The organism is Aquimarina brevivitae (genome assembly GCF_004216895.1).
In the GTDB taxonomy this organism is placed as follows: domain Bacteria; phylum Bacteroidota; class Bacteroidia; order Flavobacteriales; family Flavobacteriaceae; genus Aquimarina; species Aquimarina brevivitae.
On the sequence record NZ_SGXE01000001.1, the window covers coordinates 634,388 to 692,058 of the forward strand.

Genomic DNA, 57,671 nt, shown 5'->3' on the forward strand with positions numbered 1-57,671 from the left:
CCAGTAATTGTTCTAAATTTCGTTTAATGTTTTTATTTTCCTTTCCAAGTTCATCTAACTTTTCACCTAGTTCTTCCTTTTGAAGTTTATCAGTTAATTCTTCTAATTCCTCCAGCAACTCCTGATTTTTTCTTAGGCGTTCCTCATTACGTTCTAAACGCTCCTTTAGCGCATCCTTAAAAGGTTCATCTTTGTCTTCTTCATCCAAAGATTTCTTTAATTGTTTGGTAAACTGTTCCATCATTTTCTCCTGCGATTTTTGACGCTGTAGAAAACTTTTAAGCTTTTGACGATCTTCAAAATTTAAGGTGCGTTTTTCCTTTTGTAACTTATTCAACTCATCTATATTTTCATCTGTATTCTTTATCTTTTCAAGCGATTTATTGAGTTGACTAATCATTGAATTTTGTTGATTCAATCGAATTACCTCTTCCTCATCCTTAGTTAATTTTCGATATTGAAAAACTTGTGATTTAGAGCTCTTATAGTTATGCAACACGTCATTGTCAAATACTTCGAAAAAATATTCATAGGCAACACCAGGTTTTAAAGAAATAGTATCTGGAAAAACATAAAAAAACTCATCATAGCCAGATTTACTAATTGGTAGTTGTATTCGGTTTTTCTCTATATTGGTATCAACTGGATAATACACCAGTTGAAGTTTTGTTAACCCATAGTCATCACTTACCTTACCATTATGATATATCACCTCATTGGCCGTAGAATCCTTTTGAGATCGTAAGAATAGCTCCGGATACTGATCCTTTATCGTAGTAATAGCAAATCCTAATTTATCATACTGAGCAATTTGATCATTCGAGGTTGTTAGTTCATAATTTAAATTGGTAAATAAGCGCATTTCATATTTAAAATTATCTCCTCGTCTATCAAACAGATACATAGAATCGTTTGCTTTTAATTGCATTTCCGTAGTGTTCTGAGTACTTGCTTTCCAAAGTACTTTTGTTCCTTCAGGAACCACTGCATTACCACTACTTTTTATGACCTCATTCGCTTTGGAAGTGTATGATGGATATTCTAATTCCATCACAAAATCTAATAAGCTAGGAACTGCAACAACCTGTAATACATAGTCACCCGAAAAAACTTCATTAGCATTTAACGCAAATGAAATATTTTGATCTGGTTCTACAAAGGTATATTCATGAGTACCATCCCCTTTATTTTGTAATAAATAGGTTTCATCGTTGTAGGTTATAAAAACATCTTGAGGGGCAACTGTACCCACTGTACTTACCACTAATGTAAAATCCTTATCTTGATGTACAGTTAAAGAATCATTAGCAATTATAAACTTAAAAGGAGCTGGACGTTCATAAGCCACATTATAATTGATGATTCTTTCATAACCGTTTGATATCCAGTTAATTCTGTTAACTAACAATAATAAAATTATAACGCCTAAGGGTAAAAACAGAAATTTTAAATATTTCTTATTAGAACTAAACTGAATTGCCTTACTAAACGGTATTGGTCTTAACTCTGTAGCTTTTTGTTCAATACTAGCCAGTAACAATGCTGACCTGTTAGCACTATTATGTAATTGTAATACATTAATCAATTTATCACTTACATTAGGAAAATGATTTCCTATGATCAGTGATGCTTGTTCTTTGGATAAACCTTTCCGAATTCGAAAAAGCTTTAGTAACGGCCAGCCTAAAAATCTTATAAATAACAACACTTCGACCGTAATGAAAAGTATAAATATTACGATTCTTCCTGTGGAACTTAGCCAAAGGAAGTTTTCTAATAATGCAATAACAATTAAGTATAAAACTCCTACTGAAACAAAAAGAATTGCTCCTTTGATCAGTTCATTTAGATAATATTTTTTTATAAAACCTTCAAGGCGTTGAACTACCTCATTAAAGTTTTCCATAGAGTAACCAATTTAACTTTTAAAACTACAATTTTATTTTTAATAGTATTGTTATATTTATACTAAATACAACTCTTTTAAAATAAGCGAATTATGAAAAGTGTCAAATACTTACTGGCTTATACTGTTCCCTTAACCGCTGCCATTGCTATTTATTTGCAAAACCTATATACCTATCTTACACCCATATATGTTTTTGTCCTACTGCCCATACTTGAACAACTATTACCACAATCAAAACTAAATCCAACCAAAGAAGAAGCTTTAGCAAAAAAGAAGGATAAACTTTACGATTGGTTATTATATCTAAATCTACCCCTTACCCATGGTATTTTGATATATGCACTTTACTTAACACATACGACTACGTTAGATAACTATGAACTTATAGGAATTATTTTTAGCACAGGAATCGTATTAGGAACTAACGGTATCAATGTAGGACACGAATTAGGTCATCGCCCAACACCGGAAAGATTTATTGGTAAGCTATTATTACTACCCTCCTTATACATGCATTTTTTTATTGAACACAATCACGGTCATCACATTCATGTTGCTACGGAAAAGGACCCTGCAACCGCCAAATTAAATCAACCTATATACATCTTCTGGTTGAAATCAATTCCCTATCAATATATTAATGCTTGGAAAATTCAACTACAACTTCTGCAATCTAAACATAAATCCTTCTGGTCTATTTACAACGATATGCTCTGTTTTTTAGTTATTACAATATTCTATTTATCTGCTATATATTTACTTTTTGATACCAAAGGGTTGTTGGTAGCTTTGTTTTCTGGTATGATTGGTTTTCTACTCTTAGAAACCATAAATTATATAGAACATTACGGTTTATTAAGAAATAAAAAAGCATCCGGTAGATTTGAACGTGTAGCGGAGATTCATTCCTGGAATTCCAATCACACCTTAGGAAGAATTGTACTCTATGAGCTTACGCGTCACAGTGATCATCATTTTAAAGCACATAAAAAATATCAAATCCTAGCGCACCACGAACAAAGTCCACAACTACCATATGGATATCCAGGTTCTATGCTACTCAGCTTAATACCTCCTTTATGGTTTAAGATTATGAATAAACGTGTACCTAAACATATGGTACCAGCAACATATGCATAACATTTATCGTTGGTATAAATTTTAAAAGCTATTACAAGGTATTATCTTTGCTACCAAATTTATCACATAACTATGAATTCTGTAAGAGTAAGATTTGCACCAAGTCCAACCGGACCACTACATATTGGCGGTGTACGCACCGCTTTATATAACTATTTATTTGCGAAGAAACATCAAGGCACATTTATTCTAAGGATTGAGGATACTGATCAAACAAGATATGTACCAGGTGCGGAAGATTACATTCAAAAAGCTCTTGCCTGGTGTAAAATAAACATTGATGAAGGACCTAAACAAGGTGGAGATTATGGTCCTTATCGTCAAAGTGAACGCAAATCCCTCTATAAGGATTATGCATTAACATTGGTGTCCAAAGGTAAAGCATACTATAGTTTTGATACCGCTGAGGAGCTAGAACAATTACGTAATGATTACGAAGCCAAAAAAGAAACCTTTATTTATAATTGGCATAATCGTCAACAACTAAACAATTCCTTGGCACTAAGCGAGGAACAACTACAACATAAACTAGATTCTGGGATACCGTATGTGATTCGTTTTAAAACTCCCGTTGATCAAGAATTACAATTACAAGACGAAATACGCGGCAACATCACTGTTAATACCTCTACCCTAGATGATAAAGTACTATTCAAAAGTGATGGTATGCCGACGTATCATCTTGCCAATATCGTAGATGATCACCTCATGAAAATCACTCACGTTATTCGAGGTGAAGAATGGTTACCCTCTCTTGCTTTACACGTTTTGTTATACCAAGCATTTGAATGGAAAACACCAGCCTTTGCTCACCTACCCCTAATTTTAAAACCTGTTGGTAAAGGTAAATTAAGCAAAAGAGATGGCGATAAGTTAGGATTTCCGGTATTTCCACTTGAATGGATAGATCCTAAGACTGAACACCTTTCAAAAGGCTATAAGGAAGACGGCTATCTAGCTGATGCTGTTATTAACATGTTAGCCTTTTTAGGTTGGAATCCAGGGACAGAACAAGAACTATTTACGATGGACGAACTCATTGAAAGTTTTGATTTATCTCGCGTTAATAAGTCAGGTGCTAAATTCGATCCTGAAAAAACATTATGGTTTCAACAACAACATTTACAGCTTCAAGATAACGACTTCTTTACCGCTCAATTGCAATCAATTCTAGATGAAAAAGAAATCTCAACTACATTAGATTTGTCCAAAATTGCTAACTCCATCAAAGAACGTGCTATATTCAGTAAAGATCTATGGGAATTAAGCAAGTTTTACTTTGTAACACCAACTTCATACGACGAAAAAGCTATGAAGAAAGCTTGGAAAGAGGATACTTCTGAATTAATGCAAGAACTTATACAGCAACTTAATAGCATTGATACCTATTCTTCGGAATATTTAGCCAATGAAATTAAAAGCTGGATTAAAAATAAAGATATTGGATTTGGTAAGATCATGATGCCATTCCGTTTAGCCTTTGTGGGTTCATTACAAGGACCAGACTTATTTGATATTGCTTCTATCCTAGGTAAAGAAGAAACAATAAATCGAATTCAAAACCTTCTTAATCATCAGGAATAAAAAACTAAACATCAGGAGTTCTAGTTTTAAGGAAAATGCTGGTTACGTTAAAATTTGTAACAAAAAGCAAATTATAGCAACTAATAAGACATAAGGAAAATAAAGTTTACTAAAAACTATTAAACCCTTATTTACATCACTATATTTAATATCGGTATACCTTATAACGTATCCTAATCGAGGCTTCGTTATCAAAATACCGTTAATACTAAAATTTTACTACTATGGGATACGTATTTTTTATACCACTATTTATTATAGGGTTTTTTTTATTTCTATCAATCTTTTTTATTGTAAAGCAGCAAACCTCTGCTATTATAGAAAGATTTGGACGTTTTGCCAGTACCCGAAGTTCTGGACTACAGCTTAAAATTCCAATTATCGATCGCATTGCTGGAAGAATAAACTTAAAAATACAGCAATTAGATGTGATCGTTGAAACAAAAACAAAAGATGACGTATTTGTACGACTAAAAATTTCTGTACAATATCAGGTTATTAGAGAAAAAGTGTATGATGCCTTCTATAAGCTCGAAAACCCGCATGATCAAATTACGTCCTACGTGTTTGATGTGGTACGCGCAGAAGTTCCAAAAATGAAACTTGATGATGTATTTGAAAGAAAAGATGATATTGCTATTGCTGTTAAGGCCGAGTTAAACGAAGCGATGATTAATTATGGTTATGACATTATTAAGACGCTTGTTACCGATATCGATCCTGATCCACAGGTAAAAGCAGCTATGAACAGAATTAATGCATCTGAGCGAGAAAAAATCGCGGCTGAATATGAAGCTGAAGCTGAACGTATTAAAATTGTAGCTAAAGCACGTGCTGAAGCAGAAAGTAAGCGTTTACAAGGTCAGGGTATTGCAGACCAAAGAAGAGAAATTGCTAGAGGTCTTGAAGAAAGTGTTGAAGTATTAAATAATGTTGGTATCAATTCTCAAGAAGCCTCTGCCCTAATTGTGGTTACACAACATTATGATACACTACAATCGATTGGCGAAGAATCTAATAGTAATCTGATATTATTACCAAATACACCACAAGCAGGAAGTGATATGTTAAATAATATGATTGCTTCTTTTTCTGCATCCAACCAAATTGGTGAAATGATGAAAGAACAGAATCAAAAAAATAAGAATAACCAAAAGGAAGAATAATTTCTTGCGATTCTCTTAAAAATACAAACCCAATCTCTATAAGGTTGGGTTTTTCATTTTATATGTCTAATTTTGCTAATAAAAAGTTAAATTATAAAATAAATTACATTTAACAGCGTTTAGCAGATAATCAATCATATTATATAAGTAAAAAAAATAAACCTCTTAAACCTACGCTAAATAAATCATTTTTAATAAGAAAAAATAATAACACAATTCCAATCTATAATAATTACTTATAATAATGAAAAATTATTTACTTATTACTTTATTATTAGTTTCTTCAATATCATTTTCACAAAGTATGAGGAAACTAAAAAAGTCAGCCAAAAACGATGCTGAAGTATTTACACAGGCAACCATACAGCGGGATTATAATTTAATCTTAAAACATTCTCATCCAAAAATTGTAAATGCTTTTGGAAAAGATGAAATGATCTCTTCTATGGAAGATACCTATCGCACCATGTCCGCACAAAAAATAAGTATTCTCGAATCCGAAATCGAAGAAGTGTCAGACATTCAAGAAGAGAACAATGAATACCGCTCTTTGATTAAAACTACCACACTTATGGATTATAATGGTAGAAAAGTTACACTAAAGAGTTCATTATTTGGATTTTATGACCAAGAAAATGAAATATGGTATTTTATAGAGTCTAATAAATTATTAAATGATACGGATACACAATCACTATTTCCTAATTTTAAGACCGCAATCTCCATACCGGCAGATGAACAAATTGCTGAAGATAGTTAAAAAAAAGCCTCTTGTTAAGAGGCTTTTTTCTTATGTTATGTTGAATTTATTTTTTATTCTCTTACCTTCTTCAGCTAATATTTCATTAACGTCTTCCGCTGCTTTTTGTATAAATTCCTTAGCATTTTCATCTAATAACATAGCGTTTTTATCTAATAAAACCTCTAAACCTAATAATACTGCAGCTCTTGTACCTGCCTTTTTAACAGCTGTTCCATACAATTCTTCCAATTCTTCTATCTCCACATTATCTGCAGCTTGCTGAATACTCTCTTTAAGTAGTAATCGTTTTTTATCCGGAACATTTGTATACTTTTTTCCAAGCTTCTTTATTTCATCAATACCAGATCTTTTAGGAATACTTTGCTTTTTAACGGGAGTCGAATTTTTTTCTTTATTGCTGTCTGTGCTTTGCTTAGCCCAAGTATCTTTTAAACCAACCGTTTTATTAAAAATCAACTTATCTGGTGTACTATCTGGATCTACATTAAAATATCCTATTCTCTGAAATTGGAACTGTTCCAATGCTGTTACATTCTTTAAGCTTGGCTCTACATATCCAGTAGTAATGGTTAAAGAATTAGGATTTAAAAACTCCATAAAATCCTTTTCCTTATGGCCATCAGGCGACTCGTGCATAAACAATCGATCATATATACGAACTTCCGTTTGAATAGCATGGGGTATAGATACCCAATGCAAGGTTCCCTTTACGTTACGTTTAGACTCTTCTGTTCCACTACCCGATCTACTCCTTGGATCGTATGTACAATGGATCTCTGTTATCGTTCCTGAAGCATCTTTTACAACCTTCTCCCCTTTTATGATATATGCATTTTTCAGTCGTACTTCTTTGCCTAATGTAAGCCTAAAGTACTTTCGACTCGCCTGTTCCTTAAAGTCATCTCTTTCTATAAACAATTCTTTAGAAAATGGAACTTTACGACTACCGGCATTAGGATCTTCAGGATTATTCTCTGCATCTAACCATTCTTCTTCACCTTCAGGATAATTTGTAATGACAAGCTTTACCGGATCTATAACCGCCATTACTCTTGGCGCTTTTTTGTTCAAATCTTCACGAATACAAAACTCTAGTAAAGAAACATCTATTACATTTTCGCGCTTCGCCACCCCTACTGTTTCCACAAATTTTCGTATTGCATCTGGTGTATACCCTCTTCTGCGTAAAGCTGATATTGTCGGCATACGCGGATCATCCCATCCTGCTACGATCTTTTCCTCCACAAGCTTTAAGAGTTTACGTTTGCTCATAATCGTGTAACTGAGATTTAAGCGAGCAAATTCTCTTTGTTTAGGACGCACACCATCCGTGTATACTTGATCTAAGAACCAATCGTATAATTTTCTATGCGGTTTGAACTCTAAAGAGCATAATGAATGGGATATACTCTCGATATAATCACTCTCACCATGCGTCCAATCATACATAGGGTAAATGCACCAGGTGTCTCCTGTTCTATGATGATCCTTTTTAAGGATTCTATACATCAACGGATCTCGCATTAGCATATTAGGATCAGACATATCAATTTTAGCCCTTACAACGTGATCTCCTGCATTAAATTCACCATTCTTCATACGTTCAAATAAATCCAAATTCTCGGCCGCTGACCTATCTCTAAATGGACTATTGACACCGGGTTCCGTTGTTGTACCCTTTTGCTCTGCAATTTTATCAGCACTTTGGGAATCCACATAAGCCTTACCAGCTTTCATTAAGTCTACCGTCCAATCGTATAATTGTTGAAAATAATCCGATGAATAACATTCTTTAGCCCATTGATAACCCAACCAAGCAATGTCTTCTTTAATGGCATCCACGTACTCCTGCTCTTCTTTAGCTGGATTGGTATCGTCAAATCTTAGATTAACGGGTGCATTATATCGTAATCCTAATCCAAAACTAATGCCTATTGCTTTTGTATGTCCTATGTGTAAATATCCATTGGGTTCTGGTGGAAAACGGAATCGTAAGTCATTTTTATCCATTCCATTATCCAGATCCTCCTCAATGATATGCTCTATAAAATTTAAGGACTTTTTATCTTCTGTCATTCGTTATCCTACTTTATAAATAGCTGACATCCCTTTATGTTTATTCGATAAAAATGTAGTCAACTGTTGATATACTATTAAAGCACAAAGCTACTAAATTTATTGTCGTTATAACTTAAAAATTACAAGCTTAAATCCATTAAAACTAGGCGTCGTGTGACCTATTTATCCCTAATATTGTACCTTTGCTAAAAAAGAAATTGGGATATATTAAACTAAAAAATATCAAGGTATACGCCTATCACGGTTGTTTAGTAGAGGAAAAAAAAATCGGATCCGACTATCGCGTAGATTTAAGCGTAAAAGCTGATTTAACACAATCTGCAAAAACCGATGCATTATCGGATACTGTTGATTACGTTCATTTAAATAAAATCGTTAAAGAAGAAATGGCTATTCGATCTAAATTACTAGAACATGCAGCAGAACGCATATTAGATCGAATACTAGAGGAACTACCTATGGTTCAAAAAGCTAAGATTGATGTTTCTAAGATAAATCCTCCCATTGGTGGTAATGTACAAATGGTAACTATTAGACGGATTAAGAAAAGATCATAAGTTTTACTTGAAAATGATTTTTTAGAAAGGTATATTTTTTTACTTTTGCCTTCCGCAACCATATAAGGTGTCGTGGCCGAGTGGCTAGGCAGTGGTCTGCAACACCATCTACAGCGGTTCGAATCCGCTCGACACCTCAAAAAAACGCCCGTAGTATTAACTATGGGCGTTTTTTATTTACTTATTCTTTCGTTGTTGGTGTTATTTTTTCAATCTCATTTTGAAGTCGTTGTTCTATTTTATCCGGTATTATTCCCTTTATTATTAAAAATAATCCCGAAACGACAAGGATAATACTAATTAATCGTTTTATTTTAAAAACTCTTCTTTGTGTCAATTTTCTACGTAGTCTCTTTGCTAAAAGTATTTTAAATACATCAATAATTAAATAAGTACTCAATACCATTATAAAAAACAATACTATTCTATTGGTATCCATATCCAACTGTGGACCAACAACGATTATAATACCCAACCAAAAACCCAAAACACCTATATTGATAAAATTCAATAGGAAGCCTTTGAAAAACAATTTTACATAATTGTTCTTATTGATGATTTCTACTGAAGTATCACGTAGTTTATTGTAATTTTTACGTTCCTGTATAAAGGAAATAACACCATATACAGTTAGTAAGGTACCACCAAATATAAAAAGTGCGGGATCATCCTTGATCTTTTCTAAAATTTTATTGGTACTAAAATATGCAATGAGTATAAAAACAATATCTGCAAAAATGACTCCAAAATCCAAGGCTATTGCAGCTCTAAAACCTTTAATTGCAGCAGTTTCAAGCAGAACAAAAAAAACAGGTCCTATTAAAAAAGCTAACAAAAAACCCCACGATATGGCTAACCAAGCATCTTGTATCATCTATTAATTTTGGTGATACTTACAAAGTTAAAAAACTAGTACTTAACTTCAACTATTTTACAATTTTATACCTATTTAAAAGCTTATCAAACGAGTAACCTTAAACACACAGTAAAATCAAAACCTTATTCTACATCTGCTCTAGCACCCAGTAGGGTAAAATCTAAGTGTCTTTTAATTAAATCGGCATTTTTCACTTTTACATATACTTCATCACCTAATTGATAGATTTGTTTAGTTCGTTGCCCTATAATAGCATATTCATCAGGATCAAAAACATAATGGTCATCGGAAATGTCTCGCAGACGTACCATTCCTTCGCATTTATTGGCAATAATTTCGATATAGATTCCCCATTCGGTTACTCCAGAAATTACTCCGAGAAATTCTTCATCCTGGTGATCCTTCATAAATTTAATCTGCATGTATTTTATAGAATCACGTTCGGCACTTGCGGCTAAATTTTCCATATCACTACTATGCTTACATTTTTCTTCATAGGTTTCCTCGGCAACCGATTTACCTTTATCCAAATAATGCTGTAGTAATCGATGTGCCATGATATCCGGATATCTTCGTATCGGAGATGTAAAATGTGAGTAATAATCAAACGCAAGACCATAATGCCCGATATTATGGGTACTATATTCTGCCTTACTCATACTACGAATGGCTAGCGTATCTACAAGATTTTGTTCCTTTTTACCTTGTACATCCTGTAATAAACTGTTTAAAGACTGTGTTGTAGTTTTACGATCCTTCAAGTTTAATTTATATCCAAAACGTTTGATTATATTTTGTAATGAAGCTAATTTTTCATCATCTGGTTCATCATGAATCCGATATACAAAAGTTCTACTATCCTTATTGCTTTTAGAAGGTTTACCTATAAATTCAGCGACTTTTCTATTCGCTAATAACATAAATTCTTCAATTAATTTATTTGCATCTTTTGAAGTCTTGAAGTAAACACCTACGGGCTCGTTGGTTTCATTGAGATTAAATTTCACCTCAACTTTATCAAAGGATATTGCTCCATTACGCATTCGTTTAGCACGCATAATTTTAGCCAACTCATCTAGCTTCATAATTGCTTCTGCAATGGCAGGATCAACTACATACTCTTTATTGGTTAAAGAAATTTCTGCAGGAATTTTTGTATCCTTAGTTTCTATAATATGCTGTGCTTCTTCATAGGCAAATCTACTATCCGAATAGGTAACTGTTCTACCAAACCAATGTTTTTGAACTTCAGCTTTATGATCTAATTCAAAAATGGCTGAAAAGGTATATTTTTCTTCATGAGGTCTCAATGAGCAGGCATTATTGGATAAAACTTCCGGTAACATAGGTACTACACGATCCACTAAATACACCGATGTAGCCCTTTCATAAGCTTCATCATCCAGGATCGTACCTGGTTGTACATAGTGCGATACATCTGCAATATGAATTCCTACTTCAAAATTTCCATTTTCTAATACACGAAATGATAATGCATCATCAAAATCCTTTGCATCTTTTGGATCTATAGTAAATGTGAGTGTATCCCTGAGATCCCTTCTTTTTTTGATTTCGTCCGCTTTGATACTCGTGTCTAATTCATTAGCATAAGTTTCTACCTCTTCGGGGAATTCATAGGGCAAACCATATTGAGCTAGTATAGCGTGTATTTCGGTATTATGTTCTCCAGGTTTTCCTAATACCTGAGTTACTCTACCAAAAGGACTATCCGCATTTTCTGGCCAATCTTCTAATTTTACGACAACCTTATCGCCATTCTCCGCTTTATTAATTTTGTTCTTTGGCACAAATACGTCGGTATACATTTTAGTATTTTGCGTATTTACAAAGGCATAATTTTTTTGAATTTCGATTACCCCAACAAATTCATCTTTATTGCGTTTTAGAATTTTAGCTATTTCTCCTTCACTTTTACCTCTTCGCTTACGTTTATAGATATAAACTTCTACCTCATCACCGTCTAGGGCTTTATTTAAGTTATTTGCAGGAATATAGATATCTTGCTCTAACTCCTCTACCATAACATATCCTGCTCCTTTTGAAGTTATATCTAAGATACCTTTGTATAGATTACCTTGTAAGACAACTTTAAACTTACCCCTTTCTACTTCTTCTATTTGTTTTTTTGCAGCTAACTGACTTAATTTTTTTATAATTTGATTTCTACTACTAGGATCATCTACTCCAAACTTGGCAGCTATTTGTTTGTAATTAAAAGATTTAGTAGGATCTGCTTTTAATATTTTTAAAATTCCTTCTGTAAGATTAGGAATCTTTGGACTTTTTTTTCTCTTCGTTCTTCTATTATTTCTACTCATTAATTTCTTTGTAATTCATATGGTTAAATGTAAGGTATATCTTTTAAGATCTACCTTTATAAGTCTAACTTTAATGTATAATTAGATTATAAGTAGCAAAAACTAACCACAATTACTATTTTACTCTTAACAATTTCGGATATTTAGGTCACAAAACCAATACTATTGCTAATTAGTAAGTTCTATAGCTTAATTAATTATTACTTATATTTAATCATTGTATTTATATTGTTATAGCCTTTTATAACGAGGAACTTAACTATGAAAAATTATATCGTTATTGCCGTTTTTACTTATCCGCATGAGTACGCTGTTCTTAAATTATTACTCGATCAAAACGGCATTCAATATTTTTTTGAAAACGAGACCATGATACAAGTATTTCCATTTTACTCCAATGCCATAGGAGGAATTCATCTCAAAGTACATCCTTTAGACAAAAATAAAGCTATAAAAATCATTGAAGATCTCAACTTTAATTCACATCTAAGAATAGTTTAATACTTATAAATGTTACTTTTCAACACTTTTAATAATATACTTTTTTTTCTTTTTTTTAAATTTTAAATAATGATGATGATGATGTGGTGTGAATAGCGGTATAACTTTTCGCTAAAAAATTTGGTCATTTATTTAGTTGTAATTGTTCATCCGATATCAACAGTTTATCAGCATCATAAAAAGCTGAAAATCTTATGATTTTTATAATTTATTAACAGTTGTTTATTTCTATTAACAACAGCAATTTGCTTATTGTTTTACGGTAAAACCATAGTTAATAACACTACTTTTTTGTTTAAAAAAATGACAAGAAAAAATAGACTTATAATTTTGAGATTATAAAAACATTAGCCTATTGAAATATTTAATTACATCTCAAAATAAACTTTCCGTATTTTAAAAACATCTTATTAACAAGGACTATTAACAAAGGATTACTTTTTATTAACAGTAATAAAACTTATCTTTTCCTTTCTTAATCTTGTTTTAATTATCAATTATATTTGGTAAAAATTTTTTGTTATGAAAATAGCTATTGGTAATGACCACGCTGGTACAGATTATAAAAATGAAATAGTCACTTACCTAAGGGATAATAACTACGAAGTTATTAATTACGGAACAGACAGTTCGGATAGTGTAGACTATCCAGATTTTGTACACCCGGTAGCAGATGATGTGGATAAAAACAACGTTACTTATGGTATACTAATTTGCGGAAGTGGAAATGGGGTTGCTATGACTGCTAATAAATATAAAAATGTTAGAGCTGGCCTTTGCTGGACAAAAGAATTAACCACTTTGACGCGTCAGCATAATGATGCTAATGTATTATGTATACCAGCACGATTTACTTCAAAGCACCAGGCATTAGATATGGTTAAAGAGTTTCTTGCTACGGAATTTGAGGGTGGTAGACATGTAAAACGAGTAAATAAAATTTCGATGTGTAAATAGATGTCCGAAGTCCATCAGCATAGTCACCGTGCAGTACGTTCTAAGAATTTACTGTTTTCTATAGTACTTAATATTGTAATTACAATATCACAGGTGATTGGTGGAGTTTTGTCTGGCAGTTTAGCATTACTATCAGACGCATTGCATAATTTTAGTGATGTCATATCTTTAGTTGTTAGTTTTTTTGCAAATAAAATTGCTAAGAAAAAAGCTTCTTTAAATAAAACTTTTGGTTTTAAAAGAGCGGAAATTATGGCCGCTTTTATAAATTCAGCTACCTTAATCATTGTAGCTATTTTGTTGATCATTGAAGCTGCTGAACGTTTTCAACATCCACAAAAAATAGAAAGTTTTTTAGTAATTATTTTGTCTTCTGTTGCTATTATAGGCAATGGGTTAAGTGTATTATTACTTAAAAAGGATAGTGCTCATAACATGAATATGAGATCTGCATATTTGCATCTTATTACTGATATGTTAGCATCTATAGCAGTATTGTTGGGTGGATTATTGATTAAGTATTACCAAATTTATTGGATCGATAGTGTATTGACTTTAGCTATTGCTTTATATTTAATTTATGTGGGTTATGATCTATTAAAAGATTCGTTTAAGATGCTCATGTTATTTACACCAGATAATGTAGCGGTTGAAGAGTTAGTTGAAAAGATTAATGCATTAAAAGATGTAAAAAGTATTCATCATATCCATATCTGGCAACTAAATGAGTTAGAAACACACCTGGAAGCTCATATTGATTTTACAAGGGATTTAAAAGTATCTGAATTTGAATCTATTTTGACCATAATAAAACAAATTCTCCATGATGATTACGAAATCAATCATGTTACTTTGCAGCCAGAGTTTGATAAAAGTGATGATAAAAATATAATAGTTCAGGATTAAGGATGGATATGGAATTTAGCGTAAAGCCGTTTACTGCATTAACATTACTAGAATTATATCAAGTACTACGATTACGAGCTGAAGTTTTTGTCGTAGAACAAGATTGTGTTTACCAGGATGTAGATAACAAGGATCAAAAGGCTTTACATGTTTTGGGATATAAAAATAATCAAATTGTTGCCTATACTCGTATTTTTGATACCAATGATTATTTTGAAGGGTATAGTAGTATAGGAAGGGTAGTAGTACAACAAAGTGAACGAAAATATGGATATGGTCATCAACTCTTGCAAGAAAGTATAGCTGCTATTGAAAAACATTTCAACACACAAAGGATTAAAATATCTGCACAGACGTATTTAGAAAAATTTTATAATACTCATTCTTTTAAACGTGTGGGAGAGGAATATCTAGAAGACGGTATACCACACGTAGTTATGATTAAATCTTAAAAAAAATCCGGCATTCGCCGGATTTTTTAATTTAATATCTCTTTATATTTATTTTGATTTCCTAAAATTTCTTGCGCTTTAATAATTTCGGGATTATTTTTTACATAATAGTTATATAAACCTTCGCGATAAAAATAGCGTTTAATAATTTCGTCAGTTAATAGGGAAACGATCTCTTCTTTATGTTCATCTAAAGAAGCCTCTTTACTCAATTTAATCGTTTTTAATAGATTTTCATAACCAGAGATTACTGCTTGATCTACTTTTTCTGTTTTAGCTAATTTTAATGATTTCTGTAAGCTTTTTTCGTATTCGGTTTCATAATTGAAATTCGTCCGATTTAGAAAACTTTTAAAATCCTCAAAATCCTGTAGCGAAAACGTAAAACTGTCGATGTCCTTAATGTCGTGATTGTAGTAATATTGAGTACCATAATCAAAAATAGCATCAGATTGTAAAAGGGCAGTGGTTATATCGCTATATTTAGAGCTTTCCAATTCAATATCAGGTTGAATACCACCCCCATCATATACGGTTCTACCATTCTTAGTAGTAAATGCTTTGAAGTCTTTCTCTGCAATTCGGGTAGCGTTATTGTTTTTATCTCTATTCCAATAATCCAGCGCTTGGATACATCTACCACTTGGGGTATAATATCTTGATATGGTAATTTTTAATTGGGTACCATAGGTTAGTTTTTTAGGGCGTTGCACCAATCCTTTTCCAAAGCTACGTGCTCCGATGACGACTCCTCGATCTAGATCTTGGATACTACCTGCTACAATTTCACTTGCAGATGCACTTCTTCCATTTACAAGCACCACAACTGGTATATCAGTATCAATAGGTTTTTGTTGAGTAAAATATTCTTTATTATATTTTTTTACTACGGATTTCGTGGTGGTTATTAACTCTCCTTTGGGCACAAAAATATTTGTAACATTTATGGCTTCACTTAATAGTCCACCAGGGTTTCCTCTTAGGTCCAGGATTACCTTATCAGCGCCTTTCGCTTTTAACTCCTGTAATGCCGTTATAGTTTCCTTTGAAGCCTTTCCATTGAACCTAGATAACACAATATAGGCCGTTTTATCTTCTAACAAAGTGTAAAAAGGTACCGCGTCTACATCAATTTCATCTCGTGTAAGTACGGTTGTTTTTATGGCTCCTTGTCTAACATAGGTAATATTTATTTTAGAACCGCTAGCTCCCTTTAAAAGTTCCCCTGCGTCTTCATTAAACTCAGATACTTTTATGTCTCCAATTTGAATGATTTCGTCTCCTGCTTTTAAGCCTGCTTTGTCTGCAGGATAGTCTTTATAGGGTTCTATGATTACAATTTTGTCTTTAGTAGTTTTTACCGAAGCTCCAATTCCTGTGTATTCACCGGAATTTCTAATTTTTGAAGCTTCCACATCCTGCTCATTCCAAAATTTGGTATAAGGATCAAGATCATCTAACATAGCAGTGATAGCCGTATCCATAAGCTCTGCTGGGTTGGTTTCATCCACATAATTCATATTTAGTTCTTTAAACATAGTGGTGAAAATTTCAATCTGCTTTGCAATTTCAAAAAAATCAGATTTAAAACTAACGGTTCCCAAAAAAACTATGGCAACAGTAACTATTAAAAGTATTCTATTACGTAATATTTTCATCTTCTTTTCATTTATATCGTTGGGTCGAAACGTTATTTGATGGTTTCTATAAAACTCGTTAAAAGCTTTTTTATTTTCTTTTCTACGGTAATATAGTCAGGTAGTTCTTTGCCCGTATATAGAAAAATTAAAGCGTATTGATGGGGATTTGCAGTGTCAAAAACAATATACTTATTTTTTCGATATCCTTCTCTTAAAAGTCTTTTTATTCTATTGCGATCTACGGCCTTTTTAAACTTTCTTTTGCTAACAGAAAAGGCTGCTTTACAGATTACGCCCTCTTGAAATGAAGTTTTTCTGTAAAAAAGTCGAATAGGGTAGGCTGCAATGGAGTTGCCGTCTTCAAAAATAAGCGAAATTTCTGTGGCGCTTTTGAGTTTTTCCTGTTTGCTAAGCGTATTATTCATAAAGGGTGAAGTATAGTATAAAACAAGAGGTTTTGCCATAAAAACCTCTTGTTTTACTATAAAAGTACTCGATTATCTTTTTATAAAGGTAATTGATTTCGTTCGAGCGTTAGATTGTAATTGTAGTACATACAGCCCTGAATTCAAGTTTTGAAGATTTACTTTCTTTTCTTCAGACAATATACCATTTTTGATTTCTCTTCCATTAAGATCAAAGATTTTATAAACTAAGTCTCCTTCTATGAATGTGTTTTCTAAGACAATATTTAACTCGTTAGTTGCAGGGACCGGATAAGCAATAATTTCTGTATCTGTAGTATTAAATTCTTCTACTGATAATGTCGTATTAACAGTACCAATATACATACCGTTTCCGTGAGTACCTACCAATAATTTATTATCATCTGGTCTATAGGCTAAGGAACTGATTAATGCATAACCAATCTGATCTGGTGCTTCTATCGACCAATCTTCGTTAATTGGATCTGCACTACTATAAAGACCTCTTGCCGTTCCAACAAAATAAATAGTTTCACCTTCAACTTCTGCGATTGCAGCTGATCTAATTGAAAATGCATCTAGATTACGTTCAGCTATTTCCCAGGTAGGTGTTGCTGCTGTTGCATTAGTTGTGATAAAAATATTAGTAATACCGTAATTAGAATAAGTAAGCATTACGATATCGGGATTTGTAGGGTGAATCGCCAAACCAGTAACGACAGTTGGAAAAGCTCGAGTAACCGCTGCTGGAGTGATATCCACTGCATTAGTAAGACTGGTGGCATTTTGCGGATCATCTAGTCTAAGGACAGAACCAGTATCTCCTCCAATTAATAAATAACTACTTGATGGGTTGTAGGTGCCCCAAGTAGTTCCAAATCTTACAATCCATTCATTTAACACACCGCCACCTGACGCTAAAGTTCCTAATTCCTCCCAAGTACTTGGAGTAACAGTTGTTGATTGTGTTGTTTTATATAAATCTGTTCTACCCGCATAATACAATGCATTATTGCTGCTAGGGTCTAAATAAAAATAGGTTACAAATTGACTATTAGAACCATCAGGTGTTATTGTTAAGCCGTCTGGACAGTCTCTGTAAATATTTCCGTTTTGGGATCCTTCAAAGAAAGGAACACAGGCATCGTCTCTAGAAACACCTACTGCTACACCATCTCCTCCAAAAACAGTTACCATAGTTGTTAAATCAGGGCTTGAACTAAAACCACCAGCAGTTGTTCCGTTGTCCTGAGCACCACCAATGACAATATTAGAAGATGGATCAGGATCTATAGCAACGTGATAATATTGATAGGTTTGATAGTTATTATTTAGGTTAACCCAAGCTACCGTCTCTACATTTACGTCGATCGTTTTATGTACACCTCCATCGGTTCCTGTAAAAAGAATATCAGGATTTTGGGGATCAAACACCAATGCGTGGATATCTGGATGATGTCTATCTCCATTAACTCCAAGATCATATAATCCATATCCAGTATTATCTCGATATCCGCCGATTCTTGTAAATGTTGTCTCGGTAACAATATCTTCTATTTTGTAGGCATTTGTACCACCAATAACTACGAAATTTTCGTTGTCTGGTTTTACTGCCATCACTAAATCATATCCTCCTTGAACCGCTATAGGGTCATTTCCAGGCGAATCACCCCCTGGTTCATCCGGTAATTTAATAGATCGATTTGTCCATGTGTCTACATCATCTTCAAATTGCCATAAGTCTACTTCGTAAAAACCGCCACTTGTAACATACATAGCATATAGTCGGTTTTCATTTGATGGGGCCACAGCTAGGACCAGTCTTCCTGTTGAGTTCCAATTGGATGGAGTTCCATTACCAGCGATTCTACTCCAAGAACCAATTCCTGTTGCTGACTCCCATACGCCTTCAAAAGTATCTCCGCTATTACCTGCAAGACCCGCAAAAACTTTTCCGGTACTTGTTATGATTACATCAGAAAATGTGTCTCTTGAGGCATCTAGTTCTGTAGTCCATACAGTACCATCGTATCGTCTTATAGCTCCCCTTGTTGCCGCATAAAGATCTCCTGTTGCTGGATGAACTTCTAATTTATGTATAAAATCAAAAGGAGAGTCATCTGAAGTTTGTTCAGAAGCAGTTGATGGTAATTGTGCCCAAGTTATTCCACCATCTGTAGATTGCCAGATTCCTTGTCCTAAATACGGTGAACCACCTAATCTTGCACTATTTCCTGAGAATTCACCAGTGCTGTAGTACCAAATATTTTGAAAACCATCTCTAGGATCCTGTGCTATACTGGTCACATTATGAATTTCGTTATTTGCAGAAACTTTTGTCCAGCTTAGTCCTCCGTCGGTAGTTCTAAAAACTCCACCACTTACACCACCAGATATGATTGTATTACTAGTAGGGTCCGAAACATCGATAACCAAAGATCTGGTTCTACCCCCTAAGTTAGAAGGACCTCGAGATATATAGGTAGTGGTACTAGATTTAGCACTGTTTTTTTGTCTTATGGATTTAGAGATTTCAATTTCTTTAAGCTTTTCAGTTTCTGGTATCCTACCAGTATTTGGATTTTTTTGAAATTTTATTTCATGTTTTAAGCGTTCTTCTGCAAATCTTCTTCGATCTTCCAGCGATTTTTCTTCTTTCTTTTTCTTCTCCTTTTTCTCAGGTATCTGCTTATAGGCTATCTCTTTTTCAACAGTAAAATAATTTACTGACAAAAAAGCCATACCCATTATGATAAGAGATATAACCAACAGTTTAGTAATTTTCATAGCAACATTTAATTTAAAAAATATTAAAGACATCAAAAATAACTATTCATTATCAAATAGTTACAAAAACAATATTAAATTAGCAGATCGATTTTGTTAATTCAATTTAAATGTGTTATTAGCTGGTTTTGTATCTGCCATTAATCCTGAAGGATCTATAGTAATCGATTTAATCTCAGATTTATTTTTACCCACAGATAGTTCATAAGTAGGATTTGTCCAAGGCCAATCACTAAGTGTATTTCTTTCCAGGGAAGTTTCATTTGGCTTTTCTCCTCGCATCATTCTTAGCGGGATATAATAAAGTGCTTTGGTACCATCGTTGTGCTCAATTATTAAATCAATTGGCATTGGCATAACCCCTTTTCTTTCTAAAGTAATTGTAGTGCCATTGTCCGATGACTCAACCGATTTAATTCCATAATCTATGGAAGCTGTGGTTTTTGTCCAATCCGTTAAATACCAATCTAATTGTATACCAGATACTTTTTCGGCAATTCTTTTAAAATCATTTGGAGTGGGATGTTTAAATTTCCATTCTTGGAAATAACGATGTATTGTTTTATTTAGGTTTTCTTTTCCTATAATATACCCTAGTTGCGATAAAAATACTGCACCTTTGGCGTAAGCAGAGGCTCCGTATGCCATATTACGATTATATCTATCTGCTTGCGTGGTTTGTGGCTCTTCTATCCCAGAATTTGCTAGTTGTATATAGCCATTATACATACCACCCATTGGATTAGGATCATTTTGTTCCATGATTTCGTTCATTGCAAGCGTAGAAATGTAAGATGTAAACCCTTCGTCCATCCACTCATGTTTCGCTTCATTTGTAGCTAATATGTGTTGAAACCATGCGTGAGCCATTTCATGGGCTGTAACACCAACAAGGCTACCAAAGTTTCGCTCTCCTGTTATCAGGGTACACATCGCATACTCCATTCCACCATCACCACCTTGAATTATTGAATATTGGTCGTAAGGATATTTTCCGATGTTTTTACTGAAGTATTCCATCAGAGCCACGGATTTTGGCTGTAAATTCTTCCAGTTTTCTTTGATTTCAGGGTTGTCTTTATAAAAGAAATGTAACATCGGACCATCAGGTACTTGTACCATATCGTGTATGTATTCAGGATCAGCAGCCCATGTAAAATCGTGAACATTAGGCGCTACAAAATGCCAAGAAAGTTTATTCTTTTTATGTTTTATTTTTTTGTCGCTACTTTCATAGCCGTGACCAATTTTTTCTGGGTTTTGTAAATATCCTGATCCTCCAATAGTGTAGTTTTTGTCGATAGTAATGGTGACATCAAAATCACCCCAAACACCGTGAAACTCCCTTGCGATGTATGGATCAGCATGCCAACCTTCAAAATCGTATTCTGCCATTTTAGGATACCATTGAGTCATTGAGAGTGCTACGCCTTCGCTGTTATTTCTCCCAGACCTTCTTATTTGTTGCGGCACTTGCCCTTCAAAATCCATAACAAAAGTTACCTTTTCGCCGGGCAAAATAGGCTTCGCTAATTGTACTTCTAAAACGGTTCCTTCAACGTTTAACTCTAAAGGTGTTCCATTTTGTGATAAGGAACCAACTTTAAGGTATCCAATTTCATCAGGTTGAAGTTTACTAATGCGATCCATTACTCTTGGATCAGGATCAGGTAGATTTCTTGATCTTACATCCATTTCGCTTCCAGGCTGAAAGGCATTAAAATAGAGGTGATAAAAAACTTGTTTAAGCGTGTCTGGAGAATTGTTAGTATATACAAGCTCTTGCTTACCTGTATATTGGAATTTTTCGACATCCATATCTACCTGCATGGTATAGTCTACATGCTGTTGCCAGTAGCAAGTATTATTTTGTGCAAAAATAGGTAAGGTGTTTATAAGGAGTATTGCTCCTAAAATTATATGTTTAAGCATAGTATGAAATATTATTTAGAAAGTTTTGCTGCCATAATTAAGGCATTATACATATTTACCATTTTTCCGGATTTAGACAGATTGGCGAAGCTTTCTGTGCCCTGTGTTTCACCACCAATAATAACCACTGTTTTTGTCGCTAATCCACTATCCATTAAAATCTTTTTTACTTCAGCAGCCGACAGCTTAGGAAAGTAGGAACGTATCATAGCTGCTACACCACTTACAGCAGGTGCTGCCATAGATGTACCCTGCAGGTATTCGTATGTGCTATTTGGTGTGGTCGACCAAATTTTTACACCAGGAGCAAATACATCCACATTACTTTTGCCGTAATTAGAAAACGAAGCAACCAAATTGGCTCCGTATTCGTAATTAAGTGCACCTATTGTGATTACATTATCTGATATTTCAGTGACATTATCCGTTTGATCGTTAGGGTAGGTGGCTTTTTCGTCCAGGTTATAGGATTCATTACCAGCGGCATTGACAATAAGCACATCATTTTTCCCCGCATATTTGATAGCCTCTCTAACCCACTCAGGGTGTGTCGAAAAGTATTTACCAAAACTGGTATTAATAACTTTGGCTCCATTATCTACGGCATATCGGATAGCAAGTGCAACGTCTTTATCATACTCATCTCCATCTGGAACTGCGCGTATAGGCATTATCTTTACGTTTTGAGCAACACCGTTCATTCCTATTCCATTGTTTCTTTCGGCAGCTACTGTACCTGCAACGTGGGTGCCGTGCTTGATATTTTCTTTTTCAGGATCAGGCCCCATAACATTATTATTACCATAATCAGTGTCATTGATATCGTCTACATCATCACCTACTACGGACCTTCCATCAAAATCGATGTTTAAATGATAATTGAGCTGATCAGTAAAATAATCAATTCCCTCGTTGAGGTTTTTTATTAAATCAGGAATGCCCTGACCAGGATCTAAAAAACCAAACATTTGAGACAAAAATGCAATGTGTTGCTGCATTTCAGGGTTTTCTGCTTTAATTCCAAGAAGCTCTTTTTGAGTATAATCTGCTTTACCTAAGGTTTCTTTTATTTTAGCATGAGAAATTTTGGCTTGTTGTAAAATCTGCTCATACTGCATCTTAGTGCCCATAGCTTCTTGATATTTTTCTTCATACTCCGCTTTTGCTTCTATATAGAGTTGATAAATATCTCTTTCGTCCTCGGCTATATTAGCTAGTGTTTTTCCAGAAAATTTTGGTTTATATTTTTTTACAATTCTTATAAACTCTAAATTTTCATGTTTAGCATCTCCCAAGAAGTTCCATCCGTGGATATCGTCAACATATCCATTGTTGTCGTCGTCTATATTATTGTTAGGAATTTCGTCTTTATTGGTCCATATTACGTCATCGAGATCTTCGTGTTCAATGTCTACCCCACTGTCAATAACACCAACGATTACGGTAGTGCCTTTTTGATCTTTTATGATCTCTTGGTAGGCTTTTTCTACGCTCATTCCCGGAATAGTGTCCGTTACAAGATCATAGGCTCCCCAATTTTTTAGTTGAGTTTCTGTTAGATCCGTATTTTTTAAGGGAATAGAATCAATGTTTTCTATGGGTGTAGAAACAATTACTGGTGCACCTCCGCACCCCCATAGTAAGGTAGCTATAGCACCTGCTATAACTAATTTGTTAAGTTTAGTACTCATGCTGTATTAATTAAAAATTTCCTGGCAACTAAAAGTCTCATTTAGTCGCACTCCTTTTTCTGTATGTTTTACGGTTATAATTTCATTATGGGCATCGTGTTCTAAAAACAAGTAATAACCTTTATCTGCTGCTGTTTTAAGAAATTTTTCTTTTTCATCTAATGTAAGTAATGGTCTGGTATCATAACCCATAACGTAGGGCAAAGGAATATGCCCAACAGTTGGTAGAAGGTCTGCCATAAATACAATAGTTTTATCTTTATAGGAGATATGGGGAATCATTTGTTTTTCGGTATGACCATCTACAAAAAGTACACCAAAGTTTAAATCATCATTAAAGATAAAGTCACCCTTTTGCCGTGGAACAAACTTTAAATGGCCACTTTCTTGCATAGGTAGTATGTTTTCTTTCAGAAATGAAGCCTTTTCTCTGGCATTAGGGTTTACTGCCCAATCCCAATGATTTTCATTACTCCAGATGGTTGCATTTTTAAAAGCAAGTTCATACCCTGTTTTGTCTTTGTTCCAATTAATTGTTCCTCCGCAATGATCAAAATGTAAATGGGTAATGAAGACATCAGTGATATCATCACTGCTAAATCCTACTTCTTTTAAGGATTTATCTAAAGAGTCATCTCCCCAAAGGGAGTAATAACTAAAAAATTTATCAGATTGTTTATTACCCATACCTGTATCTATAAGGATTAGGCGATCACCATCTTCGATCAATAGACATCTAGCGGCAATATCGATTAGATTTTTACTGTCGGCAGGGTTGGTCTTATTCCATAAAACTTTAGGTACAACACCAAACATAGCTCCGCCATCTAGCTTAAAATTTCCGGCTTTAATTGGATATAACTGCATTGAAATAGTTTAATCTGTGCAAAATAGAAAAAAACAGGTGCAAAAAGGTTCAATTTTTTCATTTTTTAACAGTGTTTAAGGAGGAATCCAACGAGTAGGCAGTTTTGTTTTGTTAGAAAATGGCCTAGCGTCTGGTACTATACTGATGTAGGATTCATCGTATCTTAAATTTAACCTGTTAGTTTAGCACAATAAGCTGTTTTAACAGCCTGATTTAAAATAATCTGCCTTTGATTAAAACATGTTTTGTGGCTTATAATTAAGTTAATTTAAACTTAGAATATGGTGCTGCTTTATAGTATTTACTAAAAAATTACGATCTTTCATTTCTAAAACACGTTAATCATAATAAAATGTTAGAATTAGCAGGTATCATTATATTGGGGATTTTGGCGCAATGGGTTGCTTGGAGATTTAAATTGCCTGCAATATTACCCCTTATTTTAATCGGGTTATTAGTTGGTCCTATTGCAACTTTATATACGGCTGATGGTACCAAATTAATAGAGCCTATATGGAATGGAGAAGAAGGTTTATTTCCTGGACAAAGTTTATTTTATTTTACCTCACTTGCCATAAGTATTATATTATTTGAAGGAGGCTTAACGCTAAGAAGAGATGAGATACTAAATGTTGGCCCTATCATCATTAAATTAATCACTATAGGTGTTTTAATCACCTTTATCGGTGCAGGTATAGCGGCTCATTTTATATTTGACTTAAGTTGGTCGATGTCTTTATTATTTTCTTCATTAATTATAGTAACAGGACCCACTGTAATCACTCCTATTTTAAGAAACATACCGCTTAAAAAAGATATTTCGGCAGTATTAAAGTGGGAAGGTATTTTAATTGATCCCATAGGCGCACTAGTTGCCGTATTGGTTTTTGAGTTTATCAGTGTTGGAGAAGGAAGTAGGTATACGTTTACAGCACTTATAGAATTTGGAAAAATTGTACTTTTTGGGTTTACTTTTGGATTTACTTTTGCGCATGGTTTGGCATTTGCAATTAAACGAAAGATAATCCCACATTACTTGCTTAATGTTTTCACCTTGGCTTTGGTATTGGGTGTATTTGTATTATCTGATGTCTTTGCCCACGAGTCAGGATTACTATCAGTTGTTATCATGGGTATGGTATTAGGAAACACTAACCTACCTAATATCGAGGAACTGCTTTACTTTAAAGAATCACTTAGTGTTTTGCTAATTTCTATTTTATTTATCCTTTTAGCTGCGAATATTAATATTGATGATCTTCAATTAATTTTTAATATGAATACCGTATGGTTATTCGCTGTTGTTGTTTTATTAGTCAGGCCAATAGGGGTATTTTTGAGTTCCATAGGCTCTGGTTTAAAAATTAATGAAAAGCTTTTTATAAGTTGGGTAGGACCAAGAGGTATTGTTGCAGCAGGTATTGCCTCACTCTTTGGTTTAAAATTAGCCAAACAAGGTGAGCCTGGAGCAGAATATATTACTCCGTTAGTATTTATGATCGTATTGGGAACTGTGTTATTAAACGCTACTACGGCTAGGATGTTTGCTAAATTAGTTGGTGTGTTTTTAACAAAATCTGAAGGGGTTTTACTTATCGGAGCCTCTAAAATTTCCCGTTTGATCGGAGCTTACTTAAAAAATAACAACCGAAATGTAGTGCTCGTTGACAGTAATCGAGAAAATATTAAAAAAGCTAAGAATTTAGGATTGGATGCTATTCTAGGAAGTATCTATAATGATAAACTTAAGGATAATATTGAGCTTAGTGACGTAGGCTATTTAATGGCATTAACAGCTAATAGTGATATTAATAAATATGCGATTAATAAGTTTAGAGATCAATTTGGAGAGCATGGTTCTTTTCGATTGATTACTACTGAAGAAATGAATGACCCGGATAATAATCCCGAAGAAGGACTATTTAGTCATACGGATGATTATTATAAGCTTATGGAGTTAGCCGAAAAGTATCCTGGTATTTTAGAGATTAAGCTTAAGGATAATAAACATTATCAAACCTTGTTAGAAAGCGGTAAAGAAGATGATGATCTAGTTCCACTTTTTATTAAAGATCCTGAAAAAAATATTCGTATTGTAAAAGCCTATAACGATGAGGAAGAGGATATCGAACCAAACAGCATGTTAGCTTACATCGGAAAGCCTATAGATATTGAAGACGTGGAGTAGCCTACTGTTTATCCCTTTCTAATTGGACTTAGGATAATTTTCGGAGATCCGAAATTAATAAGTATAAAAAACCCTCACTAAGAGGGCTTTTTTATTGTACTTCTTTGATCAGATATATATAAACAGGAAAATGGTCGCTATATCCCCCGGTATATGCTCCATTAGCAAAACTTCGATAGGGATATCCTTTGTATCTTCCTTTGGGATTCATAAGGTAATTTTTATTAAAGACTCCTGCTTTGTAGAATCTGTAGGAGTCGTATTCATCTTTTAAAAACTCATCAGAAATGATAATTTGGTCAAATAAATTCCAACTATCACGGTAGGCTAAGGAACCGATTCCCTTTTTTGCCATGCTTGCCATTGGGTTGTAAAGCTCTTTCAAGTCAACGTCTTCTTTATCTTCTTTAGCCTCAAGAATCTTTTTAACACTAGAGTTATCAGGATCATCGTTTAGATCTCCCATAGTGATAACTTTAGCATACGGATCTATAGAAAACAAAGAGTCAATTATTTTTTTGTTTAATGCGGCTGCTTGCTCTCTTTTGTATTTGCTACGAGCTTCTCCACCACTTCTAGAGGGCCAGTGATTGACAATAATATGTATTAAATCCCCATCGAGATAACCAGTAACTAAAAGCTGATCTCTTGTAAAAATTCGTTTGTTTTTATCTTCTTTACTATAGATTAATAACTCGTGCTTACTTTTACTAACCGGTCTAAATATGGATTTTTGATACAATAGGGCAACATCAATCCCTCTTCGATCCGGTGAGTCATAATGCACGATTCCGTAATCTTTATTTAATAATGGACTCTGATTTACCAGGTCATCTAACACTTTTCTGTTTTCTATTTCACAAACACCAATAACAGCAGGAGTATTTTTAGTTACGTCAGCGCCAACCTCTGAGATAACTTTAGCCATATTTTTCAGTTTGTCTTTGTATATGTCTTCCGTCCAGTGATCTTTTCCGTTTGGCGTACGATCATCATCATAGGTTATAGGATCATCTTCAGTATCAAAAAGGTTTTCAAGGTTATAAAAAGCTATGGTATTAACTTTATAGGTTTTTTTGTTTTGAGCGAATCCTATATGCACTATAATCAGTAGGCCAGCCAAAACATAATTCTGTAATCTCATCTTCGTCACTATATTATCTTTTTGTAAAACTTTAACAAATTAGGGGCTAAAATTAACTTTTCTATTGAAAACATGTACTTTTGCGCGGCGGAAATAATAATTTCTTAACTAAAAACTTATTTTTTTAAATGAAAATGTCACAATTAAAGAGGGGGCTTTGCTTCATTTTCTTTATAAGTTTCTGTGTTATTGGGTATGCACAAGAAACTGGATTTAAAGGAAAAGTAGTGGATGCAACTACTAATGAAGAGATTCCTGATGTAACGGTAGCTATAGAGAAGTCTATACTTTCTGCTACTACAAATGCAGAGGGAGTTTTTCAATTTATTGGAGTGCAATTACCATTAGGGGAGCAGATTGCTGTAATTTCTAAACCGGGTTACATTACTAAACGATATCCGGTGGTAATTAATGAAGGTCAGGTTTTGGATCTGCAAACAGTAGATTTAGAATATGATTTAAATCAAGAGCAAATACAGATAGGTACGATTAGCTTATCAGACAATGAACTAGACGATGATGAAGACACGTCTTTTAATGTGTCTGGGCTATTGCAAGCTTCTAGGGATGTATTCTTAAATGCCGCTGCATTCGATTTTAGTGCAGCTTTTTTCAGACCCAGAGGTTTAGGTAATGAAAACGGTAAAGTTTTGATCAACGGTATCGAAATGAACAAATTGTTTAATGGTAGGCCACAATGGAGCAATTGGGGCGGATTAAATGATGTGCAGCGTAATCAGGAATTTTCTATGGGTATTTCTGCTAACGATTACACGTTTGGTGATCTATCTGGTACCACGAATATTGTAATGCGAGCTTCACAATATAGAAAAGGAGGAAGAGTATCTTATGCAGCCTCCAATAGATCATATTTAGGTAGGGTTATGGGAACCTATAACTCAGGCTTAATGGCTGATGGATGGGCCTATTCTATATCCTTATCTCGAAGATTTGGTGACGAGGGTTACATAGACGGAACATTATATGATGCTAATTCAATATTTGCATCAGTTGAGAAAAAATTCAATGATCAGCACAGTTTAAACTTTACTAGTTTTTACACGCCTAATAGAAGAGGAAGATCAACAGCCATCACTCAAGAGGTTTTTGAATTAAAAGGAAATAGATACAATCCTAACTGGGGATACTATGATGGAGAAAAAAAGAACTCCAGAGTCCGTGAAATTGAGGAACCGGTATTAATGTTAAATCATTATTGGGATATTAACGATAAATTTAGTTTAAACACTAATTTGGCTTATCAAACCGGTAAAATAGGAAATAGTCGATTGGATAATAATGGTTCTGATTTGGTGTTATCTTCAGATGGTCAAGAAACATATCAAGGAGGGGGAGCCAGTAGAGATACCAATCCGATCCACCCCAGTTATTTACCCAGTTCTTTTTTAGATATGCCTAATCCGACACCTTTGGATTATCAAAATGCATATTTAGCGCAAGAGGCGTTTAGGGCTGACGGCCAACTCAATTGGGGGAGATTAATTGCAGCTAACCAATTAAACACGGCACAAGGAAGAAATGCTACCTATATTTTTTATGAAGATAGAACAGATGATACACAATGGACGGTCAACTCTATATTTAGAGGACAGTTAACTAGCGCTATTTCTGTAAATGGAGCAATAAATTATAGAAAACTGAAAAGCGAAAACTTTGCTGAGGTAATTGATTTATTGGGTGGTACAGGGTTTTTGGATGTAGATACGTTTGGTTCTCAATTGGATAATGATGTAGAGCCTGAATTTAGACTTACACCAGCAGAATTAGCAGATAGAGCACAAAGCGACCTTAGAAATAGAAATAGAATTGTGCGCGAAGGAGATCGTTACGACTACAATTATGAAATAGATTCAGACGTTGTTAACGGTTTTGCGCAAGCAGAATTCAAAACGAGATTGATAGATTTCTATTTAGGTGGTAACGTAACACAAACGAGCTATCAACGAAATGGATTGTTTGAAAATGGATATTTTCCAGGAGAAGGAAGAACAGGCTCTTTTGGACGAAGTGACAAATTAGAGTTCACGAACTATGGTGGTAAAGGAGGTTTTACGTTTAAAATTGACGGCAGAAACCTTATCGATTTTAATGGAGCGTATTATACAAAAGCACCGACCATCCGTAGTTCTTTTGCGAATGCAAGACAAAACAACCGAACAGTTAGTCAATTGATCGCTGCGGAACCTACTTTAAACGGAGAGCTGGAAAGTGAAAAAATTCAATCTGCTGACTTAAGCTATATTTTAAGAACTCCTAAAATTAAAGCAAGACTAACCGGATATTATACTAAGATCGAAGATGCTACAGATATCGCCTTTTTCTTTACTCAGGCCATATCAGGGTCTGATGCCGGATTTGTACAGGAAATTTTAACCGATATCGATAAAAGACATATCGGAGCTGAGTTAGGGATAGAGTATCAAATTACTCCAACCATAAAGCTAAAAGGAGCTGCAGCAATAGGTCAATATACCTATGACAACAACCCGGATTTATTTGTTACTAGTACAAGTCCTAGTTTCTTAGGGCAAAATTTGGGTACCGGAGAAAATACTATCGAAGGAGCACGTTATTTTGGAAAATCACAGCTTAAAGACTACAAGCTAGCTAATGGTCCACAAAATGTGGCTCAGCTTGGATTTGAATATCGCGATCCTGATTTTTGGTGGTTTGGCGCTACCGCGAATTATTTTTCTAATGCGTATATTGACGTAAGCCCATTTGCTAGAACACAAAACTTTTACTTAGACAATGATGGGCTACCGTTTAATGATTACGATCAAAACGTAGCAAGAGAATTATTAAGGCAAGAGAAGTTTAATAGCTATTATTTAGTTAATGTAGTAGGAGGGAAGTCCTGGAAATTTGGTGACTATTATGTTGGTTTCTTTGCCAGTATTAATAATGTTCTTGATGAGCGATACATCACCGGAGGATTTGAACAATCACGAAGCGCTAATTATAGAGCGTCATTGGAAGAAGCACAACGAGACACTCCTGTATTTGGACCACGTTACTTCTTTGGTTTTGGAAGTTCCTATTACCTAAACCTATATTTAAGATTTTAATAAAGCGCAACAATAAAATATTATACAAATGAATTCAATTAACTATAAACTACTTTTAGGAGCACTACTAGTAATGCTGGGAGTAACATCTTGTGTGCAGGATGATGATTTTACACTGTCTCCTTTAGAGATCAATGAACCACAAATTGACGGACAACTTACTACCGTAGATGGTGTAGTGGATGTGTTGTTGCAGGAGATTAATGATGAAGGAAATGACGATGTAAAAGTGACTTTTGAAGATACCAATCTATATATGGAAGCCTATGTGATCTCTAGTGATAGAGCAGGTAACTTTTTTGAAGAGTTAATCGTTCAGGATCGTGCAGAGGTTCCAACGGCAGGTTTGAGAATACCTATTGATGTGAATCCATTATATGTAACTTACGAATTTGGAAGAAAAATCTACGTGAAGCTAGATGGTCTTTCTGTTGGTTTAGAGAACGGTGTGCCAACACTTGGGGTGTTATCTAGTGACCGCGTAAATCAGATTCCTTCTTTTTTACAGGAAGAATATATTACAAGATCAGCAGAAGTGGCCACCATAGTGCCCTTAGAAATTACAATCGAGGATTTTTCTGATGATATCGTTAACTTGTTTGTAACGATTACTGACTTACAGTTTAACAGAGCAGATGTTTTAGTAAATGACCCATTATCTTTTGCAGGTGAACCAACAGATGAGTTTGATGGAGAACGAACCTTAGAAAGTTGTGCTACAGGTGCTTCAGCTATATTAAGCACTAGTACATTTGCTGATTTTAAATCCCTGGATTTACCGGCTCAGCGAGGTAGCTTTGAAGGGGTTTTGACTAAAAACTTCTTTGGAGATGAGTTTAATTTAGTATTGAATAGTGTGGCAGGATTACAATTTGATAACCCGGATAGATGTGATCCTAATGTATTGGAGTGTACTGGTGAATCAGGTGGATCAACTACTATTTTTTCTGAGAATTTTACAGGATTAAGTAGTACTGATTTAACCAATGCAGGTTGGATCAATCAAAATGTTACCGGTGGAAGTCTTGATTATGAAATTGGTAGTTTTAGTGGTAATCAATACGCTCAAATTACTGGATTTAGGTCTGGTGAAAACCCATTTGAGGTTTGGTTAGTTACTCCAGAAATCAACCTTGACGGATCTACGGCTGAAGAGTTAGCCTTTGATCTTCAAGTTAACTTTGATAACGGCAATATACTTACTGTATTTATAACTGATAACTTTACTGGAGATATTACCACCACAGAGTGGGCACAGTTAGATGTTACTATTCCTAGAGGACCATCAGGTAGCTTTGGAAGTTTTGAGTCTGTAGGACCGGTAAACATTTCTTGTCTGGATGGTAATGTACGTGTAGCGTTCCGTTACAAAGGAGCGGATCCAGGTCCAACTACCAGATACCATATCGATAATCTTGAAATATCAGGAAACTAAGATAAGAAGAATAATACAATAAAAAAGGCGGCCAACTGGCCGCCTTTTTTAATTATTAAATTTTAGTATTAGATATACCGGAAAATGATCACTTAATCCTCCTTTGTATTGATCGCCAACGTATGTTCTAAAAGGCAGGCCTTTGTAGCGGCCCCGATGTATTTTTAGATCAGGGTGGTTAAAAATATCTGCTTTATTAAAGTTGTGAAGGTTTTTTTGATACCGGTGAAAATTATGTGTGATAATAATTTGGTCAAATAAATTCCAGCGACCTCTATAGCTAAGACTACCTTCATACCTTGTTAAGAGATGTTCCAAAGGATTATAAAGATCTTGCTGCACTAAATGTTGGATACTTTTACTATTGGGATCATCATTGAAATCTCCCATTATAATAATTTTAGCATCAGGATCTTGTGCTACAATATCATCTATAATTTCTCTGTTTTGTGCTGCCGCTGCAATACGTTTCGGCTCAGTGCTATCCACCCCTTCTCTTCGGGATGGCCAGTGATTAACCAGGATATGTAGTTCTTCTTCGTTCAATATTCCTTTGACATATAAAATGTCTCTGGTATAGTCGCGTATACCTTCTTCATTGGTTACATAAAGGGGAATAGACTCTGAGTCTAATACGGTAAAGTATTTTGGGTCGTAAAGTAAACCTACATCGATTCCGCGTTCATCCGGAGATTCATAATGAATTACGGAATAGTTTTGATGCCGTAAATGTTTAGTATTTGCCAGGTCCTCTAAGACTTTGAGGTTTTCGGTTTCTGCAACCCCTACGATTACTGGTAATCGCCTGGTTTCTTTAACCCCGATTTTAGCAATGGCTTTACCTAGTTTTTTGAGCTTTTTGGAATAGCGTTCATCATTCCACTGTTTATCCGATGTAGGAAGAAAATCATCATCTAGGGTATGTGGATCGTTTTTAGTATCAAATAAATTTTCGAGATTGTAAAAAGCAATGGTAAAAAGATCAGTACTTTTATGATGAGAAAATAGGCTTTTGGGCATACGTTAATTTTAAGCTAAGGCACCAAAAAGTCAGGGTATAACCATTGTATATTGTACCTTTGTAAGGTTAAAACGGCAATATATAAAAAAGATAGTTTAGATAATATATGTTAGAAAGAAAGGAAATAGCTTATGAAAAAGCGGTCTTAATAGGAATTGTTACTAAAACCCAGGATGAAGACAAGCTAAATGAGTTTCTGGATGAATTGGAGTTTTTAACCTATACCGCAGGAGGAGAGGTAGTGAAGCGTTTTACGCAAAAGATGGATATGCCTAATCCTAAAACATTTATAGGTTCTGGTAAAATGCAAGAGGTTAAGGAATATGTAGAAGAAAATGATATCGGCACAGTAGTATTTGATGATGAGTTAAGCCCTGCTCAACTTCGCAACATCGAAAAAATGTTAAAGGCAAAAATCATCGATAGAACAAACCTTATCCTTGATATTTTTGCTCAGCGCGCGCAGACCAGTTATGCCAGAACTCAGGTGGAACTAGCGCAATACCAATATTTATTGCCTCGATTAACCGGGCTTTGGACACACTTAGAGCGACAACGTGGAGGTATCGGAATGCGTGGTCCTGGGGAAACTGAAATCGAAACAGATAGACGTATCGTAAGGGATCGAATCTCATTATTAAAAAAGAAGCTCGAAACGATAGATAAGCAGATGGCTACTCAGCGCGGCAATAGAGGTCAATTGGTACGAGTTGCTTTAGTAGGATACACCAATGTAGGTAAATCTACATTGATGAATGTGATTTCTAAAAGTGATGTGTTTGCCGAAAATAAACTGTTTGCTACCTTGGATACTACGGTACGAAAAGTAGTAATAGGTAATCTACCTTTTCTGTTAACGGATACGGTAGGTTTTATACGAAAATTACCCACCCAGCTGGTAGAAAGTTTTAAAAGTACATTGGATGAGGTCAGAGAAGCGGATCTTTTGCTCCATGTGGTAGATATCTCTCATCCCCAGTTTGAGGATCATATTGCGTCCGTTAATCAAATCTTAGATGAGATTGAATGTACGGATAAGCCAACCATTATGGTTTTTAACAAAATTGATGCATACGAACCAGAACAGATCGACGAAGATGATCTGATGACAGAGAGAACCACGGCGCATTATACCTTGCAAGAATGGAAGAAAACCTGGATGAATAGGATAGGTAATAACGCGTTGTTTATTTCGGCGATCAATAAAGAAAATATGGAAGAGTTTAGAAAGCGTGTGTATCAAGAGGTAAGAGTCATTCACGTAACTCGTTTTCCGTACAATAACTTTTTATATCCAGAATATGTGGAAGAAGAGGATGATGAAGATCAAAACTCATAATTAGCCACTAAGTTTTGTGCCTATTTAACTTCTATTTAAAAATTTATATATCAAAACCTTAATAATCCCTCTATAAATTGTTTTAGTATAGGGTTGTTTATTTTGGTATCGAAATACAACTGCTTTTTTCAGATATCAACATCATTTCATTTATCTTATGAATTAACCCATTTTGAGAAACACAATCCACTCTTTTATTTTTGTAATATTCTCTTTTACTGCGTGTAAAAAGGAAAATAAGCCTAATGAAGATATACAGAAAACGTTTACTGTTGATTTAACAAAAGAAACAACCAATGGTCCATTTGGGTGGGTATTATCACCATTTGGAAATGTTGATTCCCTATCAAAAAAATTTAATAACGTACCTGATCTTACCTATTCTAATATCCAGTCTATACGATTTAATAGTACTAAAGAAGTAAAATCGTTATTAGCGAAAGGGCTTATAGATTCGACTGAATTTCGTGCATTAACAAATCCTATTTATGCTTTTTCTGGACTGCAAGGAGACAACCAAGTTATGGTTCTTGATCTAAATGGTAATTTTGACTTTGGTGATGATGAATTGTATACTTTTGATGCGTCATTAAGAGAAAAAACCAGTAATAATGCTGCTTTAAGAGACTCTTTTCCTTTAGTACATTTTAAGTTTAAAAGATATTACAAAAACAAAGTAGTGAATCGAGATCGCTATGTAAGAGTGATTCCTTATAAAGATTATTTCTATACAAAAAAGGATGCTTCTGAAGCGATAAAAAGGCATAATGATTTACTGTTAGTAGCTGCTAGATATGAACATTTATTAGGAAGTTTCGCTATTGAACAAGATTCTTTTAAAATAGCTGCAGAATTGTATAATGATGACGTGGATTTTTTATTTACAGCAAAAGACAATCCATTTTTTCCTCGAAGAAATACGAATGAATACGAAGAGTTTAATGAGGGTGATACTTTACAGTTAGGCCAACATTTTATAATAATAGATAGTATAGGCTCTAACTTTGATAAGGTTTTTTTAGAAAAACTAAACATATCTGCATTACCAAATGGATATAAGATGGGGCATACCCTAAAAGATTATACTCTTACTGATATAAGCGGTAACAAGCAACGTGTTTCCTGGTTATTAAATAATAAAAAGCTTTTGCTGATTGATTTTTGGGGTACCTGGTGCGCCCCTTGTCTAAAACTAACTCCTGATTTAAAGGAATTTCATAAAAAGTATCCTAAAGTAGCAATGCTTGGAGTTGATTATGACTTTGAAAAAGAACCAGGTGTTACATATATAAAAGAGAAAAAGTTAGATTGGACACATATATATGTAGAACGCGTCCGTAATGACAGTCTGCTTCATAACAAAATCGTAGGAAAACTTAGAGTTGATAATTACCCTACATTTCTATTAATCGATAAAGACTTATAAATAATATACCGTGGGGTGGGTAAAAAAGGATTACAGAGGATTGAAGAAATAGTACTAACTATTAACGCAATGGATCAGCAAAAGAAAAATAAGGGTGTTGAATAGAATTTTCAATCAAAACTCATAATTAAGCCCCAGTCCTAATACCTCTCGTATTTGAAAGCCAGAGGTGGCGTTGTCATCATAAATAGCTTGAAATGCAAAACTACCGGATACATATTTATTGACCACTAAATTAAGATTTAGGGTATAATCGATATCCACATTCCAGGGGTCCTCTATGTAGTTAGAATAAAGATTGAGGATGTTTTCCATCTCTATATTTTTGATGACCTCAAACTTAAAGTAGCCCGCTAAAGAACCACCAAATTCAAATCGCGCCGTTTCGCCCTGATCGATACCAAAATAATCGCCATCTACATATCCAGGAGTTGTGGTAAATCTATCGTCCACAAAAATCATTCGCGAGGTCACAGGGGCTATATTGAAATTAAAATCATCACTTTTTTTCCATAAAATACCTGGACCAGCTTGTATATAGGAAGGGGAGAAGAACTCTGTTTCTTCTGTGCGTAGCGTTTCTCCGGTATCTGGATCTTCACTAAACTTATACCCTTTAGCAAATTGGGATCTAAAATTTAAGAAAAACGAGTAGTTCCAAAAACTTTGATGTATTCGTTTACCTAATCGGGTATTAAACTCAATCCTATCGTTGGTTTTTCTCGGAAAATCTTCTCCTTTTAATATCGTAATTCCGTAGTCTCCCAGTAGCTTGTTATCCCAGGTAAATCCATCTTTTTTATAATTTACATTATAGTTCAATATAGCATTACTGGCAATATTTGAGGTTCCTCCCCCTTGCCAGTTATAGTTAAAGGCAGACTGGTTAAATAGAAAGGAGAATTTCCCCTGGGATTTCCAACCGATCTGCTCTGGCTTCTTCTTTTTTTTAGGGGATAGTTTTTTGAGAATCCCTTTAAGAACAATGATATTCAAATCCTTTGGGGTATTTTGCAGTTCCGCTTCGATAGCTTGTTCTAACTTTACTTGTATTGAATCAAGCTGTTTTACCTTTGTGGTATCTTTTTTTTTCTCCTGCGCAGAAGAAAGCATAGAAGCCATAATCAAAATAAACAAAAACCACTGTTGCTGCATCAACTAATTTTTTGGGCTTCAAATATAAATTATGAGTAAAGGATTTTCAAGATTAAATGTATTTATTATCGATAAACTGAACATAAGATGAATACTTAAACTAAAAAAAGGAGCAAAAGCTCCTTTTAATTATGATAATTTTATAGATAGACGGTCTAAAAACCATAATTAATACCTAGCCCAAATACCTCCCGGATTTGAAATGCTCCGATAGCATTGTCATCATAAATTGCCTGAAAGGTAAGGTTTGTTGAAAGGTATTTATTAATCGTCATGACCACATTAGCGGTATAATCGATATCAACATTTTGAGGATCCTCTAGATAGTTAGCATATAAATTCAGGATGTTTTCCATAGAAACGTTTTTCATCAGTTCAAACTTAGCATAACCATTTAAGGCCGCACCAAATTCAAATCGAGTCGTTTTGTTAGCGTCCACACCAAAATAATCTCCGTCTACATATCCAGGAATACTGGTGAAATCTTTGTCCACTACTATGATTCTCGCTGTAGCAGGAGCAATGTTTACCTTAAAATTGTCGCTTTTTTTCCAAAGCATACCAGGACCAGCCTGTATATAGGCGGGGGATAGGATGTGTGTAATTTCAGTTCGGGTTTCATTGCCATCCACATCTTCTCCAAACGTATAACCTGGCGCAAACTGTGTTCTAAAGTTGACAAAGAACGAATAGTACCAGTTAGATGCTTTGATCTGCTTACCGAGTAGGGAATTAAATTCAAGACGGTCATTGGTCTTACGCGTAAACTCTTGATCTTGTCCCTTAGCTAGCCCATAATCCGCCAATATCTTATTATCCCAGGTCAAATTTCCTTTGCGATAATTAAAATCATAGGAGATCGCCAAGTTACCTGCAATGTTTGAGGTTCCTCCACCAAGCCATTCTGCGTTAAAAGCAGATTGATTAAATAAAAAGCTGATATTTCCTGCTGTACTCCATCCGTCTTTTGGTTTTTCTTTTTCTTCTTCTTGCGATAAAACAATAAAAAAGCACCCAAGAAATACAATTGATAACAATTTTTTCTTCATTGTATTACGATTTATTGATGATTAAAAGATGTGTGTAGAGATTGTTTCTAAATTTCAATCTCGGTTAACTAATATAAGAAATAAATTATTTTCGTTTATATAGCGGAACGGAAGAGCAGGCTTCGCCATACATAATAGTTTTAGCTATGGGCTGTAATTTTTGTATCAAAGAAAGGAACGCACTTTCTGGCACAGGTTTTTCTGCGCAACCTTTAATAATTACGGATTTATTTTCGTAAGGTGCTACATCTAATTTAGTAATGATTTCTTCGTAAAGTAAAGCATTTAATAGTTCAACACTGCCGGTACACACTTTTTTGGCATAAGGCTGTAAAGTAGTGGTAAGCAATAAATAGGCCCACCCAGGAATAATGGCATCGGTAGAACAGGTCAACACCACATATTGATCTTGATATTGGCTCCAGTCGTGGTTTTTTACATGGGCTCGAAACTCTTTTTCTTTGAGAATAAGCTCCTGAAACAACCAGTCTTTGATATCAAAAACCACTCTCTTCCCTTCAGGGTAGAAATCTTCTAAATCCAGCGTTACTAGATTTTGATTGTTCGCAACTCTATTGATAATTTCATCTGCCATTAAATGGAAAATTAAAGCATTCCTAGTTCTAGTTTGGCCTCTTCGCTCATTAAGTCCTGCGACCAAGGTGGGTCGAAGGTAAGCTCTAGTTCCACATCATTAACTAAATCTAGCGACTTTACTTTTACACGAACTTCTTCGGGTAAGGATTCCGCTACCGGACAATTAGGCGAGGTTAGCGTCATCAAAATTTTGACATCCTGATCTTCATTGACAAAAACATCATAGATTAATCCTAATTCGTAGATGTCTACCGGTATTTCAGGATCATAGATGGTTTTAAGCACACCAACAATTTTTTCTCCTAACTCTTTTGTGTCTATTGTATCTTGACTCATATTTTTTTGATTTATTATACCACTTAGGCGTTTAATTGTGTTTGGTAAGCGATAGCATACATTTTAAGCTGTTTTATCATACTTACCAAGCCGTTTGCTCTTGTTGGCGAAAGATGTTCTTTTAGACCGATTTCATCAATGAATGCCGTATCCGCCTCCAGGATTTCTTTGGGATGTTGCCCAGAGAAAGTTCTAATTAAGATGGCAATAATTCCTTTAGTGATAATAGCATCGCTATCGGCTGTAAAATATACTTTATCATCATTCATCTCGGCGTGTACCCAAACTTTGCTTTGACACCCTTTGATAATATTATCTTCGGTTTTATACTTTTCATCAATAAGGGGTAGTGATTTACCCAATTCAATCATATATTCATACTTCTGCATCCAATCATCAAACATGCTAAATTCATCGATGATTTCTTCTTGTATTTGTGTTATCGTCATAATCCACTAATTTGATACAAAAATACAATAAGATGACCAGCTATTCAATACTTTCTACTTATACAAATATTTGTTTTACCAATCACATAAAAAGGGAGGCCGCAAAGCCTCCCCTCTCATCAATAAACTCAACCATTATAATTAGTCAACAATCATTCGTTTAGTTATGGTTTTTCCCTTTTGATAAATCTTTACAATGTAAAGTCCTTTTTTAAAGCTTGAAACATTGACAGTTTTAGTAGAACTTGTATACATTAAAGCACCTTGTTCATTGTAGAATTCTATTTTTTGTAGTTCCTGACTTAGGTTTTTGTTTTCGATGCTAACCGAAAACGACGCTGGGTTTGGAAACAATACAACTTCTTCATCTGTTTCTACCACGTCTTCTTGACAATTGTCATCATAAGTTACACGCTGTGATGAACTAAGGTCGCTCGTAAAGGTTTGTAGCGCCGCGGAATCTCCTTTTAGCTTATAGTCTAACCAAGAATTCACATACTTGAAGATAATTTCTTGTTGTTCTGTTCTCGAGATTTGGATATTTCCTGAGGAAGATCTTTCTCCAAAGTCACAAGCCCAGTTGCTGTTAGCATAATAACAATGCGCTCCTCCTATGATGTTGATAAAATATTTACAAGCAGATCCCAAGTTATTAAATATGGGTATGTGGTTTTCATCTGCCGGAGTAACTCCATCACCAGATCCAGAAAATACAATAGCATCTGTAGTAACTTCGGATGCAGGTGTAAGGGTGTCAAAGCGTAGCAAGGCTGGGGCAAAGGAGATTAATGTCTCTACATCTACCAAGGAGGCTGCAACAGTTGCCGCTCCTCCGCCCATAGAGTGACCCATTAAGGCGGTTTTGTTAGCTACCTTACCAAATAATGCGGAGCTGGTATTGCTATTTTCACTCTGCATAGCACTAACGATAAAGGCCATATCCTCGGCATAAGCTCTGTGATTTGCAAAAAAGGAACCTTCGGTATTTACAAAAGCAACAATATAACCTCTTGGAACTAGCTCTTCATAAAAGTTTTCATAGGCATCAGACCCCATAATGAATCCATGTCCTAAAACGATAACAGGAAATTTGACATCCGCAGTAGATTCAGGATAATAAATTCGGGTATTAACCCTTCGGTTATTACGATCTGAATCTCTAAACGTCTTGGAATAATTTCGTACTCCATATTCTTGAGCAATTCCTACGAAAATGCAAAAGAATACTGCAATTAATGTTAGTAATGAGTTTTTCATTTGTGTAGTTTGTTTATAATTAGTCTTATAAAGCTATTATGCAAAAAAGTGTTATGCAAGCATAATAGATATGACTGTATATGGCTATAAGACAAACTTTTTACAAAAAAACCGTAAAAAAAGGCCAAAAATGGCCCTTTTTAAATTTTTAAAGAAATTGACTTGTACTAACAAACGTTAGCTAAGCATGGTTTTAGCTTTTTTAACCGCCTCAACAAAAATGTCAATTTCTTCCTTTGTATTGTAAAATGAAAATGAAGCTCTAACTGTACCAGGAATTTTATAATAGTCCATAATTGGTTGTGCACAATGATGACCTGTGCGTACAGCTACCCCTAATTTATCAACGATAGTACCGATATCGTAAGGGTGTATACCATCAATATTAAAAGAGATTACTGATGTTTTGTTAGCTGAGGTACCATATATTTTAAGTCCCTCTATCTCTAATAATTTTTGAGTTCCATAGGATAAAAGTTCCTGCTCGTATGCTGCTATAGTGTCAAACCCAATACTATTCATATAATCTAAAGCGGCGCCAAAGGCGATACCTCCGCAGATATTAGGAGTACCTGCTTCAAATTTATGCGGTAAACCAGCATAGGTTGTTTTTTCAAAAGTCACGGTTTCGATCATTTCGCCACCTCCTTGATAGGGTGGAAGCTTGGTTAGCCATTCTTCTTTACCATATAACATACCTACCCCGGTAGGGCCACAAAGTTTGTGTGCAGACACTACATAAAAGTCGACATCCAAAGCTTGCACATCTGGTTTAATATGAGGACAAGATTGTGCCCCATCAATTAATACAGCAGCACCAACCTTGTGCGCTTTGTCGATAATTTCTTTAATAGGATTTATGGTCCCCAATGCATTAGAAATATGATTCACAAAAACCAGTTTGGTTTTATCAGAAAGTAAATTATCATAGGCTTCTAATTGTAACTCTCCTTCCTCATTCATAGGAATTACTTTGAGTACGGCACCAGTTCTTTCGCATAGCATCTGCCAGGGCACAATATTAGAGTGGTGCTCTAGGGCTGATACGATTAGCTCATCTCCCTCTTTTAATAAAGCTGAGAATCCTGTTGCTACTATATTGATAGCGTGCGTAGTCCCAGAAGTAAGAATTACCTCGTGTGCGTGTTTTGCATTAAAATGAGTTTGAATTTTTTTTCGAGCAATCTCATAAGCATCTGTCGCTTCCTGCGAAAGTGAATGTACTCCGCGATGGATGTTAGCATTATAATTGCTATAGTAATCTACGATGGTATCGATTACGATTTGCGGAGTTTGTGAAGTTGCTGCGTTATCAAAATAGATTAATGGTTTTCCATTAACTTTACGTTTCAAAATTGGAAAATCTTCTCTGATTTTAAGTACGTCAAACATAGTTTTATTTTCTGATCGCAAAGTTACAGTTTTGAATTTTCTTTGGCGATACTTTAGGATTTACTTAATAGTAAAAAAAAAAAGGTAATGAATCATTCATTACCTCCTTTGTAAAATTAGTAAAACAGTTGGTGTTAATTAACAAGATCTGATCTGATACTGCCTGGTTCTAAAACCGCTCTCATTCTCAGTTTTTGACCATTGCTAAACATATACATACACGCATCGTCTACATAGTCCATATAATTCATTGTCATGTCATTAGACTTACAATGGTTTGTAGGATAAGATGGGCAACCGTAGTTGGCTCTATCAGAATCTGGGGTATCTGCAACAAAATCATCTTGTCTGCAACGACCGTCTCCCCAAATATGTCTTAAATTAAGATAGTGACCAACCTCGTGCGTGGTGGTTCTTCCTTCATTAAATGGCGCAGCTAAATAACCTTGTGTACCAAAAAACTGAGGCCCTACCACAACACCATCTGTATCCAGGCTTCCTCCAGGGAATTGAGCATAGCCCAAAATACCGCCACCAATATTACACACCCAAATGTTTAAATAATTGGCTGGATCAATGGGATCAACTCCACCTTGGCTTGACCTTTTCATATCGTCTCTAGTTCCCCAAGAAGTTCTTTCAGAAAAAGTTCTGGTAACTCCTGCAAGGGTAAATTGAATTTGAGTATCTGCAGCACGATCAGCAAACTCAGTAGGTATTTGATTACTGTCAGAATTGGTCATCCTAAAATCGTCATTTAGTACCTGAATCTGAGAGTCGATCTGTGCTTCACTGATGTTTTCCTGGCTGGTGTTATAGATAACGTGTACATAAACCGGTATAGTTACCACCGGAAAATCAGTTGGCGGCTCGTTATCGTTACCTCCGCCACCACCAGGGCCGTTACCGTTTCCGTTACCACCTCCTGGTTTTTTAGCCAGAATTAAACTTTTAGTTTGATTTTCAATTTGTTCTAAAAGTTCTAATCGCTTTGGGTTTTTTGCGATTTGTTTTTCAAGAATCTCATGTGATTTACAAATTCTGGATTTTCCCGAAATTTCCCCATTGTAATCAATTTGTTCTTGTTCGTTGGCAAATTCGTCCTTTTGACAAGACGCCAAAATTAAGCCTAAGGCCGCAAAGCCTAAAAATAATTTTTTCATTAGAAAATAAGTTGAGTTATTAATATGGCAAGAAATGTAGTTAAAATATTACAAGCCATGCAAGGGATGTTCATTTTTTTTATCAACACTGCGATGCAGTTTTTTGACTTCTCAATAAGGAAAGAGGGGACAATAAGCCATAAAAAAATCTCGTAATTCAATTACGAGATTTTTAATACAAAGTTGGTTTTGATTTGTTGTTATAAATCAAATCCTAAATTAACACCTAGTTTGTTTGCGATAAGCTTTGTTATTCTTGCCTTAAGTTCTGGGATTCTAACCGACTCTAAAACATTATTGGCAAATGCATACATCAATAAAGCTCTGGCTTCTTTTTGTCCAATACCTCTTGATCTTAAGTAGAATAGTGCACTCTCATCTAATTGACCGATAGTACATCCGTGTGAACATTTAACATCATCAGCAAATATCTCTAATTGCGGTTTAGAATTTATAGTAGCGCTATCATCTAATAAAATATTGTTATTTGACTGAAATGCATTTGTTTTTTGAGCTTCCTTATTAACCACAACTTTACCATTAAAAACTCCGGTTGCTTTTTCATCAAAAATTCCTTTATAGTCTTGGTGGCTTTCGCAATTTGGCTCGATATGATGAACTAATGTATTATGATCTACGTGTTGCTTGCCTTCGATTATGGTAACCCCATTTAAAATGGAGTTCACATATTCTCCTTTTTGATAAAAATTTAGATTGTTTCTTGTAAGATTCCCTCCAAAAGCAAAGGTGTGTACAGAAACCGTGCTTTGTGCTTGCTGTTCTATAAAAGTATTGTCAATCAAAGAAGCGCTTTGCCTGTCATTTTGAATTTTATAGTAGTCAACAATTGCTCTCTTATCAGCAAAAATCTCAGTTACGGAATTCGTTAGTACAGGGTTCTTTGTAAGGCTTTGGTGCCGCTCTATGATCTGAACCTGCGAATTTTCTTCGACTACGATTAAATTTCTTGGCTGAAGCATCTGAGCAGATTCTTTACCGGTAGAAAAGTGTATAATCTGAATTGGTTTATCAGCCAATTTATTTTTTGGAATATAGATATACGCGCCCTCTCTTGAAAATGCTGTGTTTAAAGAAGTGATACCGTCTGGTTTCGCAATTTTATTAAAGTAATTATCGATAACTGGTCTGTACTTATCATAATTTAAAGCAGAAGACATCAAACAAACATCCATCTTATCGTGGGTGGTAGCTGAGAGGTACGAGGAGTATCTACCATCGACAAAAACAATTTTATAGGTATCAATATCGTGTAAAAAATATTTCTTAACTTCTTTAAAATCAAGAGCGTTCTCTTCTTTAGGAAAAACACTATAATCGTGTTTTAGAATTGATTTTAATGAAGTGTACTTCCAGGCTTCTTCTTTTTTTGAAGGAAAACCTTTCTCTTCAAAAATTTTGATCGCCTGACTTCTTATATTGTGTATTGGCGCATCTACGTTAACACTTTCTTCAAATGCTAAAAAAGATGATACCAATTTATCCTTCATATCCATTTTTCAAATCACTTATTGTATTATGCCTTACGAGAAAAGCATAATAGATTATGCATTAATTTCTTCCTTAATCCAGTCGTATCCTTTTTCCTCAAGCTGTAGTGCTAATTCTTTGCTACCTGATTTTACGATCTTACCATCGTATAATACGTGTACATAATCAGGAACAATATATTCTAATAATCGTTGATAGTGCGTAATCACTACTACGGCATTGTCGCTGCTTTTTAGCTTATTAACACCATTAGCTACGATACGTAGTGCATCAATATCAAGACCGGAATCCGTTTCGTCAAGGATGGCAAGTTTAGGTTGCATCATTGCCATTTGAAAAATCTCATTTCGTTTCTTTTCTCCTCCTGAAAACCCTTCATTTAAAGAACGAGATAAAAATTTACGATCAATTTCTAGCATTTCAGATTTTTCGCGTATAAGCTTTAGCATATCTTTTGCAGGCATTTCTTCAAGCCCTTGTGCTTTTCGCGTTTCATTAATCGCAGTTTTCATAAAATTCGTTACGGTAACCCCGGGAATTTCTACAGGGTATTGAAACGATAAGAAAATCCCTTTATGTGCACGCTCTTCGGGTGCTAATTCTTCAATATCTTCACCGTTAAGTAACATTTTACCTCCAGAAACTTCATACTCTTCTTTTCCTGCAATGATATTGGCTAATGTACTTTTTCCTGCTCCATTGGGACCCATAATAGCGTGTACCTCTCCGGCATTTACCTTTAAATTAAGGCCTTTTATTATTTCTTTACCCTCTACATTAGCGTGTAAATCTGTAATCTCTAACATTCCTAAATTATTGTTTAGTCTATTATTTTAAGTTTTCCTGCTCCTCTTCAGTCATTGGTGCTGAAGACTTTATTTTTGTCGGTAATTTTGATGTAGGGTTGGTCACCCCAATAATCTCTTTTAACTCTACTATTTCTTCCCAACCGTCTTCTTCATTCTTTTTTATAACTCCTCTTACCACTACTGGCACCATATCGTATTGCTCGCGTTGTAAGGGCGCTACTCTTTTTGCTAATTCATTCGTTAGTTCTGTAATTTCTACACCGTAGATAAAGTCTTCACCTTTGATCACTGCTGCTCCATCGGATAAAATAAACTCTCCTCTTATTAATGTTGCGTCAGCAGTATCAGACTCTTTTTTTTCAGAATTACACGAAAAGAATAAGGTGGATACAAATGCTACAAGAAATAATTTTTTCATTGTTTAGGTATCATTTTAGGTTTTAAACGTATTACCCGACAGAGCCTTCTAATGATATTTCAAGAAGCTTTTGTGCCTCAACAGCAAATTCCATAGGTAATTTGTTTAAGACTTCTTTACTAAAACCATTTACGATTAATGCTATCGCTTTTTCAGTATCGATTCCGCGTTGATTACAGTAAAAAATCTGATCTTCACCTATTTTACTTGTTGTGGCCTCGTGTTCTATACGGGCTGATTTGTTTTTAGCTTCTATATATGGAAACGTATGCGCTCCACATTCATTGCCCATCAATAATGAATCACATTGCGAAAAATTTCTTGCATTTTCAGCTCTACTGCTTATCTGTACCAAACCACGGTAACTGTTTTGAGAACGACCAGCGGATATCCCTTTAGAGATAATGGTACTTTTAGTATTTTTTCCTAAATGAACCATTTTTGTACCGGTGTCTGCTTGCTGAAAATTATTGGTTACTGCAATAGAGTAAAACTCACCTACGGCATTGTCTCCTTTAAGCACACAAGAAGGATATTTCCAGGTTACAGCAGAACCTGTTTCAACTTGTGTCCAGGATATTTTAGCATTGGTTTCGCATAAACCTCTTTTGGTTACAAAATTAAATACACCACCTTGTCCTTTAGCATTACCAGGATACCAGTTTTGTACGGTAGAATATTTAATCTCAGCATTATCAAGCGCTATTAATTCAACCACCGCCGCATGAAGTTGATTTTCATCACGCATTGGTGCAGTACAACCTTCAAGATAGCTTACATAACTTCCTTCTTCAGCTATAACTAAGGTTCTTTCAAATTGTCCGGTTCCTGCCTGGTTAATTCTAAAATAGGTAGAAAGCTCCATAGGACATCTTACCCCTTTAGGAATATAGCAAAACGAACCATCACTGAATACAGCAGAATTTAATGCCGCATAGAAGTTATCCTTTTGTGGTACAACAGTACCTAAATATTTTTTAACCAATTCAGGATGTTCTTGAATTGCTTCAGAAATGGAACAAAATATGATTCCCTTTTCTGCTAAGGTATCTTTAAAAGTAGTAGCTACAGATACTGAGTCCATTACGATATCCACTGCGACACCTGCCAGCTTTTTCTGCTCTTCTAGGGAAATACCTAGTTTTTCAAAAGTTGCCAATAACTCTGGATCAACCTCGTCTATACTATTGTACTTAGGCTTTTTGTTAGGGGCTGAATAATAAGAAATATTTTGAAAGTCCGGTTTTTTATAGTTTACGTTTGCCCACTCTGGTTCTTCCATTTCTTGCCAAATACGAAAGGCTTCTAGCCTCCAGTCGGTCATCCACTGGGGTTCATTTTTTTTGGCAGAAATTGCTCTTACTATATCTTCATTTAGACCAATAGGAAATGTGTCTGATTCTATATCCGTATAGAATCCGTATTCATATTCTTTGGTTTCTAATTCTTTTTTTAAATCGTCTTCAGTATACGCCATATGCTATCCTTCTCTTGTATTATAAAGAAAAACTTTCACCACAACCGCAGGTCCTGTTGGCATTAGGGTTGTTAAACACAAAACCGGTTCCATTGAGTCCACCAGAGTACTCTAAGGTGGTACCGGCCAGGTAAAGAAAGCTTTTTTTGTCTACTATAATTTTTATTCCATTATCTTCAAAAACTTTATCCTCTTCGTCTTTAGTGTGATCAAACTTTAAATCATAGGAAAGACCTGAGCAACCTCCACTTTTAACACCTACACGGATAAAGTCAGATTGGTGATTAAAGCCGTCTTCTGTCATCAGCTCTATCACTTTATTCTTAGCCTTTTCGGAAACTTTAATCATAAGTTTTTAAATAGATTAATTCTAAATTGATTGCAAATATACTACATATGTTGCTTTTAAACGCAAAACCTAACATATATCTAACATATAGCGTAATAAGCGAAAACTATATTAAAATTAAAAGCATTCGTTGACTTCTTTTTTGATCTTATCAAAAGATTAACATAAAGTAGATCATCAAAACCAATGATAGGTAAACTCACTCTGTTTAAAGGGATTATGAAGTGAATTGATTAGTAATCGTAAGGTTAAGAAAGAAGAAATTTACCTGTCTAGTTAAGTAACTTTTCTTTTACGGCTAATTTATACGATTGCCCTATGGGGATAGTGTCGCCATTGCTTAGCTTTATTCGATTACCTATAATAGATTGAATGTGTGCAATATTGGTGAGGAAGGATCGATGGATTCGTATAAAATGCTGTTCTTTTAATAGGTTTTCTAAATTCGATATAGACTCGTGTATGAGTAAGACCTTTTCCAATAGATTTATTTTAACGTAATTACCATAACTTTCAATGTAAATTAAGTCGTTCAGGTTAATTTGATGGATTTCTTTATCACCTTTAAGAAAAAGCTTATCAGGTACACTAGTTTTTACTGTGCTGCTTTTCGAAGTGTTTTGCTGCTGTTGGCTAAGCACCTTAGTATAGGCTTTAAAAAATCGTTCAAATGAAAAAGGTTTCAACAGATAGTCAATAACATCAAGCTCATAGCCTTCTATGGCAAATTCGGAGTATGCTGAGGTAATAATAATTGCAGGTTTTTTATCTAATACCTTAATAAAATCCATTCCTTTTAATTTGGGCATTTCTATATCTAAAAACATGAGGTCAATAGACTTTGATTTTAGAATGTCCAAAGCTTCAAAAGCGCTATAGCAATTGGCAACTAAGGTTAGATCCTGTAGTGAAGCAGCATAATCTTCAATGATAGTGTGTGCTATGGGTTCATCATCAACAATTATATAGTTCATTTTAGTCTACTTCTAATTCTAATCGCGCAGTAAAAATAGCATTTTCATGATCTATTTGTAATAGATAATTAGAGCCATAAATAATATCTAAACGTTTTTTGAGGTTTAGTAGCCCAATTCCTTTTTGGGTTGTAAACCCTGCAGGATCATAGTTATTGGTAATCGTAAATATAGCTTTATTTTCTTTGACGATTAGTTCAATGTGTACGTAAGCCTTATCCACTAAGGTGTCTACTCCATGCTTAAAGGCGTTTTCTAAAAGAATTATAAACAATAGCGGGGGAATGTGATAATTGTGTTGATCAATGGATTTTTTGAAGTCTATGTCTGGCTTTTTATGCTGTCGTATTTCTTGGATTTCAATATAATTTTCTAAATATTCAATTTCATCTTCAAGGGGTACCAGGCTTTCTTTGCCTTTGTAGATGACATATCGCATCACCTCTGATAGCTTCAAGATCAAATCAGGTGTTTTATCAGATTTTTGTTTGGCCAATCCATATAGGTTATTTAAAGTATTGAAAAAAAAGTGTGGATTAACTTGTTGTTTTAACAAGCTAAGCTCTGCTTTAGTTTTTTCGGCTTTGAGATTTTTGAACCATTTCCATTGCTCGTATAGCCACAGGATGATAAATAATGGAATAGGAAACAGAAAAGTCAAAAAAAGGTCTAGGCTTTCTGAGTGCGTTCTTTCCTCGAAATAAGAGATAAAAACAGTGAAAAAAATTAAAAGTGAACCATAAATACCGAAGATTAAGAGACGATATTTTTTAAAGAACTTAGGAGCTAGCATATTAACCACAGTTAACCAAAATAGGGTTAAAAGCACAAAGGTAATTGGGTTATCAGGTACCTTCATATAATCATCAACAGTGATCATAGTAACGAATAGCAATACCGCTAATACTAACTTACGGATAAATATTCTTCGCGCTCTAAAGAAAGCCTTTGCTCGCCTACCCATATAGGACTGCATATACCAGGACCATAGCAGAAAACAATTTGTCGCTGCGAATGCAAATAGCGCTGTAGTGGCGAGAATAGTACTACTGAGATATTTAGCAAGCACAAAACCAAATAGTGATAGTAACCAAATGGTCAGTATGAGATAAAATAGAGGTTCTTTTTTATGATAGAGTAGAGCTTTGATTAAAAAAGAACAGAATGTACCCCAGACTAATACCAAAATAATATTAACAATGGTTTGGTTTGGATCTATTTTAATATAACCTACATACTGCAGCAATGGAGTCATTATAAGTATAAAAAGAAACCCATATGTCAGCCAAAGATATTTTAGTATAATTTTTTTCATAGCTCAAAAGTAAACATCCTGTCAAAATCTCCATTATTAATTGTACAAACCAATTAAAAATGGGGACGAACACTTACATTTTTGATACGGATTGAATTGATGGTGTAATGGGTAGGATCTGCCAGTAGAAAGTAACGCTTGTAAATAAAATTGTTTTTACCCGGATGCAGGATATAGGTTTGCTTTAGAATTAAATCTAATCTTATAAAAATGAACACATTACAAATCAATAGTCTTTCTAAAACGTACACCAATGGAGTAAAAGCGTTAGACAATGTTTCGCTAACCATTAGCAATGGCATGTTTGGTCTATTGGGGCCAAATGGTGCAGGCAAGTCTTCTTTAATGCGCACTATTGCGACCTTACAACAGCCTAGTTTCGGAAGCATAATATTTAATAATACTAATACCCTAAAACATCCTGAAGAATTGAGGAAGTACCTTGGATATCTACCTCAGGAATTTGGGGTGTATCCTAAAATTTCCGCATATCAACTTTTGGATCATCTGGCAGTATTAAAAGGTATACTAAGTAAAACCGAGCGTAAAACACAGGTAGAAGCGCTATTAGCTCAGACGAATTTATATCAACATCGAAAAAAAGCCGTGGCTACTTTTTCGGGTGGGATGCGTCAGCGTTTTGGAATTGCACAAGCGTTACTAGGCAACCCTAAGCTTGTTATTGTTGATGAACCCACAGCAGGTCTTGACCCTGAGGAACGCAATCGGTTTTTGAATTTATTAAGTGAAATAGGAGAACATATAATTGTCATTCTATCGACACATATTGTTGAAGATGTTAAAGATCTCTGTTCAAATATGGCAATTATGAATCAAGGAAATATAATTGAACAAGGTGTACCATCGGAATTAACAGCGCAGTTAAAGGGTAGGGTTTGGTATAAGATTATTCAAAAGGATGATTTAGTTCACTATCAATCTGATCTCAAAGTTATTTCGAGTCGTTTATTTTCTGGTAAAACGATGTTACACGTATTGGCTGAAGACAAACCTGAAGCAGGTTTTGAAGAAATTAATCCTGGTTTAGAAGACGTCTATTTTAGCGCGCTACAAGCATAAATCAACCCTTAAAATCTGTAACTATGTTTTTACAATTGTTTAAGTTTGAATGGAGATACCATTTTAAACAACTCTCGTTTTATATATTTTCTACGCTATTTTTCTTCTTGGGTTTTTATATGTCTTTTGCGGGCAGCCTGGGTGAAACCGACTTGGTGAACAGTAATGCTCCTTATCAGATTAGTTTTTTTACTGGAGTTTTTAGTCTAGGAGCTGTATTTGCTATCATGTTTTTTTGCATTCAGGCCATCATCAGAGATCGGAACTGCAATATTGAAGGTATTATTTATAGTTCACCTGTTAAAAAGAGAGAGTTATATTGGAGCCGATTCTTGGGTGCATTTCTGATCAGCTTATTATGCTATAGCCTGATTGTAGTAGGATTTTGCCTTGGAACTTTTTTTACCAAGAACCCAGAAAAAATGGCTGCTTTTGAGCCGTATCATTACTTACATATTTGGAGTATCCTGGTTCTACCTAATTTGTTTATACTTACGGCGATTTTATTTTCTTTAGCGGCACTATCCAGAAAAGCACTTATTGTTTATTTAGGGGCGATTATGGTTTATGCACTGTATTGGGGGTGTTCCATCTTTTTTAACTCGCCCATGCTAGCTCAGGCTGTACCTCCCTCTCCACAGAATATGGAGATTGCTGCATTATTAGATCCTTTTGGCCTCTCTGCATTTTTTGAACAAACGATGTATTGGACTCCGTTTCAAAAAAATAATGAATTACCTGCTTATACTGGGTTTTTGCTGTGGAACAGAATTATTTGGATATGTATTGCAGTTATACTTTTGGTATTGACCTACAAGAATTTTTCTTTTATGAAAGGTTCGGTTAAAGTTAAAAAAGTAAAGAAAATAGACACACCAAATGTTGATAGTATAACATATATTCCTGTATTAACTAGTGTAACATCCAAAAAAGCGAAATGGTTACATTGTATCGCGCTGATAAAATTGGAGCTTGCCTCAATTATAAAAAGTCTACCCTTTATGACCATTCTGCTTTTATGGCTGGTCATTGCAGTAACTGAGATTTATGGTAGTATTGTTGATGGAGGAACTTATCACGAAAGCCTGTTACCTGCCACTTATTTATTAATAGGTTTGATTAGTGAGCCCTTACCGTTTTTAGGACTAATTATTATCATTTTTTATAGTGGCGAATTAGTATGGAAGGAACGAAGCTTTAACTTTCATGAAATTATCGATGCTACGCCTGTAGCTAATGCAATGCTGTTTTTATCGAAGTATGTGGCATTACTTTTACTTCCACTTTTATTGATTGTTGTAGGGATTGTAGTAGCGATAACTTTTCAAATCCTTGGTAATTACCAGGATTTTAAATGGTATCAATACATGGGCATGTTTTATTTTAATGGAACGGAATTATTATTCTATGGAATACTAGCATTATTTATACAATATATAATGCCTAATAAGTATCTGGGCATGGTACTTTCAGGTGTTTTAATTTTTTTGTTGGGTAGTTCATTAAGCAGTATTATTGGCATTGAACATCCATTATTACAATTAGGAAGAACTTTTCTGGTTTCTTATGTGGATATGAATGGTTATGGAAGTTATTTATATCGTTTTCATTGGTCTGCAGTATATTGGATGTCCCTAGCGGGAATATTAGTCTTTTTAGCATATAAATTACTCAGAAGGGGAGAGCACTCAACTTTAAATTCTAAAATAGGCTCCTTTTTTACCGGTTGGAAAAAAGGAGAACGTATCTTTGTCATAGGTTTCTTCTTCTTTTTTATAGGTTCTGGCAGTGTAATATTTTATAATAGTAATGTCACTAATAAGTACATTTCTACCAACGATCAATTGGATTTGGCTGAAGCTTATGAACGCAAATTCAAAAAGTATGATAATTTAAAGGAGTTATATCCTATAGACCTTAAAACTGAAGTTGCGATATACCCAAATCTTAATAAGTATACCGTCAATGCTAACTATATTTTGGAGAATAAGAGTAGTGAGCTGGTAGATAAAATTTTTATTTCTCCCAGGGAACCATTGGATTCGGTAAGTATAGAGGGTGCAATTTTAGTAGCGTCAGACGAACAGTTTGGTACTTTTTTGTTTGAATTAAAAAGCCCACTAGGTCCAGGGGAGCGAATTCATTTTCAATACAATTTGACTGTTGTAAATGATGGATTCGAAACTCGAAAGGATATCGTAAATAATGGCAGCTATATTTTACATTCATCATTTACACCTTCATTAGGATACCGGCCCAGTATGGAGCTCAAAGATCCTTTGGAACGAAAGCGACGAGGCTTGCCTAAACGACCAATCGAAACGGGTGATGAAAAAGAACTGCACGGCAAACCTTATAATCGTATAGGCAAACTTAATTTTGAAACGATAGTGTCCACGAATTCTGATCAAATAGCAATTGCACCAGGTAAACTGATACGAAAGTGGACTCAGAACAATAGAAATTACTATCACTATAAACCGAGGCAGAAAGTGACACCATTACTAGGATATTTCTCTGCTGGTTATAAAGTCCACGAGGACACCTATCGCGGTATTAACATAGAACAATACTATCATCCAGAACATGAAATGAATATAGCGTCTGTAGCTAAAGCCAGCAGACAAACCTTAGAATACTGCATCCAAAATTTCGGATCATACCCTTATGCTCATATTCGGATAGCCGAGATTCCGGCGTACTGGCCATTTGGCGGTCAAGCTCTACCAGGAACGATTAGTATGGTAGAAGATCAATTTTATTTAATTAAGCAATCAAACGCTAGGGTTTTTGATTTAGTAGCGAAACGAACGATACATGAAATTGCACATCAATGGTGGGGGCATATCCTTACTCCCAAAATAACTTATGGTGGTGGTTTTTTTATGGAAGGACTTGCTAAATATACGGAGGCTGTGATTATGGAAAAAAAATATGGAAAAGGAGCGTTATGGAATTTATCTGAGTATTCTAATAATCGTTATTTTACAGAACGATCCTACAGCACTAAGGCAGAACCGCCGGTCTATTTGTCAGATGGAGAATCATATCTTTTATATGGTAAGGATTATACTGTAATGTTGGCTTTAAAAGAGTTAGTTGGCGAAGCTAAAATCAACACGGTTTTAAAGAAAATTGTTGAGCAATATGGTGATAAAGATGAATTTGAAGTCACTACGTTGCATTTTTTAGAAGAGGTATACAGGATTACTCCTAAAAAATATCACGAATTGATAAATGATTGGTTTAAAAAAATCATTACGTATGACTTGAAGGTTAAAAATAGTTTCTATAAAAAGCTTTCCGATGGGCGTTATGGAATTACCTTGGAGGTTGAAACGAAACGGTTTGAAACGATAAATACAGGTGAAGATGTGGAGATCGAAATAAATGAACCAATACAGATTGGGCTTTTTCATAAACACCCTAAGGATGTTGGTGCAGGAGAGGAGGTCTTGCATTTACAAGATTATAATTTCAATACCAACCAATCCAAAATTTATATTGTAGTCGACAGATTACCAAACTACGTTTCTATAGATCCTTATGGAACAAGATTGGATAAAAATCGAGTGGATAATATTAAGAAATTATAAATTCTTATAAATGAAAAATCCCGGTTTGATTAAAACCGGGATTCTTTTATAATTTAAAGCTTTTGAATTAGTCTGCTAATACAATTACTTTATTATCTTTCATTTCAATAGTTCCTGAATTTATAGGAAGCAAGGTAATACCGTTTTCTTTGGTAAACTTACTGGCTACTTCTTCTGCTAAATTCATTTCTCCATATACCTTTACATTTCCTTTACCAAGTAAAGAAATGATAGGAGCGTGGTTATTCAACATTTGAAACTCACCATCAACACCTGGTACTGCAACCGAGGTTACTTCACCGCTAAATAAAACTGCTTCAGGAGTTACTATTTCTAAATACATATGTTACTTTTTTTTAGTATCTAACAAATAATTTTTAGAATACTACTATTATGCTTCCGCTAACATTTTTTCTCCAGCCTCCATAGCTTCTTCTATGGTACCTTTAAGGTTAAATGCTGCTTCTGGTAGGTGATCTAACTCACCATCCATAATCATATTAAATCCTTTGATAGTGTCTTTAATATCAACAAGAACACCAGGGATACCCGTAAATTGTTCTGCTACATGGAATGGCTGAGATAAGAATCGTTGAACACGACGTGCACGTCCTACGGCTAATTTATCTTCTTCTGATAATTCTTCCATACCAAGGATAGCAATGATATCCTGTAATTCTTTATAATGCTGTAGTAACTCTTTTACACGTTGTGCACATTTGTAATGATCATCTCCTAATATGTCAGCAGATAGAATTCTTGAAGTAGAATCTAATGGATCCACCGCTGGATAAATACCAAGCTCAGCAATTTTACGAGATAATACCGTTGTTGCATCTAAGTGCGCAAAAGTAGTTGCAGGTGCAGGGTCAGTTAAGTCATCCGCAGGTACGTAAACCGCCTGTACAGAAGTAATAGATCCTTTTTTGGTAGAAGTAATACGCTCTTGCATCGCACCCATCTCAGTTGCTAATGTAGGCTGATATCCTACCGCAGATGGCATACGCCCAAGAAGTGCAGATACCTCAGATCCTGCTTGTGTAAAACGGAAAATGTTATCCACGAAGAAAAGTACGTCTTTACCTTGTCCATCACCAGCTCCATCACGGAAATATTCTGCAATAGTTAATCCTGATAATGCAACTCGAGCACGTGCTCCTGGCGGTTCATTCATCTGACCAAATACGAAAGTAGCTTTAGAATCTTTCATAGCTTCTTTGTCTACTTTTGATAGATCCCATCCACCTTCTTCCATAGAGTGCATAAAGTCATCACCGTATTTGATAATACCTGACTCTAACATTTCACGAAGTAAGTCATTTCCTTCACGAGTTCTTTCTCCTACTCCTGCGAATACAGAAAGACCACCGTGTCCTTTTGCAATATTGTTAATCAACTCCTGGATCAATACGGTTTTACCAACACCAGCTCCTCCAAATAATCCAATCTTACCTCCTTTTGCATAAGGCTCGATAAGGTCGATTACTTTGATACCAGTAAATAAAACTTCTGTAGAAGTAGATAAGTCTTCGAATTTAGGTGCCTGACGGTGAATTGGAAGACCATTTTTTCCTGCTTTAGGAAGATCATTCATTCCATCAATTGCATCTCCAATTACATTAAATAGACGTCCGTATACATCTTCGCCAATAGGCATTTGAATTGGGGCTCCAGTGGCAACTACCTCCATACCTCTGCTCAATCCATCACTGGAATCCATCGCAATGGTACGAACAGTATCTTCACCAATGTGAGATTGAATCTCAAGCACTAGTTTACTACCGTCTGCTCTATTAATTTCTAATGAATCGTAAATTTTTGGTAATTCAGTACCGGCAGCAAATTCTACATCGATAACCGGACCTACTATTTGAGATACTTTACCCGTAACTTTAGACATTATATTACTATTTAATGTGTTTTATTTTTTATTGTGAAAGAAGCACTCCTCTTAATTGTATTGAATAGCAGCTTTTTTCAGGCTGCAAATATAGTTTTTTAAAATGAAAAAAATAACTCCTTTTCTATTGTTTTTTTTAAGATAGTTTTTACATAGTAATTTAGGCAAGTCAATAAAGGGTAAAAGGCTTTATTTAATTACAGAACAATGTATTATCTCTAAAACTTGTACATCAAATAATTTCCTTAATTTTAGTAAAATTAACGAAATGGAAACATATGCTACTGCTTTAAGTTATGCCATACCTGGTTTTATTGTGCTGATTTTAATTGAATATGGGATTAGTAGGTGGAAGGGGGTATCAGTCAATGAAGGTTTGGATACCATATCAAGTATAAGCTCAGGGATTACTAATACCCTAAAGACATTGGTGGGTTTATCCGTAGTTATACTTAGTTATGAGTGGATGGTAGATCATTTAGCATTATTAGAAATTAAATCTACACCAATGGTATATCTATTGACATTTATTGGATTGGATTTTGCAGGCTATTGGTCACATCGATTTAATCATACGGTTAATCTTTTTTGGAACAGGCATATTATTCACCATAGCAGTGAAGAATTTAAC

46 protein-coding genes and 1 tRNA gene (2 of these 47 running past the window's edge) are annotated in these 57,671 nt (G+C 34.8%); 18 read left to right on the plus strand and 29 right to left on the minus strand.

Going from position 1 to position 57,671, the window contains the following annotated elements:
* Positions 1-1,906: the 5' portion of a DUF4175 family protein gene (locus EV197_RS02590; protein ID WP_130285178.1), read on the minus strand. 1,463 nt of this gene lie to the left of the window's left edge; only the first 1,906 of its 3,369 coding nucleotides appear in the window; it begins with the start codon at positions 1,904-1,906; its stop codon lies beyond the left edge, outside the window.
* Between the two features lie 93 nt (positions 1,907-1,999).
* Here EV197_RS02590 and EV197_RS02595 point away from each other — a divergent pair, with 93 nt between their 5' ends.
* From EV197_RS02595 to EV197_RS02610, 4 genes are all read left to right on the plus strand, one after another.
* Positions 2,000-3,049, plus strand: coding sequence for an alkane 1-monooxygenase (locus EV197_RS02595; protein ID WP_130285179.1), 1,050 nt, complete (start codon positions 2,000-2,002; stop codon positions 3,047-3,049).
* A gap of 72 nt (positions 3,050-3,121) precedes the next feature.
* Positions 3,122-4,633, plus strand: a complete 1,512-nt coding sequence (gene gltX / locus EV197_RS02600) for a glutamate--tRNA ligase (protein WP_130285180.1) — start codon at positions 3,122-3,124, stop codon at positions 4,631-4,633.
* Between the two features lie 224 nt (positions 4,634-4,857).
* On the plus strand, positions 4,858-5,799 hold the full coding sequence (locus EV197_RS02605; RefSeq protein ID WP_130285181.1) for an SPFH domain-containing protein: 942 nt from the start codon (positions 4,858-4,860) through the stop codon (positions 5,797-5,799).
* A gap of 304 nt (positions 5,800-6,103) precedes the next feature.
* Positions 6,104-6,559 (plus strand): hypothetical protein, encoded by a 456-nt coding sequence (locus EV197_RS02610; protein WP_130285182.1) that lies wholly within the window; start codon positions 6,104-6,106, stop codon positions 6,557-6,559.
* A gap of 30 nt (positions 6,560-6,589) precedes the next feature.
* Here the strand turns inward: EV197_RS02610 and EV197_RS02615 are convergent, their stop codons facing one another.
* Positions 6,590-8,638 carry a glutamine--tRNA ligase/YqeY domain fusion protein gene (locus EV197_RS02615; RefSeq protein ID WP_130285183.1) on the minus strand — a complete coding sequence of 683 codons (2,049 nt, stop codon included), beginning with the start codon at positions 8,636-8,638 and terminating at the stop codon, positions 6,590-6,592.
* Positions 8,639-8,838: 200 nt separating this feature from the next.
* Here EV197_RS02615 and folB point away from each other — a divergent pair, with 200 nt between their 5' ends.
* Positions 8,839-9,198: a dihydroneopterin aldolase gene (folB, locus tag EV197_RS02620; protein WP_130285184.1), complete on the plus strand. Its 360-nt coding sequence runs from the start codon at positions 8,839-8,841 to the stop codon at positions 9,196-9,198.
* 66 nt (positions 9,199-9,264) lie between these two features.
* Positions 9,265-9,335 (plus strand) — tRNA-Cys (locus tag EV197_RS02625).
* A gap of 44 nt (positions 9,336-9,379) precedes the next feature.
* Here EV197_RS02625 and EV197_RS02630 read toward each other — a convergent pair.
* Positions 9,380-10,072, minus strand: a complete 693-nt coding sequence (locus tag EV197_RS02630) for a LysE family translocator (RefSeq protein ID WP_130285185.1) — start codon at positions 10,070-10,072, stop codon at positions 9,380-9,382.
* A gap of 125 nt (positions 10,073-10,197) precedes the next feature.
* Positions 10,198-12,414 carry a ribonuclease R gene (rnr, locus tag EV197_RS02635; RefSeq protein ID WP_130285186.1) on the minus strand — a complete coding sequence of 739 codons (2,217 nt, stop codon included), beginning with the start codon at positions 12,412-12,414 and terminating at the stop codon, positions 10,198-10,200.
* 261 nt (positions 12,415-12,675) lie between these two features.
* On the opposite strand from rnr, the gene EV197_RS02640 reads away from it, so the two are divergent.
* The 4 genes from EV197_RS02640 (at position 12,676) to EV197_RS02655 (ending at position 15,230) form a co-directional block, all read left to right on the plus strand.
* Entirely contained in the window at positions 12,676-12,915 is a 240-nt protein-coding gene (locus EV197_RS02640; protein WP_130285187.1) for a DUF2007 domain-containing protein, read from the plus strand.
* Positions 12,916-13,437: 522 nt separating this feature from the next.
* Complete coding sequence (gene rpiB / locus EV197_RS02645) at positions 13,438-13,872, plus strand: ribose 5-phosphate isomerase B (RefSeq protein ID WP_130285188.1); 435 nt, start codon at positions 13,438-13,440, stop codon at positions 13,870-13,872.
* Complete coding sequence (locus EV197_RS02650; RefSeq protein ID WP_130285189.1) at positions 13,873-14,778, plus strand: cation diffusion facilitator family transporter; 906 nt, start codon at positions 13,873-13,875, stop codon at positions 14,776-14,778.
* Between the two features lie 8 nt (positions 14,779-14,786).
* Positions 14,787-15,230 (plus strand): GNAT family N-acetyltransferase, encoded by a 444-nt coding sequence (locus EV197_RS02655; RefSeq protein WP_130285190.1) that lies wholly within the window; start codon positions 14,787-14,789, stop codon positions 15,228-15,230.
* Between the two features lie 26 nt (positions 15,231-15,256).
* On the opposite strand, the gene EV197_RS02660 is transcribed toward EV197_RS02655, so the two are convergent.
* The 6 genes from EV197_RS02660 to EV197_RS02685 all read right to left on the minus strand — a co-directional run bounded on the left by EV197_RS02660 (position 15,257) and on the right by EV197_RS02685 (position 24,572).
* Complete coding sequence (locus EV197_RS02660) at positions 15,257-16,888, minus strand: S41 family peptidase (RefSeq protein WP_130285191.1); 1,632 nt, start codon at positions 16,886-16,888, stop codon at positions 15,257-15,259.
* Positions 16,889-16,920: 32 nt separating this feature from the next.
* The gene (rnpA, locus tag EV197_RS02665; protein WP_242610680.1) at positions 16,921-17,334 is read right to left on the minus strand and encodes a ribonuclease P protein component; all 414 of its coding nucleotides are present in this window, start codon (positions 17,332-17,334) and stop codon (positions 16,921-16,923) included.
* Positions 17,335-17,367: 33 nt separating this feature from the next.
* Positions 17,368-20,082, minus strand: a complete 2,715-nt coding sequence (locus EV197_RS02670) for a T9SS type A sorting domain-containing protein (protein ID WP_165388983.1) — start codon at positions 20,080-20,082, stop codon at positions 17,368-17,370.
* A gap of 96 nt (positions 20,083-20,178) precedes the next feature.
* Positions 20,179-22,014, minus strand: a complete 1,836-nt coding sequence (locus EV197_RS02675; RefSeq protein WP_130285193.1) for a M1 family metallopeptidase — start codon at positions 22,012-22,014, stop codon at positions 20,179-20,181.
* Positions 22,015-22,025: 11 nt separating this feature from the next.
* On the minus strand, positions 22,026-23,705 hold the full coding sequence (locus EV197_RS02680) for a S8 family peptidase (protein ID WP_130285194.1): 1,680 nt from the start codon (positions 23,703-23,705) through the stop codon (positions 22,026-22,028).
* Positions 23,706-23,711: 6 nt separating this feature from the next.
* Positions 23,712-24,572 carry an MBL fold metallo-hydrolase gene (locus EV197_RS02685; RefSeq protein WP_130285195.1) on the minus strand — a complete coding sequence of 287 codons (861 nt, stop codon included), beginning with the start codon at positions 24,570-24,572 and terminating at the stop codon, positions 23,712-23,714.
* A gap of 353 nt (positions 24,573-24,925) precedes the next feature.
* On the opposite strand from EV197_RS02685, the gene EV197_RS02690 reads away from it, so the two are divergent.
* Positions 24,926-26,761, plus strand: a complete 1,836-nt coding sequence (locus EV197_RS02690; RefSeq protein WP_130285196.1) for a cation:proton antiporter — start codon at positions 24,926-24,928, stop codon at positions 26,759-26,761.
* Between the two features lie 91 nt (positions 26,762-26,852).
* Here EV197_RS02690 and EV197_RS02695 read toward each other — a convergent pair whose 3' ends face one another.
* On the minus strand, positions 26,853-27,905 hold the full coding sequence (locus EV197_RS02695; protein WP_130285197.1) for an endonuclease/exonuclease/phosphatase family protein: 1,053 nt from the start codon (positions 27,903-27,905) through the stop codon (positions 26,853-26,855).
* A gap of 134 nt (positions 27,906-28,039) precedes the next feature.
* Between EV197_RS02695 and EV197_RS02700 the strand changes: the two genes are divergently transcribed.
* Both EV197_RS02700 and EV197_RS02705 read left to right on the plus strand, forming a co-directional pair.
* A complete protein-coding gene (locus tag EV197_RS02700; RefSeq protein ID WP_130285198.1) occupies positions 28,040-30,994 on the plus strand; it encodes a TonB-dependent receptor in 2,955 nt (984 codons plus the stop codon).
* A gap of 28 nt (positions 30,995-31,022) precedes the next feature.
* On the plus strand, positions 31,023-32,429 hold the full coding sequence (locus EV197_RS02705; RefSeq protein WP_130285199.1) for a DUF5689 domain-containing protein: 1,407 nt from the start codon (positions 31,023-31,025) through the stop codon (positions 32,427-32,429).
* Between the two features lie 48 nt (positions 32,430-32,477).
* Here the strand turns inward: EV197_RS02705 and EV197_RS02710 are convergent, their stop codons facing one another.
* Positions 32,478-33,449, minus strand: coding sequence for an endonuclease/exonuclease/phosphatase family protein (locus EV197_RS02710; protein WP_130285200.1), 972 nt, complete (start codon positions 33,447-33,449; stop codon positions 32,478-32,480).
* A 107-nt stretch (positions 33,450-33,556) separates the two neighbouring features.
* Here EV197_RS02710 and hflX point away from each other — a divergent pair, with 107 nt between their 5' ends.
* Both hflX and EV197_RS02720 read left to right on the plus strand, forming a co-directional pair.
* A complete protein-coding gene (gene hflX / locus EV197_RS02715) occupies positions 33,557-34,789 on the plus strand; it encodes a GTPase HflX (protein WP_130285201.1) in 1,233 nt (410 codons plus the stop codon).
* A gap of 172 nt (positions 34,790-34,961) precedes the next feature.
* The gene (locus EV197_RS02720) at positions 34,962-36,215 is read left to right on the plus strand and encodes a TlpA family protein disulfide reductase (RefSeq protein ID WP_130285202.1); all 1,254 of its coding nucleotides are present in this window, start codon (positions 34,962-34,964) and stop codon (positions 36,213-36,215) included.
* A 114-nt stretch (positions 36,216-36,329) separates the two neighbouring features.
* Here the strand turns inward: EV197_RS02720 and EV197_RS02725 are convergent, their stop codons facing one another.
* The 15 genes from EV197_RS02725 to EV197_RS02795 all read right to left on the minus strand — a co-directional run bounded on the left by EV197_RS02725 (position 36,330) and on the right by EV197_RS02795 (position 50,464).
* The gene (locus tag EV197_RS02725) at positions 36,330-37,370 is read right to left on the minus strand and encodes a DUF3078 domain-containing protein (RefSeq protein ID WP_242610681.1); all 1,041 of its coding nucleotides are present in this window, start codon (positions 37,368-37,370) and stop codon (positions 36,330-36,332) included.
* Positions 37,371-37,525: 155 nt separating this feature from the next.
* A complete protein-coding gene (locus tag EV197_RS02730; protein ID WP_130285203.1) occupies positions 37,526-38,419 on the minus strand; it encodes a DUF3078 domain-containing protein in 894 nt (297 codons plus the stop codon).
* An 85-nt stretch (positions 38,420-38,504) separates the two neighbouring features.
* On the minus strand, positions 38,505-39,014 hold the full coding sequence (locus EV197_RS02735; RefSeq protein WP_130285204.1) for a DUF2480 family protein: 510 nt from the start codon (positions 39,012-39,014) through the stop codon (positions 38,505-38,507).
* An 11-nt stretch (positions 39,015-39,025) separates the two neighbouring features.
* Positions 39,026-39,352: a DUF59 domain-containing protein gene (locus EV197_RS02740; protein WP_130285205.1), complete on the minus strand. Its 327-nt coding sequence runs from the start codon at positions 39,350-39,352 to the stop codon at positions 39,026-39,028.
* Between the two features lie 23 nt (positions 39,353-39,375).
* Positions 39,376-39,801 (minus strand): SufE family protein, encoded by a 426-nt coding sequence (locus EV197_RS02745; protein WP_130285206.1) that lies wholly within the window; start codon positions 39,799-39,801, stop codon positions 39,376-39,378.
* Between the two features lie 141 nt (positions 39,802-39,942).
* Positions 39,943-41,058: a poly(ethylene terephthalate) hydrolase family protein gene (locus EV197_RS02750; RefSeq protein WP_130285207.1), complete on the minus strand. Its 1,116-nt coding sequence runs from the start codon at positions 41,056-41,058 to the stop codon at positions 39,943-39,945.
* Positions 41,059-41,235: 177 nt separating this feature from the next.
* Positions 41,236-42,450, minus strand: coding sequence for an aminotransferase class V-fold PLP-dependent enzyme (locus EV197_RS02755; RefSeq protein WP_130285208.1), 1,215 nt, complete (start codon positions 42,448-42,450; stop codon positions 41,236-41,238).
* 134 nt (positions 42,451-42,584) lie between these two features.
* A complete protein-coding gene (locus EV197_RS02760; protein WP_130285209.1) occupies positions 42,585-43,613 on the minus strand; it encodes a zinc metalloprotease in 1,029 nt (342 codons plus the stop codon).
* A 200-nt stretch (positions 43,614-43,813) separates the two neighbouring features.
* The gene (gene sufD / locus EV197_RS02765; protein ID WP_130285210.1) at positions 43,814-45,127 is read right to left on the minus strand and encodes a Fe-S cluster assembly protein SufD; all 1,314 of its coding nucleotides are present in this window, start codon (positions 45,125-45,127) and stop codon (positions 43,814-43,816) included.
* A gap of 48 nt (positions 45,128-45,175) precedes the next feature.
* Positions 45,176-45,928 (minus strand): Fe-S cluster assembly ATPase SufC, encoded by a 753-nt coding sequence (gene sufC / locus EV197_RS02770; RefSeq protein ID WP_130285211.1) that lies wholly within the window; start codon positions 45,926-45,928, stop codon positions 45,176-45,178.
* A 22-nt stretch (positions 45,929-45,950) separates the two neighbouring features.
* Positions 45,951-46,349: a hypothetical protein gene (locus EV197_RS02775; protein WP_130285212.1), complete on the minus strand. Its 399-nt coding sequence runs from the start codon at positions 46,347-46,349 to the stop codon at positions 45,951-45,953.
* 31 nt (positions 46,350-46,380) lie between these two features.
* Positions 46,381-47,826, minus strand: coding sequence for a Fe-S cluster assembly protein SufB (gene sufB / locus EV197_RS02780; RefSeq protein WP_130285213.1), 1,446 nt, complete (start codon positions 47,824-47,826; stop codon positions 46,381-46,383).
* A gap of 19 nt (positions 47,827-47,845) precedes the next feature.
* Entirely contained in the window at positions 47,846-48,175 is a 330-nt protein-coding gene (locus EV197_RS02785; RefSeq protein WP_130285214.1) for a HesB/IscA family protein, read from the minus strand.
* Positions 48,176-48,447: 272 nt separating this feature from the next.
* Positions 48,448-49,149 carry a LytR/AlgR family response regulator transcription factor gene (locus EV197_RS02790; RefSeq protein WP_130285215.1) on the minus strand — a complete coding sequence of 234 codons (702 nt, stop codon included), beginning with the start codon at positions 49,147-49,149 and terminating at the stop codon, positions 48,448-48,450.
* 1 nt (position 49,150) lies between these two features.
* Positions 49,151-50,464 carry a sensor histidine kinase gene (locus EV197_RS02795; RefSeq protein ID WP_130285216.1) on the minus strand — a complete coding sequence of 438 codons (1,314 nt, stop codon included), beginning with the start codon at positions 50,462-50,464 and terminating at the stop codon, positions 49,151-49,153.
* A gap of 210 nt (positions 50,465-50,674) precedes the next feature.
* Between EV197_RS02795 and EV197_RS02800 the strand changes: the two genes are divergently transcribed.
* Both EV197_RS02800 and EV197_RS02805 read left to right on the plus strand, forming a co-directional pair.
* Entirely contained in the window at positions 50,675-51,544 is an 870-nt protein-coding gene (locus tag EV197_RS02800) for an ABC transporter ATP-binding protein (protein ID WP_130285217.1), read from the plus strand.
* Positions 51,545-51,567: 23 nt separating this feature from the next.
* Positions 51,568-55,140, plus strand: coding sequence for an ABC transporter permease/M1 family aminopeptidase (locus EV197_RS02805; RefSeq protein ID WP_130285218.1), 3,573 nt, complete (start codon positions 51,568-51,570; stop codon positions 55,138-55,140).
* Positions 55,141-55,207: 67 nt separating this feature from the next.
* Here EV197_RS02805 and EV197_RS02810 read toward each other — a convergent pair whose 3' ends face one another.
* Both EV197_RS02810 and atpD read right to left on the minus strand, forming a co-directional pair.
* Positions 55,208-55,483, minus strand: coding sequence for a F0F1 ATP synthase subunit delta/epsilon (locus tag EV197_RS02810; protein ID WP_130285219.1), 276 nt, complete (start codon positions 55,481-55,483; stop codon positions 55,208-55,210).
* 48 nt (positions 55,484-55,531) lie between these two features.
* Positions 55,532-57,040 (minus strand): F0F1 ATP synthase subunit beta, encoded by a 1,509-nt coding sequence (gene atpD / locus EV197_RS02815; RefSeq protein WP_130285220.1) that lies wholly within the window; start codon positions 57,038-57,040, stop codon positions 55,532-55,534.
* A gap of 268 nt (positions 57,041-57,308) precedes the next feature.
* Here atpD and EV197_RS02820 point away from each other — a divergent pair, with 268 nt between their 5' ends.
* On the plus strand, positions 57,309-57,671 hold the start of the coding sequence (locus EV197_RS02820) for a sterol desaturase family protein (protein ID WP_130285221.1). Its footprint extends 909 nt past the window's final position; the window shows 363 of its 1,272 coding nt (coding positions 1-363); its start codon is at positions 57,309-57,311; the stop codon falls past the right edge of the window.

Bases quoted from the DNA above. Each gene is read 5' to 3' on its own strand.
- EV197_RS02745 (WP_130285206.1), bottom strand. From the start codon at position 39,801: ATGACGATAACACAAATACAAGAAGAAATCATCGATGAATTTAGCATG.
- EV197_RS02640 (WP_130285187.1), top strand. From the start codon at position 12,676: ATGAAAAATTATATCGTTATTGCCGTTTTTACTTATCCGCATGAGTAC.
- EV197_RS02700 (WP_130285198.1), top strand. From the start codon at position 28,040: ATGTCACAATTAAAGAGGGGGCTTTGCTTCATTTTCTTTATAAGTTTC.
- sufD (WP_130285210.1), bottom strand. From the start codon at position 45,127: ATGGATATGAAGGATAAATTGGTATCATCTTTTTTAGCATTTGAAGAA.
- EV197_RS02735 (WP_130285204.1), bottom strand. From the start codon at position 39,014: ATGGCAGATGAAATTATCAATAGAGTTGCGAACAATCAAAATCTAGTA.
- EV197_RS02760 (WP_130285209.1), bottom strand. From the start codon at position 43,613: ATGAAAAAATTATTTTTAGGCTTTGCGGCCTTAGGCTTAATTTTGGCG.
- EV197_RS02705 (WP_130285199.1), top strand. From the start codon at position 31,023: ATGAATTCAATTAACTATAAACTACTTTTAGGAGCACTACTAGTAATG.
- gltX (WP_130285180.1), top strand. From the start codon at position 3,122: ATGAATTCTGTAAGAGTAAGATTTGCACCAAGTCCAACCGGACCACTA.
- EV197_RS02725 (WP_242610681.1), bottom strand. From the start codon at position 37,370: ATGCAGCAACAGTGGTTTTTGTTTATTTTGATTATGGCTTCTATGCTT.
- EV197_RS02615 (WP_130285183.1), bottom strand. From the start codon at position 8,638: ATGACAGAAGATAAAAAGTCCTTAAATTTTATAGAGCATATCATTGAG.
- EV197_RS02655 (WP_130285190.1), top strand. From the start codon at position 14,787: ATGGAATTTAGCGTAAAGCCGTTTACTGCATTAACATTACTAGAATTA.
- EV197_RS02680 (WP_130285194.1), bottom strand. From the start codon at position 23,705: ATGAGTACTAAACTTAACAAATTAGTTATAGCAGGTGCTATAGCTACC.
- EV197_RS02790 (WP_130285215.1), bottom strand. From the start codon at position 49,149: ATGAACTATATAATTGTTGATGATGAACCCATAGCACACACTATCATT.
- EV197_RS02630 (WP_130285185.1), bottom strand. From the start codon at position 10,072: ATGATACAAGATGCTTGGTTAGCCATATCGTGGGGTTTTTTGTTAGCT.
- EV197_RS02730 (WP_130285203.1), bottom strand. From the start codon at position 38,419: ATGAAGAAAAAATTGTTATCAATTGTATTTCTTGGGTGCTTTTTTATT.
- EV197_RS02685 (WP_130285195.1), bottom strand. From the start codon at position 24,572: ATGCAGTTATATCCAATTAAAGCCGGAAATTTTAAGCTAGATGGCGGA.
- EV197_RS02670 (WP_165388983.1), bottom strand. From the start codon at position 20,082: ATGAAAATTACTAAACTGTTGGTTATATCTCTTATCATAATGGGTATG.
- EV197_RS02810 (WP_130285219.1), bottom strand. From the start codon at position 55,483: ATGTATTTAGAAATAGTAACTCCTGAAGCAGTTTTATTTAGCGGTGAA.
- EV197_RS02800 (WP_130285217.1), top strand. From the start codon at position 50,675: ATGAACACATTACAAATCAATAGTCTTTCTAAAACGTACACCAATGGA.
- EV197_RS02650 (WP_130285189.1), top strand. From the start codon at position 13,873: ATGTCCGAAGTCCATCAGCATAGTCACCGTGCAGTACGTTCTAAGAAT.
- hflX (WP_130285201.1), top strand. From the start codon at position 33,557: ATGTTAGAAAGAAAGGAAATAGCTTATGAAAAAGCGGTCTTAATAGGA.
- EV197_RS02660 (WP_130285191.1), bottom strand. From the start codon at position 16,888: ATGAAAATATTACGTAATAGAATACTTTTAATAGTTACTGTTGCCATA.
- sufC (WP_130285211.1), bottom strand. From the start codon at position 45,928: ATGTTAGAGATTACAGATTTACACGCTAATGTAGAGGGTAAAGAAATA.
- EV197_RS02755 (WP_130285208.1), bottom strand. From the start codon at position 42,450: ATGTTTGACGTACTTAAAATCAGAGAAGATTTTCCAATTTTGAAACGT.
- EV197_RS02710 (WP_130285200.1), bottom strand. From the start codon at position 33,449: ATGCCCAAAAGCCTATTTTCTCATCATAAAAGTACTGATCTTTTTACC.
- EV197_RS02740 (WP_130285205.1), bottom strand. From the start codon at position 39,352: ATGAGTCAAGATACAATAGACACAAAAGAGTTAGGAGAAAAAATTGTT.
- EV197_RS02795 (WP_130285216.1), bottom strand. From the start codon at position 50,464: ATGAAAAAAATTATACTAAAATATCTTTGGCTGACATATGGGTTTCTT.
- EV197_RS02595 (WP_130285179.1), top strand. From the start codon at position 2,000: ATGAAAAGTGTCAAATACTTACTGGCTTATACTGTTCCCTTAACCGCT.
- sufB (WP_130285213.1), bottom strand. From the start codon at position 47,826: ATGGCGTATACTGAAGACGATTTAAAAAAAGAATTAGAAACCAAAGAA.
- EV197_RS02805 (WP_130285218.1), top strand. From the start codon at position 51,568: ATGTTTTTACAATTGTTTAAGTTTGAATGGAGATACCATTTTAAACAA.
- EV197_RS02785 (WP_130285214.1), bottom strand. From the start codon at position 48,175: ATGATTAAAGTTTCCGAAAAGGCTAAGAATAAAGTGATAGAGCTGATG.
- rnpA (WP_242610680.1), bottom strand. From the start codon at position 17,334: ATGGCAAAACCTCTTGTTTTATACTATACTTCACCCTTTATGAATAAT.
- EV197_RS02775 (WP_130285212.1), bottom strand. From the start codon at position 46,349: ATGAAAAAATTATTTCTTGTAGCATTTGTATCCACCTTATTCTTTTCG.
- atpD (WP_130285220.1), bottom strand. From the start codon at position 57,040: ATGTCTAAAGTTACGGGTAAAGTATCTCAAATAGTAGGTCCGGTTATC.
- EV197_RS02610 (WP_130285182.1), top strand. From the start codon at position 6,104: ATGAGGAAACTAAAAAAGTCAGCCAAAAACGATGCTGAAGTATTTACA.
- EV197_RS02675 (WP_130285193.1), bottom strand. From the start codon at position 22,014: ATGCTTAAACATATAATTTTAGGAGCAATACTCCTTATAAACACCTTA.
- EV197_RS02695 (WP_130285197.1), bottom strand. From the start codon at position 27,905: ATGAGATTACAGAATTATGTTTTGGCTGGCCTACTGATTATAGTGCAT.
- EV197_RS02605 (WP_130285181.1), top strand. From the start codon at position 4,858: ATGGGATACGTATTTTTTATACCACTATTTATTATAGGGTTTTTTTTA.
- rpiB (WP_130285188.1), top strand. From the start codon at position 13,438: ATGAAAATAGCTATTGGTAATGACCACGCTGGTACAGATTATAAAAAT.
- EV197_RS02750 (WP_130285207.1), bottom strand. From the start codon at position 41,058: ATGAAAAACTCATTACTAACATTAATTGCAGTATTCTTTTGCATTTTC.
- EV197_RS02690 (WP_130285196.1), top strand. From the start codon at position 24,926: ATGTTAGAATTAGCAGGTATCATTATATTGGGGATTTTGGCGCAATGG.
- rnr (WP_130285186.1), bottom strand. From the start codon at position 12,414: ATGAGTAGAAATAATAGAAGAACGAAGAGAAAAAAAAGTCCAAAGATT.